Source organism: Candidatus Magasanikbacteria bacterium RIFOXYB2_FULL_38_10 (assembly GCA_001783145.1).
GTDB lineage: Bacteria > Patescibacteriota > Patescibacteriia > Magasanikbacterales > UBA10003 > GWC2-40-17.
This window is the reverse complement of record MFQT01000017.1, coordinates 57,672-103,206: the sequence shown is the minus strand read 5'-3', so window position 1 is coordinate 103,206 and position 45,535 is coordinate 57,672. Positions and strand designations below refer to the sequence as shown.

The window sequence follows — 45,535 nt, the reverse complement described above, 5'->3', positions numbered from 1 at the left end:
AGCGAAGCGATTTTGCCGAACGTATCGGCACATGCGAAGTTTTTGTGCAGCGATAGCGGAACAAAAATTTGGGAGAGGAAATTTCACTTTCCTTAATTTTATCATAAGGTGTGAAATTTCCGAACCGGATATGCCGTGTTGTCCGATGTTTTCTTGGGCGGCTATTTAGTAAAACTCTCTATAACGGAATGACCCCGGATGTCCTTTAATCTCAAGCAACAAACTCTTGTGATATCCAAAATGCGAAGTTTTTACCACAAAATCCGAGCCGATAAATTTGCCCGCCAGTTGCTCATACAGCTTTTTTGCCACATCAGGCTTGGCAATATTGCTGGACAAATGGACAAAAGGGGAAATCATCAGGTTCTTTGTTTTGACCTCGTCGGCAGTTTTTAATATTTCAGCATAAATTGCATCAACCTGCTTTTTGCCATCACCTTCTTCCACACAGAAAAAGACGACGAGGCATTTTGCCATTTCTTCAGAATCAGACTTTTTTTCTTCGGGGCAAACCCCTTTTGGCCACTTGGATTTATCTACAACTTTAGTAGCAAATTTATCGGCGTGTAATATCAGTGATCTCATAATTTTAAAAGTTTGTTGCGGTTAATTTCACAAAGCTAGCCCAAGAAAATTTCGGACAACGTTTGCGTGTATCAGAAGTTTGCCGTAGCAAAGCGGTGACAAATTTTGGTGAGGTCTTTCGAAAAAGACCGAACCTGATACACGCTGTTAGCTGATGTAAATAAATTAGCGAGCATTATTCGGGCAAATTTTTTAAATTATTTATTTGTTTTACAATATCTTCTAATTTCTTTGTATATTCTCTAAACAGCACAAAATATTTCTCTGGATTTTTAAGGAAGTCGTCGACCATCTGTTCTCTTATGACAGGATCAGTCTTCCACCGATACAACTCTTTTATCAAATCAACATCTTCTGGTGTCAAAGAAGCGGAACAAAAAGTTAAAACATCTTCTTTTCTGTAAATTAGTTTGCCATGTTGCATGTAGGATTTTGCACCAACGGCATCTCTGATGGACCGAACCGCCCATTTAACCCACTGAATTTGGCGGCTTTTTTCAAGTTTCCATTTATCCATTTCGTGAGATTGCAGATGCGTATAAATTTCAAACGGCAAACTATCCAAATATCTTTCTTGATAGAGTTTGACAAGAGGAGGATAAATTATTCCTTCCATTTCTGATTTTCTTTTGGCCAAAAAACCGCTGGGATCAATAACAAGATTGCTTTCTAAGAGTAATTGATGTTCTGCGCTTGGCATGCTATTGAGATCTCGTATCTCGTACTCAGCGAATCGACTATCTGCTAAGCCAAATTCGATGTTGATACCAAGTTGCGCACAAAGTTTTTTGGCCGTTGGATCATTAAACTCAAACCAGTCAAGAGTAAACCGTGGTTTTTCAGAGTTAGCTTGAAGAAAATCAGAAAATTTCTGCTCTGCCACTTTCTGTTGTGAATCCGCATGACGACTTCCTGATGTTTGCCAAATGAAAAAATCCGGCGATGATGCATAAACACGAGTATCAATATCCGAACTAGGCACAGCTTCGCCTTTTGCGTATGAACCTATTTCAATAATCCCATCAACCTTAAATCCGTGCCCAATTTCTGCTTCGAGAAGCCGTGCATACTTTTTAGGTAAATCTGGATTTAATTCTAACTCAGAATGATTTGGATCAAACTTTGGCTTTGTTTCAATTTCTAGTCGTTCAATGCTCATAAAAAATTTATATAATTTGCCCGAATAAATTTTGCTCCGTTGAGCAAAAGAATTTATTTATTTCAGCTAACTACCTTTATGCCAACTTGTAAAAAAATTATCTAAAATACGCTAAAATTTATAATAAAATTACCCTATAGCCTCTGTGGTTATAAAATTTAAAAATTTTCCTTTCTCGTCACCCTAAGAATTATTTTTAAATTGGCGCTCTGTCCTTCCTCATATTTATTAACTTTTTCGCGCCTAATTTTCAACCCTATTTTTTCCAACCGTTCCAAAACCTCACGGTGATTTTTTTGATGCTCAAAAAGTTGAATTTTACATTCTTCGTTTTCGCCGGCTAAAACAAGAGCGAGATTGTCAATATCATCATCAGTTAAGCCGTTTAAATCTTGTAGCTTCTTTAATTTTTCCGCTAACTCCAAATCTATCATCTCTAAGGGGGCGGGAGTTTCTCTGTCTTGTGGCATATTTTTAAATAATTTTTTGTCCTTCATCTGTATCATCTACTGTAAAACCCATTTGATTGATTTTATCTCTTAACTCATCGGATTTTTCCCAATCTTTATTTTTTCTGGCTTCAGCGCGCTCTTCCATCAGTTTTTTAATTTCCAGTGGTATTTCTATCTTTTTTCCCAAATAATTTTTGATGTTTAATCCTAAAATTTCATCAAATTTTAAAATTGTTTCTGCTTTGGCAGAGCTGGGATATTCACTTTTTATCAAATTCCAAACAACTGATAGGGCTACCGGCGTGTTTAAATCGTCATTAACAGCCTTAAGGAATTTTTTTTCTAATTCGGCACAGCCAATTTTTGGTTTGTCCCATTCCCGTACGGCAGAATAAATGTTGTTCAAGGCGTGCTCGGCGGCGGCTAAAGCTTCCCAAGTAAAATTTAATTTGGTTTTATAATGCGCGCCCAGCATAAAATAGCGTAAAGATAGGGGATTAAAGCCCTTATCTTTAATATCTTGCAAGGTATAAATATTGCCCAGGGATTTGGCCATTTTACCGCCGTCAATTTGCAAAAATTCATTATGGAGCCAGTATTTAACCCAGGGTTTAATGCCGGAGGCGGTTTCCGATTGGGCAATTTCATTAGTATGGTGCACCGGAATGTGATCAATGCCGCCGCAATGAATATCAAATTGTTCACCCAAATATTTCATGCTCATGGCGGAACATTCTATGTGCCAGCCGGGAAAACCTTGACGGCCAAAAGCCTCCCACTGCATCTGTCTTTTTTCTCCGGCCGCGGTAAATTTCCATAAAGCAAAATCGTGCGGATTTTTTTTCTCGCCCATCTCTATGCGCGCTCCGGCTTTTAATTTTTGTTTTTTTAAATTTGCCAGTTTGCCGTAATCATCAATTTTGGTGGTGTCAAAATAGATGCCGTCAGATGTGGTATAGGCAACTCCCTTGGCAATCAATCTTTCCACTAAAGTTATTTGTTCCTTAATATGGTCGGTGGCCCGGCATAAAATATCCGCTTCTAAAACATTTAAATCGTGTAGATTTTCTACGAATTTAAGCGTATAAAATTCAGCTATTTCCCAAGCGGTTTTTCCTTCGCGCTTAGCGCCTTTTTCCATTTTGTCTTCGCCTTCGTCGGCATCGGAAGTTAAATGTCCCACATCGGTAATATTCATTACGTGGTTAACGCGATAATTGTTAAAAAGCAAGACGCGTTTTAAAATATCTTCAAAGATATAAGACCGCAAATTGCCAATATGCGCGTAATTATAAACAGTGGGGCCGCAGGTATAAAGGCCAACTTTTTTATCTTGCCAGGGGGTAAAGATTTCTTTTTTGCGGGTAAGAGTATTGTAAAATTTAAGAATATTCATAAACCCATTTTAGCGCAAAATAAATATGTTGACAAGTTTTTTATTACTTTAAAATGTGTGGTATAATACTTTATATCTTTAAACAATAAAATTTTTATGTGGCCCTTTGCTAAACCTCAAAGTTATTTGGGTGTGGATATAGGTTCCAATGGTATTAAATTAGTGGAGCTTCAAAAAAGAGGCAAATATACTTATCTCTATACTTACGGATTTTCTGATGCTAATTTATTATCTAGCAATGATGCTGGTTTTTTAGATATTGATAATACAGCAGGGTTGCTTCAAAAAATTTGTGCTAAGGCCAAAATTTCTTCCCGTCAGTGTTTAGCCAGCCTGCCGGCTTCAGACGTCTATAGCGCTCTTTTAACCGTTCCAATACTTAAAGAAGAAGACAGAAAAGCCTTTATTTTGCGTCAAATAGAAAAACTTATCCCCATTCCTTTGAACGATGCCGCGGTTGATTTTAAAACTGTGCGTAAAGCTAAAGGAATAGTGGAAGATAAATTTAAAACCGCTTCAGAAGAGGTCTTTTTTACCGCGGCGCCCAAAAAATTGATTGCTTCTTATACGGAAATTTTTAAAAAGGCCGGATTAAATTTGCTTAGTTTAGATACTGAGTCTTTATCTTTAATTTCTTCTTTAATAGGTAAAGATTTAAGCCCCATACTTTTAATAGATATGGGCGCGGCTCAGACTGATTTTATGATGGTAGAAAATGGCGTACCGGTTATTTTTCACAGTTTAAAATTCGGCGGCGGTTCTTTTACCAAAGTGCTGGCTAAAACCCTGGGATTAAGTTTGACAGAAGCGGAACAAAGCAAACGGGACCTGCGCAGTGAAGCCGTTTTTCCTGCTATTTTTAATGAACCTTTAGCGCCAATTGTGGAAGCGATAAGATATATGTTGGAATTATACGCTAAACAAAAGGATGGTGAAGTAGCGCGGCCGGAAAAAATTATTTTAACCGGCGGATCCAGTCTTTTACCGCATTTAGATACAAAAATAAGTGAAATTTTTAGTATCAAAGCTTATTTGGGCGATCCTTGGGCGCGCGTGGTTTATTCGGAAAATTTAAAACCAATTTTAGATTCCATTGGTCCAAGATTTGCCACCGCTCTTGGTTTGGTCTTGAAGAAAATAGAAGCTTAATGGTATAATAGTTTAAGTGATGTACAAAAATATGGTTAAACAAATTCAAAATAAAATTTTAATAGTAGAAGATGATAACTTTTTGGCTGATATTTATAAGACCAAATTAGAATTGGAGGGTTTTAAAGTTACAGTGGCCACAGACGGAGAAAAAGGATTAAAAATGATTCAAACCAAAACTCCCGATTTAGTTTTATTAGATATTTTATTGCCTAAATTAGATGGCTTTGCCATTTTAGAAACAGTAAAACAAACAGATTCAGCGGTTAAAGATTTACCAATCATTTTGTTAACCAATTTGGGTCAAAACGAAGAAGTGCAAAAAGGTTTAAAATTGGGTGCGGCGGATTATTTGATTAAAGCTCATTTTAAACCGGCGGAAGTGGTGGAAAAAATCAAGAAGATTCTACAAAAATAATTACAATTTTAAAAAAGAAGGGAGGTGAAATCATGCAAAAGAAAGGTTTTACTTTAATTGAGTTGTTGGTCGTGATTGCCATCATCGCTTTGTTATCTACTTTAGCGGTAGTGGCTTTGGGTTCTGCTCGTGAAAAATCACGCGACGCCAAAAGATTGGCTGATATCAAACAGGTTCAAACAGCTTTGGAACTCTATTTTACAGACCAAAATGCTTATCCAGCCGGTACCGCTTTAGTGTTAGGCGGAGCCAATGCCTTGTGTTTAGGAGCTGGTGGATTTGCCGCTTCCGGTTGTACTACGCCTGTTTATATGGGTAAGGTTCCCGCTAACCCAACACCGGGTGGTGTAGACTACGCTTATACAGTCAGTGGTTCAAGCTATAGCATCGCTTTTACTTTGGAAGGTGCTAGCGGTGGTTTAGCGTTAGGTGCTCACACAGCTTCTCCGTCAGGCATTCAGTAGACGGTGTTTCTCTAATTAGAGAAAGAATCCCTCTGGGCAACCGGGGGGATTTTTGATAAAATGAATATCTATGATTTTATCTTTATTATTTATTTTTGGTTTAATTATTGGTAGTTTTTTAAATGTAATTGCCTTGCGTTTGCTTAAAGAGGAAGGTTTTATCCGTGGGCGCTCCCATTGTGTTTTTTGTCAAAAAATTCTACATTGGTTTGAATTGATTCCGGTAATCAGTTTTTTATGGCAAGGAGGTAAATGCCGCGGTTGTCAAAAAAATATTCCCTGGCGTTATATTTTAATTGAAGTAATAACCGGTGGATTGTTTGCCGGAGTTCACTATTTTTTATCCAATCAAAATTTACAAAATTTTTGGCCGATTTTAATTTTTAATTTAATTATCATTAGTGTTTTAGAAGTTATCTTTTTAATAGATTTAAAAGACGGCGTTATTCCCGATATTTTAATTTGGCCGTTTATTGCGTTGACTTTACTATTTTGGTGGCTAAGCGGTGGCAATATTCTAAATTATTTTTTAACCGGATTAGCTTGCACGGCGTTTTTTGGTTTACAATACCTTGTATCTCGCGGACGTTGGATGGGGCTAGGGGATATTGGTTTGGGATTTTTGATTGGTGTGTTTTTGGGGTTTCCTCGGGCGTTGGCGGCCTTGCTTTTTGCTTATATTAGTGGGGCAATTATTGGCATATTTTTGATTATTTTAAATAAAAAAAATTGGGCAAGCTCTGTACCTTTAGCTGTTTTTTTAGTTCCCTCTGCAATTTTAGCCTTATTTTGGGGAGAAAAGGTGATAAGATGGTATTTTGATATTTTGGGTAAAATGTAAGAAAACAAATTGGAAAATTTTTTTGGCTTTGGTTAAAAACAGGGGTTTTTTTTTATTTAAATCTGTGTTAAAATATGGGCATATGACCCACACCGAAGCTAAAGAACGTGTTGCCAAATTGCGTCAAGAAATAGAGCGTCATCGCTACCTTTATCATGTTTTAGATAAGCAAGAAATTTCCGATGCAGCCTTGGATTCTTTAAAGCACGAATTGTACAAATTGGAACAACAATTTCCAAAGTTGATTACGCCTGATTCTCCCACACAAAGAGTCGGTGGCAAGGCTTTGGCGGAATTTAAAAAAATTAAACACAAAAGCCCCATGCTTTCCATTGAGGATGTTTTTAGTTTTGAAGAAACAGCTGATTGGCTTGCCAGGATTAAGAAAATAGTGCCACAGGCCGATTTTAACTTTTATGCGGAAATTAAAATGGATGGTTTGGCTGTATCTTTAATCTACAAAAATTTATTTTTGGAAATTGGTTCTACTAGAGGTGACGGTGTCACAGGGGAAGATGTCACACAAAATTTAAAAACCATAGACGCAATTCCTTTAAAAATGCGCTTACCGGAAAAGAAAGAAATTGAAGAATTTTTGACGCGATTTAATAAACAAGGACGATTTAATAAAAAGAAATTGCAAAAATTTTTGAACAACCCGCGCGAATTGGAAGTGCGCGGAGAATGTTTTATGTCCAAAAAAGTTTTTGAAGATTTAAACAAAGAACAAGTTAAGGCCGGCTTAGGATCATTTGCCAACCCTAGAAACGCGGCGGCCGGTTCTATTAGACAGTTAGATTCCAATATTACCGCTAAAAGACGCTTAGACTTTTTTGCTTATGCTTTATTGACAGATTTGGGTCAAGCCACTCACGAACAGGCTCATGAATTGGTAAAATTATTTGGTTTAAAAGTTAATCCTTACAATCATCTTGCTGCTGATTTGCCGGCCGTAGAAAAGTTTCATGAAAAAATAATGAAAGAGCGAGAAAAAATACCCTATTGGACTGATGGTGTGGTAGTGGTGGTGAATGATAATGATATTTTTGATAAATTAGGCGTAGTAGGCAAAACCCCGCGTGCCATGATTGCCTATAAATTTCCAGCTGAGCAAGCCACTACAGTGGTGGAAAAAGTTGACTGGCAAGTGGGTAGGACCGGAGCTTTAACTCCTGTGGCTACCATGTGGCCGGTATTTGTTGCGGGTTCTACTGTAACACACGCCACGCTCCACAATTTAGATGAGATTAGGCGTTTGGGTTTAAAAATAGGGGACACGGTTATCTTGGAAAAAGCCGGTGATATTATACCTAAAGTGGTAGAAGTTTTGCCGCGCTTACGCACTGGTAAAGAAAAAGAAATTCATCCACCCACCAAATGCCCGATTTGCGGTTCGGAAGTAGAAAAAAAAGAATCTCAATCGCGAGAGGGAAAATCCGTGGCGGTTTTTTGCACTAATAAAAATTGTTTTGCCAAAAAAAAAGAAAATCTTATTCATTTTGTTTCCAAAAAAGCTTTTAATATTGAGGGTCTGGGGGAAAAAATTGTGGAACAATTAATAAATGAGGGTTTAATTACTACAGCAGCTGATATTTTTAGTTTAAAAAAGGGTGATCTAGAACCATTGGAGAGATTTGCGGAAAAATCCGCGCAGAATTTAGTTGAAGCGATTGCCAATTCTAAAAAAATTACCTTGGCGCGGTTTTTGTATGCTCTGGGTATTTTACACGTGGGAGAAGAAACGGCCGTTGATTTGGCCAATCATTTTGGCAGTTTGGAAAAAATCAAAAAAGCCAGTTTGGAAAATCTTAACACCCTGCCCAATGTTGGAGAGGTAATGGCGCAAAGTATTTGGCAATGGTTTCAAAGTGAAAAAAATTTAAAATTGTTGGAGGCACTTCAAAAAAATGGCGTGGTGATAGAAAATTATATTTCTCGTGCGGCCGGAAAATTTAAAGGAATCTCGTTTGTTTTTACCGGTGAAATGGATTCCTTTACGCGAGACGAAGCCAAGGAAAAAGTTCGCTCAGAAGGAGGGGAAACGCCTTCTTCTATTTCGACACAGACGGACTTTGTGGTGGCGGGCCATGATCCCGGATCCAAGTTTACTAAAGCCAAAAAAAAGGGGGTAAAAATTATTAACGAAAATGATTTTTTGAAGATGTTTAAATAGACTGTTATAATACTTTTAAATATGCCCGTATCAAAAAATTTGATAGACCACTTAGCTGATTTGGCAAAATTAGAGTTAACCGCAGAAGAAAAAAGGAGATATTTTAAAGACCTTTCTTCTATTTTGGGTTATGTGGAAAAAATACAAGCATTGGGTGTAAAAGAGGAAATAAATTTAATAAAAGAAAACGGGATTGATGTTTGGCGAAAAGACGAAATAAAAGATTGTTCCGTTGAAGAAAAGGAACAAATTATTAAATCTTTTCCAGAAAAAGAGAGTGCTTTGTTAAAAGTACCGGGAGTATTTGAATAATTTTATATGAAAAAATTAAACATTAAACAGACACGACAAAATTTGCTTAATAAAAAAATAACTTGCCAAAAGTTGGTTGAAGGTTATTTGGATAATATTACTAAACAGGACGGTCGAATTCATGCTTTTTTAGAAGTATTTGAAAAAGAGGCTTTGGCAGAAGCCAAAAAAGTTGACGAAAAAATTAAAAAAGGGGAAAGCATGAGAGCTTTAGATGGGATTACCATGGCTCTTAAAGATAATTTGCTTTACGAGGGGCACCTTGCTTCGTCCGGCTCTAAAATTTTAGAGAATTTTGTTTCTCCTTATACCGCCACGGCTGTTAAAAAAATAAAAGATGCCGGGGCTATTATAATTGGGCGCACCAATATGGATGAATTTGCTATGGGATCTTCTACGGAAAATAGCGCTTATGGAATAACCAGGAACCCTTATGATTTAGAAAGGGTTCCAGGAGGTTCTTCCGGAGGTTCGGCCGCTGCAGTGGCCGCCGGCATGTGCGCGGCCGCCCTTGGTTCCGATACCGCAGGCTCAATTCGTCAGCCCGCAGCTTTTTGCAATCTGGTTGGTTTAAAACCAACTTATGGAGCCGTCTCACGCTACGGTCTTATGGCTATGGCTTCGTCATTGGATCAAATTGGGCCTTTAACCAATAATGTAGAAGATGCCAAAGTTTTATTTGAAATTTTAAAAGGCCGGGATGAAAAGGATGCCACATCTAAAAATTTTAAAGATTCAAAAGAAAAAGTTTTAAAAAACCTAACCATCGGTCTGCCCAAAGAATATTTTGCCAAGGGATTAGATGCCAAAGTAGAAAATAATATTTTAAAAAAAGTAGAACTGCTAAAAGCAGAGGGCGCAAAAATAAAAGAAGTAACTCTACCCAATTCCGAATACGCTCTGGCGTCTTATTATTTAATTATGCCCGCTGAAGTTTCGTCTAATTTAGCCAGGTTTGATGGTATAAAATATGGTTTGTCTATAAGGAATAAAGGGGAAGATTTAAAAGGTGTTTATAAAAAAAGTCGAGCTACGGGTTTTGGGGCAGAGGCAAAGAGGAGAATAATGCTAGGTGCTTTTGCTTTATCCTCCGGTTATTATGACGCCTACTACAAAAAAGCCAAACAAGTACAAAATTTAGTCAGAGAAGATTTTGAAAAAGTTTTTAAAGAAGTGGATTGTTTAATTACTCCCACTGCTCCCTCCACGGCTTTTAAGATAGGGGAAAAAAGTAATGATCCATTACAGATGTATTTATCCGATATTTATACCGCGCCGGTCAATTTAGCCGGTTTGCCCGCTTTATCTGTTCCTAATGGTTTGGTAGATAAATTACCTGTGGGTTTGCAGATCATTGGGCCGCATTTTTCCGAAAATTTTCTGTTATCAATCGGAGAGAGAATAGAAAAAATCAATAACTAATATTTTATGTTTAAAAGAAAAATCAGTCCGCATCATTATCACAGTCTGTTTGAACAAAAGGCTCGTATTTTTGAAAAATTTCATGAGCCGGTAAACTACAGGGATACTTGGCAAATTTTTAGAATTATGTCGGAATTCGTTTCCGGCTATCAATTACTGGGAAAATTTGAAAAAACCGCCACTATTTTTGGCTCAGCTCGTTCTACAGAAGATTCTTTTGCTTATAAAGAAGCGCGTGAATGCGGTTTATTTTTGGGAAAACAGGGTTACGCGGTAATTACCGGTGGAGGACCGGGAGTAATGGAGGCGGGCAATAGGGGAGCAAAAGAAGCCGGTGCGGAATCAGTGGCTATTTCCATTCAACTACCCGAGGAGCAGATTCTTAATCCTTACGTAACCAAGAATGCCGGTTTTAATTACTTTTTTATCAGAAAAATAATGCTGGTTTCACCGGCCGAAGCCGCTATTTTTTTTCCCGGCGGTTATGGTACCATGGATGAAATTTTTGAACTTTTGGATTTAATAGAAATCGGCAAAGTTAAAAAAATTCCGGTTATTGCTGTGGGCAAAGATTTTTGGAATCCTTTAATTGACTTTTTAAAACAAAGCCCATTGGAATTAATTGGATCCATCAGTCAAACCCATCTTGATTTACTGCAAGTAGTTGATTCGGCCGAGGAGGCTGTGGAAATTGTCCGTCGGTCGGGAGTGCATAAGGTTTTATGTGATCCATCGGATCCCGCCGATCCGCATTGCGCTCAAACAATGAATTGGCGAATTTTTAGAATCATGGCGGAGGTGGTGGAGGGATTTGAATTCTTAACTCGCGAAGTTAGAGATGATATTACTATTTTGGGTACCAATAGTTTGGGCGCGGAAAGTCCTTATTACCAAGCGGCGGAAAAAATGTCTTTTAATTTAGGCAAGAAGGGATACATGGTAATTACCGGTGGCGGCCCAGGGATTATGGAGGCGGCTAGTAAAGGCGCCAAAGAAGCCGGTGCTGAATCCATCGGTTTTAGTTTAAAATTTGAGGATGTGGCCAGAACTAATCAATATCTTACCAAATCTTTAAGTTTTAATTTTCCTTATATTAGAAAATTAATGCTGACCGTTCCTTCCAAGGCCTTTATATTCTTTCCCGGCGGTTTTGGAACTCTACACCAGTTGTTTGAGGTTTTAACTTTGATGAAAACTAAAAAAATGAGCGAGATGACTGTGCTTTTATACGGCAAAAAGTATTGGGAACCTTTGGATAAATTTATCCGCGAGACCTTGCTTAAAAAATATGACACTATTGCTCCGGAATATGTTGATTTGTATAAAATTGTTGATAGTGTTGAAGAAGCGGAACAATATATACCTAAATTAGCAAAATGATACCCTTTTTTGGCACAACCGGTTGGCAAATAGGATTTTTAAAAATTCAATCTTGGGGCTTGTTTGTTTCTTTGGGTTTTTTGATTGGCACTTTTTTGGCTTCTTGGTTGGTTAAAAAGCAAAAATTAAATAAAGATAGACTTCTGAATTTATTGATTTGGATTATCATCGCCTCTTTGGTTGGAGGAAGATTATTTTATGTTTTTTTAGAAAACAGCCGGAATTTTTATCTTTGGCATCCACTGGAGATTTTTAAAATTTGGCAAGGTGGTTTGGATTCTTTTGGCGGTTTTGCGGGAGTGGGAATAATATTATTTTGGTTTTGGTACAAGAAAAAAATTGATTGGCATTACTTAGACATATTGGCTTTTGTTTTTCCTTTTGGTTGGACAGTGGGAAGAATGGGTTGTTTGTTAATTCATGATCATTTGGGTGTTTTATTTAACTCTTTTTTGGCTATTAATTTTACCAGTGGGCCCAGGTTAGATATGGCCTTATTGGAGATATTGATGTTAGTGCCACTTTTAATTATTTTTGCCTTAAAGGGTCTTAAAATGTTATCTACGTCCGGCCTCTTGTCTTCTCGGCTGTTTTTGTGGTATGGTATGGGCAGATTTTTACTGGATTTTTTACGAGCTGATGATATTGCCGGAGCTGATGCAAGATATGGTGGCTTTACCGTGGCGCAATGGGGGAGTTTAATTTTAGTTTTTATTGGTTTGAAGTTGCTGAAAAAAATTAAAAAAGGAAGGTTCGCATAGTGGTCTAGTGCACACGCTTGGAAAGCGTGCATACCGCAAGGTATCGAGGGTTCGAATCCCTCACCTTCCGCCAATTTTCAGAATTCGGATTTTTTATTAATTGGGGGATAACTTTAAGGGTAATCCCCCCCTGCCTCTTCTTTAAAGAGGCAGGGGGTGATTTGTTTATTGAAAAGAAGTGATAACTTTGATAGTATTAAACCAGACTATGACAGCTAAAATAGCTAAAAATACCTTCTTTTTAACCTCGGCTTATATTGGCCAGAAGATTTTTTCTTTTATCTATTTTAGTTTAATAGCTAGATTCGTGGGTGTAGAGAATGTTGGTCTTTATGTCACTGCCTTGTCCTTTTCCAGCCTTTTCTCTATTTTTGCCGATCTGGGTTTAACACAAGTTTTAATAAGAGAAGGCGCTAGAGAAAAAATAAAAATTGACATTTGGTTAGGTCAAGTTATCTTTTTAAAGATATTTTTAGCCGTATTTGCTTATGTTTTTTTAATTTTGATTACTTATCCGTTAGGATACTCCGGTGAATTGCGTTTTTTAATATTTCTTTCCGGCATTTTAATGATCCTGGATTCTCTCTCTTTGGCTTTTTACGGAGTTTTAAGGTCTTTGCAAAATCTTTTTTATGAATCTTTTGGTGTTATTGTTGGACAAATTTTAACTATTATCGCCGGGGTTATAGCGTTGGTTTTAAAACAACCCATTTATTTTTTACTTGTAGCCTTAGGCGCCGGTAGTTTTTTTAACTTCATTTTTTCTTTAACGATTGTTAGTCGTTTAAACATAAAAATTAAACTAATTTGGCACAAGGACTATTTTAAAAAAATAGTAAAACTGACATTGCCTTTTTCTTTGGCTGGAATTTCCACTAAAATTTACTCTTATATTGATGCCGTGCTTATTTCTATCCTCATCAATACTAAAAGCGTTGGGTTTTATAGTATTCCCAACAAAGTGGTTTTTGCTTTTCAGTTTATTCCCATGGCCTTTGCCGCTTCTTTGTATCCCGCCATGAGCCACTCTTTTATCTCTAATAAAGAAAGATTAAAGTATCTTTTCGAAAAAGCTGTTATTTATTTGTCTTTAATTGCTTTTCCCTTGGCTTTTGGCGTTTATGTTCTTTCTGATGTTTTTATAAATAAGGTCTATGGTTTGACTTACTCTTCTTCTATTCCTGCTTTAAAAATACTAGTTTTTGGTTTGGTTTTTGCTTTTTTAGATTTTCCTGTCGGTTCTCTATTAAACGCCTGTAATAGACAAGCTTGGCAAACAACGGCTATGGTTTTAACCATGTGTTTAAATATAATTTTAAATTTAATACTAATACCAATTTGGGAAATAAAGGGAGCGGCTTTAGCGGCAGTGGCAAGTAACTCATTTCTATTATTTTTTGGGTACTCGGCAGTTCCACAAATTGTTGGCATGCATAAAAAAAGTTATTGGTTCACTATCCTAAAAATTTTTCTTTCCTCTCTTTTGATGGGAGTTACGGTTAATTATTTTAAAATTTGGCTGATAAACATTTTTACTCCAACAGGTTTTGTCAAGACCCTTATTTTTTTGGGCCTCTTGATAACTTTTGGTGGTCTGTTCTATTTGTTTTTGCTGTGGATAACTAAAATTTTAAGTAAAAAAGAAGTGGATGAATTTCTGTCAATTTTCAGAAAAAATTATTATGAAGAATCTAAGTAAACAAGAAAAAATTTTATTTTTAACCCTGGATTTCCCCCCCCTAAAGGGAGGAGTTTCTCGTTATTACCATAATTTAGTAAAAATTTCTAATTTGAATATCACTGTTTTATTTCAGGAGACCTTAGGAAAATTTTGGCCTAAATGGATCCCTCTTTTGTTTAAAACAGTGAAAGAAATCAAAAAAAATAATTTTGATTTTCTTTTTATAGGACAGGTACTGCCTTTGGGTTATATCGCTCTTTTTATTAAAAGTTTTTTTGGTATTCATTACTTGGTGTTTACTCACGGTATGGATATCTTATTTCCTCAGAATTTTTGGTGGAAAAAAATTTGGCTTAAAAAAATATTATGTTCGGCTGATTGGGTGGTTGCTAATAGCGAGTTTACTAAAAAAGAATTAGAAAGATTAGGCTTAAATTCAAAAAAAATAATAATTATTTACCCGTGTGTTGCTTTTCCGTTTCAAATAAATTCGATAAAATCAACTCCAGAAGAAGGACAAACGATCTTGTCGGTGGGAAGATTGGTTGAAAGAAAGGGTTTTGATAAGGTAATTGAGGCTATGCCGAAAATTTTGCATTTTTTTCCTAATGCTCAATATATCATTATTGGCTCTGGCAGATATGAAAACGAATTAAAAAAAATGGCTGCAAATTTGCAGGTTGATAAAAAAGTTTTATTCTTTAATAATTTAGCTGACGAAGAAATATCTAACTGGTATCAAAAATGTTCGGTGTTTGTTATGCCTTCAAGACAAATAGGTCCTGATGCAGAAGGTTTTGGTACAGTTTTCCTTGAAGCCGGAGCCTACAGTAAACCTGTGATAGCCGGTAATTCCGGTGGTGTACCGGAGGCTGTTATTAACAATCAGACCGGCTTAATTATTGATCCAGAATCCTTAAACGACCTCGAACAGGCGCTTATTCAAATTCTGTCTGACAAAGATAGAGCTAGGGAAATGGGGGAGGCTGGTAGAAGATTGGTTGAAGAAAGATTTAGCTGTCAGGAACAGTTTGCTAAGTTGAAAGAAATATAAGCGCTGTCATGGCGCTTGTGCATTCCGTCGCTCGCCTCATAGGAATTATAAAAATCACTAAATATGCCCAATCCTTTAATCTCTGTAATTATTCCCGTTTACAATCATTATACAGAGCTATTTAACTCATTAAAGTTTTTAGTTAAACAAACTATCTTTAAAAAAATAGAAATTATCGTTGTGGATGATGGTTCTAATGCCAAAGATGCTTCTTATGATAAAAATATTTTAACTAAACTTTTTCCTCAGATTCTTTTTTTTGAAAGATCGCATCAAGGAGCACCGGCAGCCAGAAATTTTGGTTTTAAGCGATCTCAAGGCGAATTTGTTATTTTTTGGGATGCGGATCTTGAAGCCGATAAATTGTTTTTAGAAAAACTTTTAACTGCCTTACAAAATAACCCTGAAAATTCTTACGCTTATTCTTCTTTTAAATTCGGATGGAAAGACTTTCCCTGTCAAAAATTTAATGCTCAAAAATTAAAAACCTTTAACTTTATCCCCATGGCCTCTTTAATTAGAAGGGGGGATTTTCCCGGCTTTGATGAAGATTTGCAAAAATTTCAAGATTGGGATATGTGGCTGACGATGTTGGAAAAAAATAAAACCGGCATTTGGGTACCGGAATTTTTATTTAAAGCTAATATACGGAGCAATGGATTAAGCAGTTGGCTGCCTTCTTTTCTTTATAAAATGCCTTGGTTGCCCTTGCCGACCCTAAAAAAATATTTTTATTGGAAAAATTTTGTTCTTTCTAAGCACAAATTAAAGAGTGTTTAATAATTTTTTATATCCGGAAATAAATGAGGAGGCGGACATTATCTTTTTATTTTCCGGCTGAATTTCTAATATTTCTAGAATTTTCTTATCACCGCAAATTAATCCTAAGCGGTTTTTTTTGAATTCCACTAAATATCCGGGGGATAAATGGGTTAAGGATTCCTCAATGCATTCAACTTTGACTAATTTAATTTTTAAAGGATTAACTTCTAAAAAAATTCCCGGCCAGGAAAAGAAAGCTCTCCATTTATCATAAATTTTTTGACAAGAATTTTGAGGATCAATTTTACCATCGTTTTTTTGCAGAATTTTAGTATAAGTTGCCTGCGAGCCAATCTGATTTTGTGGTTCAACTCTTCCTTGCAAATAATCCTTTAAAGTTTGTATTAACAAGTCGGATCCCTTTTGTGCCAGTTTTTTTTCCAAAACAGGATAAATATCATCCGGATTGATGCTGATTTTTTTTTGACTTAAAATCGGACCGGTATCCATACCTTCATCCATCTTCATTATGGTTACACCGGTATTTTTTTCATTATTTAAAATAGCGCTTTGCAGAGGAGATGGTCCGCGATAAAGAGGTAAAAGAGAAGTGTGGACATTAATCATTCCAAATTTAGGCATTTCTAGAATTTTTTTTGGTATAAGAAAGCCATATTGAGCCACCACGCCTACATCAAAAAAATTTAAATTTAAAGCAGTATTTTTTAAATTTTCCGGCTGTTCTACTTTAATCTTTTCTTTTAAGGCCAAGTTTTTAACTGGAGAAAAAAAAATTTCTTTTTTTCTGCCAATAGGTTTATCCGGTGGGGTAATTACTAATTCTATGCTAAAATTCTTATCAGATATTAATTTTTCTAAAATTTCTTTAGCAAATTCTTGTGTTCCAAAAAAAACAACTTTATACATAATCGGTAATTAGAATACCCTGCAAATGATCTATTTCATGCTGGATGACTCTGGCTAAAAAATCAGAAGCATCAAAATTTAAAGATTGACCATCTTGATTTAGGGCTTTAACTTTTATTTTAGCAAACCTGGGCACTCTTTTAGTTATTCCGGGAACAGAGAGGCATCCTTCCTCGGCAATTATTTTTCTCCAAGAGTGTTTAATTATTTTAGGATTTATTAAAATCAAATCCTTGTCATCTAAAGTAGCTTCTTTGCCAATAACTGCCAGGTTTATGTTTAGACCTATTTGTACGGCCGCCAGTCCAATACCGTCGGAAAGGTACATTGTTTCCAGCATGTTCTTAATCAAAGATTTAAATTCTTTAATTTTTTCCTTTTTAATATCCTCCGAAGGTTTTTTGAGCTTTGAACTGGGGGTTGTTACTATATTAAGTAAACTCATATTAATCTTTTTTTTGCTTACTTTTCCACAAAAACAATTTTCCGGGATTTTGGACATTGCTTTGTTTTATTTCAGCAAAAATTTTTTTGGCTTCTTCTAAACCTATTCGTTTAATAATCCCTAAATACATACCAAACTTTTTTCTTTCGCCAAAAGACTGAGAAATGATATCGGCCCAGTATTGCAAAGGGGAATGAATCTGTTTATTTTCTGCTGATAATTTCTGCTTGATTATTTTTTGGATCCCTTCCATAGATATTTTAAAATTTATTCTAAAGAAAAATTAACCACTAGGTGACCTATGCCAAAAGGACTTTCGTAAGAATAAATTTTTAAATCATAATTAACGTTTCTTAGTACGCCCATAAGTATTAATAGGGAACGCAAACCGCATTCGCGAGCCTCTGAACTCATCGTTTGTTCAATATTCATCAAGCCTGTAGTATTTTTATTTTTTAAACTTTCTAAAACCAAATCATCAAATTTTTTCCCAGCCGGGGAAAAACCCCCGGGACCAGAATCGGATAAACAGTGGGAAAGATCGCCCGATGCAATAACAGCAATACGTTTGGCAGAATTCATGAAAACTTCTTTTAAAAAATAACCAAAATCCACTTGTCTTTTAAGCTCAAGTAAGGAATAACTGATAGGTACAACCTTTAACCTATTAAGATGTCTTGATAAGTAATATAAAGGTACGGCCGAACCGTAATCAAGAGAGGGTTCACTATTCAAAATTAAGGGAAAATTTTGATTTTTAGCCGCATTAGAAACATCGGCTATTAAATTCAAATCGGCTTTAAAATTACCCTGTGTTGAAATATCTCCAAATTCTTTAAAATCAAAATTAAATTCCGGGTTGGCATTGATAGTAAATGAATCTTTAAAAATTTTTCCATGAGGGGTAATTAAAACAAGAGTATCAGGCTGGGAAATATATAGAGCTTTTTCCAATTCCTCTAAGGCTTGTTTGGTTTTTTCTAATTTATTTAAATTTTCTCTGCCAATAGTAGGTATCAAAAGCGGAGGGTGGGGGGAGAGGGCAGCAAAAACTAAGGACATATTAATTGTTATTAGCTTGAGTTAGAGAAATTGATTGATTGTTTAAACTGATGGTGTCACCCAAAGGATGAGTAGCCAGGGCTTTTTCATTAAGAATTACTAAGTTTTCTTGTCGGCCTCCCAGTGCTTCAAAAGTTGTCTCGTCTTTGATTAGTCTTCTATTACCATTAGAAATAATAAAGACATCGGGAGAAGAACTGGTTTTTACCCAAACGCCATCATTTAAAAGGATGGGATTTCCTTCCCTGTATTTTTTAAGAGTCGTGGCTGTAGTTTTTACAATTTTTTTATTAGGAAAATTTATTTTAACAATTTCTTTATCATAGATAGGATGCTTAATGCTATCTTCTACCAAAAAATAGGAATTACTTTTGGTTTCCAACATCAAAGCACCTAAAGGATATTTAGCTTTAACAGAGACAGGGGCACCCTCAAGATAGATTGCTAAATTTTCTTCTGTGCCGGTAATCACTTCATCAGTGCCAAATCCGTAATATTTCATGGCCATTTTATCAATCAACCGTTTTTTTTCATCTACCAAAAGATAAGTATGGTTTTTATCGGTTTTAATTAAAGAATAATTTAAAAATTTGATCTCCTGTCCCTTGGGATAAAAATTTAGGTCAACTTCGGAAACAAAAGTGATGCTTTTGGGGTTGTATCTAGATAAAAAGACCGCTTTATTTTTAAAAGGTAAGATTTTACCACTTTGGATAAGATAAATTTGATCGCTATTGGGAACTTGTACAATCATACCGTCGGGAAATTTTTGCGAAAACCATCTATTCCAAATTTTCCAAAAATTGTAATTACCGCGAAAATGGGGGGTATAGGTGTAAAGATTTGCCGTAGCTACATTAGCGGGAATGACTGGAATGGAATCAATATTGTAGATTAAGCCTGGCTTTTTAGCCCAACCTTCATTTTGGTTGTCGGTATAAAATCGCAAAGCTCCTGCGGCTCCATCAACTTGTTTAGCAAAACCTTTGTATCTTAAGGCGGTTGGATCAAGCGGTCCGCAAGAATCACAACGAGCGTAACCGGCGGCCCAATCAAAGTTATATTGAGTGGGGTTGGGATTTTCCACTAAGCTTTGTTCTTTTTGAAGAAGTACCAGAAGAACCTTAGGATTTATTTTATAATTCTGTGCCGCATTGTAAATTATTTGTGAAGCTTTTAAGTTTAGGCTGGTAGAAGGTTCAAGAATTTCATAATTGTTTAAAATTCCGGTCTTATTTTTTAAAAAATTATCTATTTCTTCCAAATTCATACAAGCGTAATCTGTCATCTCCGCGTCAGAAATAATATGATTAGGATTAAAAAGAGGATTAACGGGTTCATTTATTGCCGCAATTTGAGCTAAAAGAGGCGAGAAATTGGGTAAAAAAAATACCAAAAAAGCCAATATAAAAATTGTTATTCTAATCTTATTTTTCATGTTTTAAGTTTACCATTTTTGGACGCAAAAATCAAAATTATTTAATTGTTAAATTAAGCTTGTTTTTTTCTAAATCAACTAAAACGCTATCTCCTGACTTAATTTTTCCTTCAATTATCTCTAAGGCCAAAGGATCTAAAAGCTCTGATTGAATAACTCTTTTTAAGGGTCTGGCACCAAAAATAGGGCTAAATCCTTTTTCCGCTAAATATTTTTTAGCCTTTTCAACAATTTTAATCTTAATTTTCTTTTCTTCCAATCTTTTAACAACCCTAACTAATTGTAAATCAACAATTTGCTCAATTTCTTTTTCCTTAAGAGAGTGAAAAGTTATAATTTCATCAATTCTGTTTAAAAATTCCGGCTTAAAATGATCGCGAAGAACTTCCAATATCTTATCTTGAATAATCCTGTCAAGATTTTTGTTTTTTTCGTCTCCCGAGGTAAAACCAAAATCTCCTTTTTCTTTGGCTTCTAAAATTAATTCACTTCCCAAATTGGAAGTCATGATAATAATGGTGTTTTTAAAATTAACATGGCGGCCCTTGGTATCAGTAAGCCTTCCGTCTTCTAAAATTTGTAATAACATATTAAAAATGTCAGGATGGGCTTTCTCAATTTCATCAAACAAAATGACACAGTAGGGTTTGCGACGCACTATTTCCGTAAGTTGGCCTCCTTCCTCATAGCCGACATAGCCGGGAGGGGACCCTACCATCTTAGAAACACTATGTTTCTCCATATATTCAGACATATCCAATCTAACCAAAGAATCTTCACTGTTAAACATAAATTCAGCCAAAGCCTTGGCCAGTTCTGTTTTGCCTACGCCCGTTTGACCTAAAAAGATAAAGGAACCGATAGGGCGATTCTCTTCACTAATGCCGGCACGGTTACGACGGACAGCGTTAGAAACAGATTTGATGGCATCCATTTGACCAACGACTCGTTTTTGCAATTCACTTTCCATCTTTGCCAATTTAGCTGTTTCTTTTTGTAACATTTTAGAAACGGGAATACCGGTCCAACGGGCCACGATATTGGCAACATCTTCTTCGGAAACTTCTTCTTTCAAGATACGGTGTGATTTTTGAGTTTCCACCAATTTTTTTTCTTGACTTTTGATTTCTTTTTCCGTAGCCGGAATGGTGCCATAACGAATTTCCGCCACTTTTTGTAATTCACTTTTACGTTCGGCAATTTCCGCTTCTTGTTTTAATTGTTCTAGCTTCTTTTTTAATTCTCTGATTTTGGTAATAATTTCTTTTTCATTTTTCCAGTGTAATTCTAATTCTGCCGATTGTTCTTTTAAATCAGCCAGTTGTCTTTCTATTTTCTTAATTTTATCTTTACTGTCTTTATCAGATTCTTTGGATAAAGCCGTTTTTTCAATCTCTAATTTCATTATTTCCCGTTTCATTTTATCTAAATCCAAAGGCATGGAATCTATTTCCATACGCAGAGAAGAGGCGGCTTCGTCTATTAAATCAATGGCCTTATCGGGTAAAAATCTATCAGTAATATAACGAACGGATAATTCCACGGCCGAAACAATAGCCGAATCCGTAATACGTACGCCGTGATGGACTTCATATTTTTCTTTAATACCGCGCAAAATAGCGATAGCATCGGCAGTATTTGGCTCATTAACAAGTACCGGTTGAAAGCGTCTCTCTAGAGCCGCATCTTTTTCTATGTATTTTTGATATTCTTTTAAGGTTGTGGCTCCAATGGCGTGTAATTCTCCGCGTGCCAAGGCCGGTTTAAGCATGTTAGAAGCATCAATCGCCCCTTCAGATCCACCTGCGCCCACAATGGTGTGCAATTCATCAATAAACAAAATAATTTTACCAGTAGCCGCCCCAATTTCTTTTAAAACAGCTTTAAGGCGTTCTTCAAATTCGCCGCGAAATTTGGTACCGGCAACTAAAGAACCAATATCTAAAGATATTAATTCTTTGTCCTTTAGTGTTTCTGGTACATCGCCGGAAATAATACGTTGAGCCAAACCTTCGGCAATGGCAGTTTTGCCAGTACCTGGTTCGCCAATCAACACCGGATTATTTTTTGTACGACGAGATAAAACTTGCATTACCCGACGAATCTCTTCGTCGCGCCCAATTACGGGGTCTAACTTTTTTTGTCTAGCCAGTTGAGTTAAATTTTTGCCATATTTTTCTAAAGCATTATATTTGGTTTCCGGTTCCGGAGAATCAACCTTTTGTGTGCCACGTACACTGGCCAAAACTTTTAAAGTTTGATCATAATCAATGCCCAAGTTATTCAGTAATTTTTTAGTAGGAGAGTTAAATTCTAAAAGTGCCAGAAGTAAATGTTCGGTAGAAATATAATCATCTTTTAAATTTTGCGCCTGTTTCCCAGATTCATTTAAAATATTCATCATGTCCTGACTAATAAAAATTTGACCAACTCCGCCTTGGCGCGGAGGCTGTCCTTTAGGAATTTTATTTAGCTCTTGTTCAATTTGCTGTTTTAAAATACCAATATTTAAACCAATTTTTCTAAATACCAAAACCGGCACACCTTCTTCTTGTTCGGTTAAAGAAGCTAACAAATGAATTGATTCTAAATTAGGATTATTATATTCTTGAGAAATTTGTTGAGCACGAGCTAAAGCTTCTTGAGATTTAACTGTAAAATTTTGTGGGTTCATAAAATAAAATCAATTATTTTTTAGCACTCATTAAGTGAGAGTGCTAATATTCTTATATTACATTTATTATATGAATAAGTCAAGAAGTGAATTTTTTGGCTGAAATTAGCTTAATTATTTTTTTTGCCAAAAATTCAATTTTAAGTTATTATATGGTTATATGCGTACTCCTATTTTAGGTGTTCCTATAGACAACCTATCTAGAAACCAAATTTTAGTTAAAATTAAAGAATTTTTACAGAATAAGGGGCAAAACCTAATTACTACGCCCAATCCAGAAATACTGGTAGATAGTGAACAAGATTGGTTTTTTAAGGAAATTTTTTACCGTAGCAGTTTAAATATCGCTGATGGTTTTGGTTTAATTTTAGCTTCTTTATTTCTTTATGGTAAAAAAATTTCTCGGTTTCCCGGAAGTGACCTGATGTTGGGCATCTGCAAGATTGCTCAAATGGAAAATAAGAGTATTTATCTTTTAGGGGCAAGTAAAAAAGTAGTGGAAGAAACTGCTAAAAAATTAGTTAAATTATATCCTCACCTTAGAATTGCAGGAGCTAATCCCGGATTAAAAATTGAATTCTCTCAAAATGATAAAAATAAAAGAATTTGGCATAATGAGTTTTTAACCGGTTTGTCGTTTAATAGAAAAGAAAATCAAAAAATAATAAACGACATTAATCAAGTTAAACCCGATCTTTTATTTGTAGCTTTTGGCCACCTTAAACAAGAAAAGTGGTTGGTTTCTTTTTTGTCGCAAATGCCAAGTGTTAAAATAGCTGTGGGGGTGGGAGGAGCTTTTGATTATATCTCCGGAGTGGCCTTAAGAGCGCCTAAATTAGCCCGTGTTATCGGTTTAGAATGGTTATGGCGTTTGTTTACTAATCCTAGGTATCGAACACAAAGAGTGTTCAAAGCTACTATTATATTTTTACGCTTAATTTGGGAATATAAAAAAATACTCAAAAAAAAATTTAGAAGGGGAGTAGCTGGCTTTATAGTCAATAACTCCGGTCAATTTTTTATTGCCAAAAGGACTCCGGAACATTTTGATTTCTATTCTTTATACACAGAACAATGGCAACCGCCTCAAGGCGGAGTTGAACCAGGCGAATCACTTGAAAGGGCGGTTATAAGAGAAATAGAAGAAGAAACTGGTTTTAAGACCTCTGTTTTGTGTGAAGCTAAAAAACCTTACTTTTACGAGCGGACAACCAATTCCGCTAAAAAAAGCAGGTTTAAAAAATATCGCGGCGTTGAAAAATATATTTTTTTACTTAAATATGACGGTGATGGGCTGGAAATAAATTTAGATAAGCAGGAATTATGTGATTATAAGTGGGTTAGTTTAGAAGAATTAAAAAGGATAATCCATCCTTTAAGACGCCGATCGCTAGAAATCTTGCTTGAAGATTGCTCTTGTAGGTTGCCGGCTCAAATTAAATAAGATATACTGGATTTAAGATTTATGTTTAAAAACAATAACAAAATAAGGGTTAGATTTGCCCCGAGCCCAACAGGATTTGTTCATATTGGCAGTTTAAGAACGGCTCTTTATAACTATCTTTTTGCCAAACAAAATAATGGCTCTTTTGTTTTACGTATAGAAGATACTGACAGGACACGTTTTGTAGAAGGGGCTTTAGAAAATATCCTTTCTGTTTTGGAAAAATTAAGTTTGAAATGGGATGAAGGACCTTTTTTGGAAAATGGAAAAATAATAGAAAGAGGGGACTGCTGTCCATATGTTCAATCAAAAAGACTGGAAATTTATAATAAATACGCCTCGGATTTGGTTAAAAAAGGCCACGCCTATTATTGTTTTTGTTCTACAGAACGCTTGGATGAAGTACGTCGCAAACAAGAATTAAACCATCAGCCCACCATGTATGATGGTTTGTGTCGTAACTTAGATAAAGAGACTGTGGCTAAAAATTTGGAACAAAATTTGCCTTATGTTATCAGGTTAGCCGTGCCAAGAAAAGGAACGACGAAATTTAATGATTTGGTACACGGTGAAATAGTATTTGAAAATAAATTAATTGATGATCAAGTTTTAATTAAATCCGACGGCTTTCCCACTTATCATCTGGCAGTTGTGGTAGATGACTATTTAATGAAAATAACCCATATCATACGCGGTGAAGAATGGTTGTCATCAACCCCTAAACATGTAATTCTGTTTGATTATTTAGGTTGGCCCAGGCCACAATTTATTCATTTGCCTTTAATCATGAGAAAGGATCCCGTCACCGGTAAAATTGTTAAGATGAGCAAACGCCAAGGCGACGTGGCGGTAGAAGATTATTTGAAAAATGGTTTTTTACCAGAAACACTGAATAATTTTGTGGCTATGCTCGGTTGGAACTCGGGAACAGAGCAAGAGGTTTTTAGTTTGGATGAATTAGTCAAATTTTTTGATATACATAAAATTCAAAAAGCTAGCGCTATTTTTGATTTGACTAAATTAGAATGGTTGAATAGTCAATACCTTAAAAAAATGACCGTTGATAATCTAATTGACCAATGTTTACCCTATTTAATTGAAAGTAATTTAGTTGTTCAAAATTTATCAATAGAAGAAAAAGAAAAAATCGCCAAAATTGTAACTATTACTCAAGAAAGATTAAAAAAAGTCTCTGAAATAACAGAGGCGACTTATTTTTTCTTTAAACAGCCCAACTTTAATCCGCAAATAATGATTTGGAAAAAAAGTGATAAAAAAATTACCGAGGAAAGATTGAGTGAACTAATAAACTTTTTTAAAGTTTATTCTGGGGAATGGACTGTGCGGGGGATAGAAGAGGCTGTTTTGAAAAAAATTGACAACAAAAAGTGGGACATCGGAACAACTCTTTGGCCTTTACGCGTGTCCCTTTCTGGATTGGAAAAATCGCCAGGCCCCTTTGATCTTTTATGGGTCTTAGGCAAAGAAGAGTCCTTAAGACGCATTAAAGAATCTTTAGAAAAATTGATTAATATCTAATTATGAAAAAGACCCTGCTTGTTATGGTCTTTTTACTCTTCATATTTTGGCCCATAAATAGGGCCTTATCTTCAGTTACTGATGACATTAGTGAACAGATTAAAGAAAAACAGGACTCAATTAAAACTTTGCAAGATAAAATAAACGTTTATCAAAAAGACATAGAATCTAAACAAAAGGAAGCTGTCAATCTTAGTAATCAATTGGCTATTTTAAAAAGTAAAATTAGCAAGGCAGGGCTGGACATAAGATTAACAGAAACGCAAATTGAATCTTTAGATTTAGAGATTAATTCTTTGGGACAAAATATCACCGAAAAAAAGGAAAAAATTGAGAAACAAAAGCACTATATCCAAAATCTTTTACGTCAAATCAACATCAACGATCAAAGGGATTATTTAAATGTTATTTTATCCCGCCCCTCATTTTCAGAATATTTTAATCAATTAAAATATTTAGAGGATATTAATAGTCAAATAACCCAGGTCTTAAAAATAATAAAAACCGAAAAAAAAGATTTAGAAGATAAACAAAATTTTACCGAAGCCAAAAAGCAACAAGTTCAAAAATTAAATAAGCAACTTTTAGACCATAATGCTTCACTTAATAATCAAAAAGAGGCTAATAGTTATCTACTTAATCAGACAAAACTCTCAGAAAGTAAGTTTAAGTCTCTTTTGGCACAATTAAAGCGAGAACAGAGCTCTTTTGACCAAGAGATCATTAATTTGCAAAACAAATTAAAAAAAGAACTGAATAAAGACAGTAAACTAGATACCAACCCGTCCGTACTTTCTTGGCCGGCAGATCCGGTTAAAGGCATATCTACTTATTTTAGAGATTCCACTTATCCCTTTAAATACCTTTTTGAACATACCGGTATTGATTTACCAATTAAGACAGGAACTGCCTTAAGGGCGGCGGCTTCAGGTTATGTGGCGTGGGTAAGAAATAATAGCAAATCTTACGGCAATAATATAATGATTATTCATAATAACGGTATTGCCACCTTATATGGCCATTTATCACGCTTTAACGCCTCAGAAGGCTCCTATGTGGCTAGAGGTGACATAATTGGCTACAGCGGTGGCATGCCAGGCACTCCCGGGGCCGGTTTTTCTACCGGTCCACATTTACATTTTGAGGTTAGAGTTAACGGTTTACCCGTAGACCCAATGGATTATTTAAAATAAAATGTGGATTTTTATTATCAAAAGAAAGGGTTGGAGTTTACAGCTTGTCCATCTTATTTATTAATACAGTGTCGCATAAGGTATATTGTGCGACACTACTTAAACTCAATAAACTAGTCCTCTACAGCCTTCCCTATACCAATTCATTATTGATAATAGGACCTATTTTCATACCTAACATCTATATATTTTATGCTTTTTCTTTCTTTTTTGATTTTTTCCTGCAATAAAAGATTTAAAACTTGCACTTGTTTTTGCCAATCATTTTGACGATCTAAAATTATCTTCCACCCTTCATCAGTTTGTACATTAATAACCCTTTCATTGATCCCGTCTACTAAAAAATGGCTGATGTTGACATTATTTACTTTATCAATATTTTTATTTAAGAAATAAATAAATTCAATTGTCGCTTGGGAAATTATTTGATTATTTAAAGAAAAATTAGGAGGATTTTTTTCAAAAATAATAACCGGTAGAGTTAGGTTATCGGATTTATTCGCCTCTGTTATTATTTTACCTTCGGAATCTAAAGAAAAAAAATTAGCAATGGTGGAAGATGCATTTATTAAATTACTTTGTAAAATAAGCTTGGGGGATTTTTCACTAATTTTAATTTGTAAGGATCGCTGACTTTTACTATTTACATCTAAATTTTCCAAAACTATTTTATTTTTGATTTCCTCTTTAATTTTATTTAAATCAACTAAAAATATATTGTGGCCGTTAAAAAATAAAAATCTTTTCTTAGACATCACTTTTTCCGCTAAATTTTTTACAAATTCTTCGGAAATAGTTTGGGCTCCGTCTATCTCTATTTTATTAATCAAAAAATAGGGATGTATTAAAAAAATAATCACAATCCCCAATAAACTTAGGACACCTAAGGCAAGTTTTAGACGTGGGGCCCTGGTCCGACGCGGCATTCTATCTTTAAGAAAATAAGGATTTTTAAATTTTTTAATTAAAAAATCCCTTTTCTTAAATTTATTATGTAAAAGCCGGGATTTTTTATAACTATGACGGCTTAGCATATTTATTTTGATACTAAATTTTTTCAAACCCTACATACTTGCGAAGTGCCTCCGGAACAATTATTATCCCGTCTTCTTGCTGATAATTTTCCATTATAGCAATTAAAGTGCGCCCAACAGCATAAGCTGTAGCATCATTCATATGAACCAGGTTGGTAGTACCATCAATCTTCTTATATTTGGTTTTTAAACGGCGAGACTGATAATCTGTCATTAAATCGGAGGTGTGCGTTTCACGGTATTTATTTTGACCGGGCATCCAGGTTTCTAAATCAATCTGTCGAGCATCCGGGCCTCCCATATCCCCTGTGCAAATTTGCACTATTCTGTAGGGTAAATTTAGTGTATTCATTAACTCTTCTTGAATGGCAACAAAAAAATTCTGTTCTTCAGTTGATTTTTCCGGCAAGGAAAAGGATTCCATCTCTATTTTATCAAATTGATGTACTCGCAAAATACCCTTAGTGTCTTTGCCGTAAGATCCCGCCTCGCGACGAAAAGCTAAAGAAATCCCCACATAGCGGATTGGCAAAATTCGTTCATCAATTGTTTCGTCCATATGCAAAGGACCTAAGGTATGCTCGGCGCTACCTATTAAGAACAAATCATCGCTGGGAATATAATAACGCTCTTCTTTTGGTTCCAATCTTGCCATTTTATTAAAAATTTCTGGTTTAATAAAAACCGGTGGGATAATTGGTATAAAGGGAGTGTCAACAACACTTAAATTATTTTTTTCTATTATTTTTTTAAGATATTCTTTGTCAGTCAAAATGCTTAAAGCGTGATTAATTAAGGCAAACTGAAGCAGGGCTAGTTTTCCCTTTAAATAAGTAAAACGAGACCCGGCAATTTGTGCAGCTTTTTCATTATCTATTAAATCATGCTCTTTACCCAGTTCCCAATGTTCCTTTGGTTTAAAAGAAAACTTCGGTTTCTTTCCCACCTCTCTTAAAACTTTATTACCACTCTCATCAGGGCCAACCGGGGTTGATTCATGAACAAGATTAGGAATTTTTAATAAAATCTCTTCAACTTGCGGTTCCATCTCTTTAATTTGACTTTCTAAACTCTTAATTTTTTCACCCATCTTTTTCATTTCAAGAATTTCCACTTCATTGGGTTTAGTTTTTGATATTTTATTTTTTTCGTTTCTAAGGCTTTCCAATTCAATTTGAAATTCCCTTCTCCGGCTATCCAATTCAATCATTTTTTCTACATCCACATCTACTTTTTTATTTTTATTATTTTGTTTGACTAACTTTAAATTATCTCTAATAAATTTGATGTCTAACATATTTTTTTCTTAATAGTGATGATTTATAAAGATGGGGCTTAAAACTAGTTAATCGAACGACTTTTATTTTTAAACCTTTTTTTTTAATTTCCTCCTCTAATTCTTTAATAAAAAAAAATTGGTCATAACCTAAACAAATTACCTGTGGTTTAAAATTTAAGATTGGCTTAAAATAATTTTTTTTGTCCCCCAAAATAACTTTATCCGCCCAACCTGTCTTTTTTAAATTAGACAGTCTTTCTTTCTCAGGAAAAATGGGGTCATTTTTTTTTACCTTTTTGATTGTAGAATCTCTAGCCAAACAAACCAACAAAAAATCTCCGAATTTATGTGCTTGCTTAAAAAATTTCTCATGTCCTTTATGAAGGATATCAAAAGAACCAAAAACCATCACTTTTTGCATATTATTTATTTTCCGGTTTCAGCGTGGGAAATAAAATGATCTCTTTTAAATTGTGTGAATCACTTAATAAGGCGGACAACCTATCAATTCCCATGCCTAAACCCGCTGTAGGGGGCAAACCGTGCTTTAAAGCTGTGACAAAATCTTCATCGTAACGTTGTGCCTCTTCATCCCCTTTTTTTCTTAATTCTTCTTGTTCTCTTAATCTTTCTTCTTGATCCAAGGGATCATTTAATTCGGAAAAGCCATTACACAATTCAAAGCCACCCGCCACTAAAAGCTGCATTCTTTCCACATAAGCCGGACTTTTTTCTTGACGTTTTGCTAAAGGCGACAATTCTACCGGATGATCTGTCATAAACAACGGCTGAATAATTTTAGGTCTAACAAAATGTTTATAAATGTCATCTAACATTTTGCCGCGCCCATCTTTTTTATTCAATTCCAAGCCTTGTTTTTTGGACCAAACGTAGAGATCGGCGCTTTCTAAAAATTCCTCAATATCCATCTTGGCATATTCTATTAAAAGTTCCCGAAAAGTCTTTCTTGGATACGGCGGTGTCATATCTATCTCTTGTCCCTGATAAACAAACTTTAAGCCCATTCCTAATCTTGGTAAAAGATAAGAAAAAAACTTTTCCATCAGTTTCATTAAATCTTCATAAGTGGCATAAGCCCAATAAAATTCTATTTGAGTGAATTCTGGATTATGGCTATAATCTATACCCTCATTACGAAAACAACGGGCAATTTCAAAAACTTTTTCAAACCCCCCCACAATTAATCTTTTAAGATAAAGTTCTGGAGCAATACGCAAATATAAGTCGGTATTTAAGGCGTTATGGTGGGTAATGAAAGGTTTAGCCGTAGCGCCGCCATAAAGTGGTTGCAGGATCGGTGTTTCTACCTCTGCAAAACCTTCCATATCAAAGAAATCTCTAGTGCTCTTAACAATTTGAATTCTTTTTAGAGCTTTTTCTTTAACTTCGGGATTAGACAAAAGGTCTAGATATCTCTGTCTAAATCTTATTTCCACATCAGACAGACCATGAAATTTATCTGGTAAGGGTAAAAGACTTTTAGAAAGCAATTGCCAGCTTTTAACTAATAAGGTTTTTTCTCCCCTTTTGGTGATAAAACAAGAACCTTTGACAGCGACAAAATCTCCAACGTCAATTAAATTAGAAAAAAAATCATAGACATCATCACCTACTTCGTCTTTTTTAAAATATATTTGAATCTTATCAGTGTCATCGTTTAGATGGGCAAAAGTGGAACCGCCATGGCCTCGAATAGCTCTTAATCTACCGGCAACCTCAATAATTTCTTGACGCTCTGATAATCTTTCAAAATCTTCAACAACATTTTTAATTTTCTTTCTTTCAAGATCACCCCAAGAAGGAAAGGGATTTAAACCAAGCTTTTTAATCTCTTCTAATTTTTTTAATCTAACTCCTGTTTCTTCAATGATTGTTTTTTGCATTTCTTCAGACATATTATTATAATAATATCCGTTTTTTGTTTTAAATTTATCAAACGGCCTTTTAAAGATTATAGCCCATTTTAAGATAAAGATCAAGCAAATTAAAAGATTAAATATTTAAAATAAGCTCCCTATTTAATGGAGCTTATTTTAAATATTATTTTATTTAACTTATTTCTAAAATTTGATAACCGGTGGAACCGGTGGGAGTTTTTACTTCTACCCTATCCCCTCTTTTTTTGCCTAAAAAAGCCAAAGCCAAGGGTGACTCATTAGAAATTTTTCCACGTAAAGGGTCAGCTTCGTTAGAACCAACAATAGAATATTCTGATTCGCGCCCCTTGTCACTTTTAATCTTAACCGAGGAGCCAATGCTAACCATGTCCCGGCTGCTTTTTGGCACAATTTGTGCTCTCATAGTTATTGCTTCCAACTCTTGAATTCTACCTTGAGTAAAGGCAAAATCGTCTTTAGCTTCGTGATACTCTGCATTTTCTGAAAGATCACCCAATTCTTTAGCTTTTTCTATATGCTCAGACACTTCGTGAAGCTTATTTTTAAGGGAAGATATTTCAGATTTAATTTTTTCTAAACCCTCCGGAGTTAAATAAGTTAAATTGTCTTCATCAGCCATAGTATTTTTTAAAAATTAAGACCGTCCTCTTAGGGCCGGTTAATTTAAGTGAAAATATTATATAATTTTTTTCAATTTTTGTCAATATTTACACCAATAGTCTGTATTACAAATTAGTCACTTTGATTTTAGATTTTTAATAAATTAGCTAAATTTAGGGATTTTTATTAGCAAACCAAGTTAAGAATTGTCTGGCTATTGGTACGGCGATACTGCTCCCCTCCCCACCCTCTTCTACCAAAACAGTTAAAACCAATTCGGGTTTTTCGTAAGGCGCAAAACAAGTAAACCAGGCGTGATTTTCTTTGTTTTGGGACCATTGCGCCGTACCTGTTTTCCCTGCTACAGTTATAGGCAAATTTGCCAAAGATTGAGCGCTACCAGAAGTAACCGTTTGTCTCATACCCTCTCGAACCACTTTCAGGTATTCATCAGGAATTAGATTAGTAGCCAAAGTTTTAATTTCGATTTTATTAGTTTTTTTTGTAATATTATCTGAAAATTCTAAAACAAGATGAGGTTGAAAAATTTTTCCGCCATTAGCTATGGCCGCGGTTAGACTGGCAATTTGCAAAGGTGTCACTAACAAATCGCCCTGACCAATTGATAAATTATAAGTATCACCAATATACCACTGTTCTTTTTTTGTTTTAAGCTTCCACTCACGACTGGGAATGAATCCCATTGCCTCTCCCGGTAAATCTATTCCCAATTTTTCGCCAAACTTAAATTTTTGCAGGTAAGTAATAATTTTTTCTAGCCCTAGTCCAGAAAAATTTTGATAACCACCTCCAATATAGTAAAAAAATGTATTTACTGATTCCGCGATAGCTTTGCGCACCGAAGTTACGCCGTGTCCGCCAGCTTTCCAATCAGGAAAAAACCACTTATCTACCCTAATTCCTCCATCGCTTAAAAAACTGGTATTTTTATCAATTACTCTTTCATTTAATGCCGCAGCAGCATATAAAGGCTTAATGGTTGAGCCGGAAGGATAGAGTCCACTCCAAGCCCTGGGAAAAAGAGGATCGTTGTCGTCATTAATTAATTTTTCATAATCTTCATTACTAATTCCCGAGGCAAAGAAATTATTATTAAAAGATGGCCAATTGACTAGGGCCAAAATTTCTCCATTATGAGGATCCATTAGTATTGCAACCGCCTTCTGCTTTTGAGAAGCCTTGAGCTGCCCAGTTAAAAATTCTTCTAATTTTTTTTGATATTCAAGATTAATAGTTAACACTAAATTTTTTCCCACAACAGGAGGAAATACCTTGATAATATTTTTTTCTTTACCCAAGGCATCAACTTCAATGGCTTTTTCACCGTATTCTCCCCTTAAATCTTTTTCGTAAGTTTTTTCCAATCCCGTTTTACCAATATCATCCGTCAATAAATAATTTGGATTATTGTGTAATTCATCTTTATTAATTTTACCGGTGTAACCCAACAAATGCGATAGGGACAAAATAGAATTTTGATTTTTTTTATTTGATAAAAAATCTGAAGTTGAGGGGGAAATTTTAATTTCGGGGGAAAAAAGATAATGCCGATTATAAACCTGTTCAATACCCATACCCGGCACATCAGTTCCTTGCATAATTAGAGACAGCGCCTTATCATAATCCAAATTTTCCATCAAATTAATATACTGAAAAAAGGAAGAATTGGTATTTTGTAACTTCTCTTCTAATTTAAAATAATCTAAATTACTAATTTGTGAAATTTTATTTAAAGTTTCTTTCCTTTTATTCTGGTCCTTAGGTAAGTCTTGGGGCAATAAAATTAGATTAAAAGATGGAACATTACTTACCAAAGGAACTAAATTGCGGTCATAAATGATTCCTCTTTCAGCAATAATCGGCTCAAAACGCAAACGATTATTTTCGGCCAATTTTCTAAATTTATTTGCATTTAATATTTGTAAATAAAAAGAACGTAATAAAATACAAAACAAAATTAAAAATATGCCTAACAATGCCATTTTAATTCGTTTTTGACTAGTGGACTTTCCAATAAATTCAGAAAGGGTCGACGGGGCGCCTTTTTCTTCTTGGCGTGGTATCCAAGCATCTTCTACCCAGCGTTTTCTGCTTATCTCTTCAATATTTTCATCCAAAATTTTACCCTCTTGAATTAAAAAGGGGTTGTGATCTCTAGAACGCCTCAATTTCCAAAATAAAAACTTTTTCATTATTTAATAATCACAAATGATTTTACTAATCTTTCAAATTTGGAATTAAAAAGATTAATTATTAAAATTAATGGTGTATTTACCAAGGCCCCCGTCCAAGCAGTTTGCAAATGATTTAAAAAAGAATAATTTATAGCTAAACCAAATTTAAGATTAAGTAAAAAACTAAAAAAAGAAATTAAAAAGTTAAAGACAAAAAAAACAAAGATGCTTAAAAGACCCAGGGCAATATTGGTTTTGTTAGTCACAAAATGCTCTGCTATCCAAAAAAATAAAATAAAGGTTGTTAAAAGGCAAAAAGTGAAAATTCCGAAAATTTGAGCGAACATTTCACTTAATAATCCGGCGGAAAGAATCAAAAAAAAATTAGTGGAGCTTCTTTTGTTAAAAAAACTATTAAGAATTAAAATTATAAAAACGATATTTATAAAAGAAAAAGGCGTTGGCAAAAAAACAATTAAACCAATTTGTAAAATAAAAGCTAAAAAAATTATTAAAAAGGATAACAAAAAACGCCAAAACATAGACCTAATCCAATAAAACGTAAATTATGTTTAACTTATTTAAGTCAACTGCCGGCTTAACAATAGCACTTTGAAAAGGCTGGTAAAGTTCTTTTTGAACAGACTCGATTTGTCCTATTAACATCCCTTTTTTAATACCAGAATCTAAATTAGAAGTAACCACTTTATCTCCAGGCTTTATATTTTCAGTAAGAGGAATCATGGTTAACAATAACCGTAAATTATGTTCACCGGACATAATTCCAGAAGCCTGATCCGGATTAAGGATGGAAACAGCAATCTTGCTCTCATTATCAGTAATTATTCTTATTTGAGAATTTTTTTCTTCCACTTTAATTATTTTGCCAATTAATATGCCTTCTTCTGCTAAAACTCCCAAACCTTCTTTTAAACCATCTTTTAAGCCTTTATCAATTAAAAGAACATTGTTGATTGGGTCGGGAGCCTTGCCAATAACATTAGCCATGACAAAATTATTTTCTTTTTTTAAAAAATTGAGCGAGGACCTTAAAATTTTATTTTCATCTTGTATTTGCGCCAATTCTCCTTGTTTTATTGATAGAGAGGAAATTTTTTCTAAACATTTTTTATTTTCTTCAAAAAGATTACGGTAACTAACCCAACGCGCAAAATAATTTTTAATATCATTATTAAAAGTATAAACTCCCCGACTACCCTTCCCCAAAATAGTCTGCAAGGCTGTTTCCACAGTGACAAACCAACCTTGATAATGAAAAAAAATAACTATAAAAAAAAATAAAAAAGAAATTAAAATAACTTTTTTTTGAAACATAAAACCTGAACTTTAGCAAAAATTAGTTATCTGTTGACGAGGGCAAGGCCACGTTATTAAGCAATTCCGGGCGTTCAATTAAAAGCGCAGTGCCTCTAACTACACAAGTCAAAGGATCTTCGGCAATTCTAACCGGAATATTGGTAGCATCCTCTATTGCCTTATCCAACCCTCTAAGTAAAGCTCCACCGCCCGTTAAGACAATGCCACGTTCATGAATATCAGATATTAATTCTGGAGGGGTCGTTTCCAAAACTGATTTAATACTATCAACTATGGTCCAGACAGACCTTTGTATCGCTTCCCTTACCTCATTATCGGAAATAATGTTTTCTCTGGGCAGTCCCGTCATCAAATCTCTTCCGCGAATAGTATACTCAAAAGATTCCTCCAGCTCTTTGGCTGAACCAATTTTAACTTTTAATTCCTCAGCGTGAGTTTCACCAATCAAAAGGTTAAATTTTTCCTTAGCATAATGGATGATGTTCTTATTTAGTTCATCCCCGGCTATTTTAACAGATTTGGCAGTAACAATCCCGCTTAAAGAAATTACAGCGATTTCCGTTGTACCTCCGCCAATATCCACAACCATACTAGCCACCGCCTCTTCAACCGGTAGTTTAGCCCCAATGGCTGCCGCCATGGGTTCTTCCACAATAACAGCTCTTTTTCCCCCAGCTCCCAAAACTGCGTCTTCTACGGCTTTACGTTCTACTTCTGTGATTTCTAACGGCACGCCAATAACTACGGAAGGACGTGGAGAGAAAAAAGCACTGGTGCTAATTTTATTAATAAAATATTTAATCATTTTTTCCGTCACTTCAAAATCAGAAATAATTCCACCAGTTAAAGGCCTGGTCACCGTAATATAAGGAGGGGTTTTACCCAACATCATCTTAGCTTCTTGACCTACGGCTAAAATTTGTTCGGTACGCAAATTAATAGCAATTACCGAGGGTTCATTTATGACAATGCCTTTATCCGGAGTATAAACAAGTGTATTGGCAGTACCCAAATCAATGCCAATGTTTCTATTAAATTTTTTAATAATTTTTCCAAACATATTTTACATCAGTCGGCCTTTTCCGGTTAAAAATGACATTTCAAAAAATAACAAAGCTAAAACTAAAATACTTAAATTCCACCAATTCAAAAGATGAAAACTCTGAAAAAATAAAGCAATGGTTAAGAGTAATGCAAAAAATAAACTGTGCCTAAAAGCACGTGCTACTATTTTAAAATATGGCTCTTTATTTTTTAAAAAATAAACCCTAACAAGAAAACCCAAAATGGAGATAGTTCCGGCCAAAGAAAGGAAAAGACTTAAATAAAAGATACTTAAGCTCAAAAAACTTGCCTCAAAGGGATTAACATTAAGCACAACTAAAAACCAAGCAGCCCAACAAAGCAGGGTGGCAATAATCATGATAAAAGTATAATAACGCAAGGTCATATCCTTAGTATCTTAACGTTAATTAGCTAAAAAATCAAGGGTCTTTTTTTAGCTAATTTAAGCTCTTAAATCCGCGTGCTGACAGATACTTTTATAATCACAGTGAGCACAATTAAAAGGCGAGGGTTTAGCTGAAAATTGTGAATTTTTAATTTCTTCAATTTCTTTCACTATTTTAGATTCTATTTTGACTAAATCATCTCCTTTTCCGATAAAAGAAATTTTGGAATTATTATTTAAGTAATAAAAACTTAAAATAGAGGGTTTTTCTCTTAAAAATTGAGCGGTGGCTATTTGATAAATCAACAATTGCTCTTTAGCTTCCAAATCCAGTTGTTCATTTTTTGGAGGTTCCCCTGTTTTGTAATCAATAATCTCTACGGTCCCATCGGGCAAAGGATCTATTCTGTCTATTTGCCCTCTTAATTTATACTCACCAAATTTAATATGAAACCCCACCTCTAAAAGCTTAGGAACCTTCCATTCTGTTGTCTCATAAAATTTTCTTAAAATGTTCTTGCCTTTAGCAAAATATTCCTCTTTTTGGTGTTTATCTAAATACCAATCATCAATCCAAGCTTTTTCATACCAATCCAACAATTCCTGTTCGCCGGGTATTTTTAAAGATCCCTTATTTTTAGGAGCCGGAGTTTCAAATAAGTTACCCTGACTAACAGAATTCCTCTCTATCATAGCATTATAGAATTTCTGCAGAGTTAAATGCATAGTTTTGCCAAAACTAAAACTGGCATTGCCTTTAACAGGAATTTGCAAAATATGAGCAAAACGATATTGAAATGGACAGGTACTGAAAGTCTTTAATTGAGTAAAACTAAAATGCGTCGGTGCATATTCTTTTAAAGACGAGGAATACGCCGATTTTTTTTCTGTGTCAGGAATTATCTCTGCTTCTTTTTCTTTTCTAATTTCTATTACACCTAATTCTTGCAAAAATCTAGAGGGCTTGCGTTCGCGGCCGCTTAAACCATAATTTTCTGCCCAAGTTAAAAATAAACCTTTTTTAGCGCGCGTTAAGCCAACATAAAAAAGGCGGCGTTCTTCTTGCAGATGGCTATCTCCTTCAGGCAAAATTTCCTTAACTAATTTTTCCGGCAACTCAATAGGATCGGCACGATTAACAGAAGGAAAACGCATTTCTACCAAATTAACCAGAAAAACATATTTAAACTCCAAACCTTTAGCAGAGTGGGCTGTCATTATTTTAACCGCTTCCGGCCCGGCCATAAGTTCTTGGGAAAGAGCGCCCTCATCGCCGGATTCCATCACATAATTAAAATAATCTAAAAAATGTTTAACTAATTTTTCCGCATGCCCCCCTTCAAAACTTTCCACCAAATTATAAAATTGTTTTAAATAAATAATTTGCTTGGCCGCCGTTAAGTCCCCCGCGCTACTTTGTGCTACCAAATTTTTTAAATAACCGGATTCATTTAAAAAGGCATAAATTACCATTGTCACGTTGGCCGTTTTGGCAAATTGAGTGTGTTTTTCTACCAAAGATAAAAAGGAATCAATTTTTTTAATACCTTCTTCAGCCACCCCTAAAGAACGCGCGTTTTTTAAAGTTTCAAAAATAGACCACGTTTTCTTTTTGGCTTGATGGTTGATTTTTATAATATCCTTAGCTTCAATGTTTAAAAAAGAAGAATTTAAAATTCTAAACACGGCCGGATTTTCATGATAATTGTCCAAAAGCTTAAGATAAGCAACAATATCCAAAACCAAGTCTTGACGAAATAAACCAGAAGAGGCCAAAAACTGAAAAGGTATTCCGCATCGATCTAAAGCGACCAAAAATAAATCAGCGGCGCTATTGGAGCGGGCCAAAATTGCAAAATCATTCCAACTGACATTTTCACCTTTTTCTTCAGCTTCCAACTTGATTTTTAAAATTTTTTCCGCCACTTTTTTGGCTTCGGATTCCCCTGTTTTAGTGGAGATAATCTCTACTATTCCCACTTCATCTTTTTGAGCCACTAATTTTTTATTAATTTTTAATTTCTCCTCCAAACGATCGGGGTTATTTTTAACGATTAAATTGTAAGCGTAGTCCAAAATTTTCTGCGCACTGCGATAATTATTTACCAAAGTTATAAGATCTGCCTGAGGAAAATCTTTTTTAAAATGCAAAATATTGGAAATGGAAGCGCCGCGAAATTTATAAATAGACTGGTCATCATCACCAACTACCGTTAAATTATTAGCGGGTTCAGCTAATAATTTAATCAGCTCATATTGCGCCAAATTGGTGTCTTGAAATTCATCCACTAAAATATATTTAAACTTTTTTCTATAAGCATCTAACAACTGGGGACGTTTTTTAAACAATTGCAAAGTATAAAAAATCAAATCACCAAAATCTAAACTATTGTTATCTAATAATAGTTGGTTATAGGTGTGATAGGCACCCGCAATTTCTTGCAAGCGTTTTTTTTCACTCCCTGCGGCTGAATCTTTACCAGATAAAACAACATCGGAATCCAAAATTAAATTGTCAGCATAATCCAAGTAATCCGTTGGAGAGATCATTTCATCTTTACAACGAGAAAAATGTTTTAACAAAGCGTGGATAAATTTAGAAGGGTTGCCCAAAGGGCGGTAATAATCCAAATCAAATTTACTTAAATTTTCGCGCACCAAAAGCCAAACCTCGGTTTGGGTTAAAAGCTTAAAATCACCAGGGAGTCCAATATCCAAGCCGTGTTGTTTTAAAATTCTTTCGGCAAAAGAATGAAAAGTGTGCACCCACAAATCTAAATAACCATAAGGTAAAAGGCTATCAATCCTTTCTTCTAATTCTCCGGCGGCTTTATCAGTAAAAGTTAGAGCCAAAATTTCATCGGTTTTGGCCAGCCCGGAATCTATTAAATAAGCTAGCCTTTTGGTAATAACCGAAGTCTTCCCCGTACCTGCTCCGGCAACAATCAAAAGCGGGCCATTGCCATGAGTGACGGCTTCTTTTTGAGCGGAATTTAGTTGTGATAAATCAAGGGACATATTAACGGCCGTTTTTTTCTTTACCCCACCTAACAATTAAAGCATGGAATTCGTTGTATAATTTAACTCGGGGCCACTTTTTTAATTTATTGTATAGTTTATTTTCAAAAAATGCGCGATATTCATCATAATCTTTAAACTGTATTCCCATTTTTGCGCAAAATCTTTTGGTATAAGTATCTATAACAAAAATCGGTTTCCCCCCGGCATAAAGTAAAATGGAATCAGCTGTCTCCCGCCCAATCCCCCATAAAGACAAAAGTTCTCCGCGCATTTTTAAAACATCCTCACTTTTAAAAAAGTTTCCTAAACTACCCCCGTATTTTTTCTCTAGCCATTTGGTAAAAATTTTTATCTTTTTAGCTTTTTGACGAAAATACCCTGATGATTTCAAACATTTTTCCAATTTTGCCTGAGGACATTTTAAAATTGCCGGTAAATTTAAAAAATGTTCTTTTTTAAGGCAGTCCAAGGCTTTCTCCACATTACTCCAAGAGGTGTTTTGCGTCAAAATTGCTCCCAGAGCAATTTCTAGAAGCACATCTTTTTTTGAACCACTAATTGGCCACCAATATTGCGGACCATGGGTTTTTAACAAACGGGAAAAATTAAGATCAGAAGCTGTGGGATTGAGAGTGAAAATTTTAGACTGTTTGGTGTTGACCATAAAATCATTATATGCTAAGCCTACACTTCCTTACAACCAAAACATCCCCCGTTAACCGGAGGGATTTTTTATTTACTCTACTTCTTCTATTGCAATTTGTCCCAAGGGGTTTATTTTTGCCAAATCAATTTTAACTTTTAAATCTGGAAATTTGGCCAAGATTTTTTCCTTAGCCAATCGCATATCACCCAAATGCTGATTATATTCCGCTTCGCTTGATTCAAAGGCATCGCGGCCGCCATAAGCTCCGCAATCAGTATGATTCATTAAAATAACCTCTGAGATGTGGTGCAAACTGGTGGAAATTTCTATCTGTCTTAAAATAACATCGGTTTCTGCGGGATTTTTAGGACTCACTAAACCCTTGGCTGCACCGGCCAACGAAACAATATCGCAATCATTCAACAAATGCTTTTCTACAAGCCAATTTTTGATCGCTTCGCCAAAACGAAAATCCATGCAATGAATTATTAAGGCCTTGCAATGATGTGACATAATAAATAATTTTATTTAAATCCTTAATTATTCGTCGTCAGTTTTTATAAACTCCCCCGGCGTACGATGCGCCTTATGACGGCGCGCCACTTTAACACGAGCCATTTCTCTTTCAATTTTGGAGGTCAAAGCCGCATATTCAACGTCATTGACGTGTTTTTGTTTCATCAACTCTTCTGCTTTTTGTCTGGCCTTTTTGGCTCTATCTATGTCAATATGTTCTGCTCTTTCGGCCGTGTCTGCCAAAACCACCACTTTAAAATTGGGTTGGACCTCTATAAAACCTCCGGAAACTGCTAAAAATTCAGTTTCTTCCCCTCTTTTTATACGAGCCTCACCGGCAATCAAGGCGGAAACTAAAGGAATATGGCCTGGTAAAATAGTAATTTCACCCGTGCTAGTAGGCAAAGAAATAGCGTCAATGTCACTGGCTTTATAAGCTACACCTTCAGGAGTTGTAATTTGTAAATCTATTTTTTGCATAAAAGTTATGCTTCTTTGGTCACTTCTTCAATAGATCCTTTCATATAAAAAGCTTGTTCTGGCTTATCATCATGCTTGCCATCTAAGATTTCACGGAAGCCACGAACCGTATCAGCCACTTTTACATATCGGCCTTCGCGACCGGTAAATTGCTCAGCCACAAAGTTTGGTTGGGATAAAAATTTCTGTATTTTGCGAGCACGCGCCACGGTCAATTTATCATCATCAGATAATTCTTCCATACCCAAAATAGCAATTATATCTTGCAAATCCTTATATTTTTGCAAAACCTGCTGCACTTCGCGAGCCGTTCGATAATGCTCTTCACCAACAATATTTGGATCCAAAATAGTGGATGAGGAATCCAATGGATCCACAGCTGGATAAATGCCCAATTCTGACAAAGAACGACTCAAGACTACAGTGGAATCCAAGTGAGCAAAGGTTGTGGCGGGAGCTGGGTCAGTCAAATCATCGGCCGGCACGTAAACGGCCTGTACGGAGGTGATAGAACCCTTATTAGTTGAAGTAATTCTTTCCTGTAAGGCACCCATCTCAGTAGCCAAGGTTGGCTGATAACCCACAGCCGATGGCATACGACCAAGAAGAGCCGAGACCTCGGAACCTGCTTGAGTAAAACGGAAAATATTATCTACGAAAAGAAGTAAGTCGCGACCCTCTTCATCACGAAAGTACTCAGCCATAGCCAGGGCTGTTAACGCCACACGAGCGCGGGCTCCTGGAGGTTCATTCATTTGACCAAAAACCAAAGCGGTTTTTGAGAGCACGCCAGAATCTTTCATTTCTTTATACAAATCATTACCTTCACGAGTACGTTCACCTACACCGGCAAACATAGAATAACCACCATGTTCAGCCGCAATGTTACGGATAAGCTCTTGAATAACCACTGTTTTACCTACGCCAGCACCACCAAACAAACCAACCTTGCCACCCTTTAAAAATGGGCAGAATAAATCAATTACTTTAATACCGGTTTCCAAAACTTCGGATTTAGTGGACTGATCTTTGAAACTCGGTGCGGGACGATGAATAGGGTAGGTCTTTTTAGCTTTAGAATCACCCTTGCCATCAATTACCTGCCCAGTGACATTAAACATGCGCCCCAGTGTCTCTGGGCCAACTGGAACGGAAATTGGCGCGCCGGTGTCAATTACCTCTGCGCCTCTTTCCAGGCCATCGGTAGTGCTCATGGCCACTGTACGCACCATACCCGCACCTAAGTGCTGTTGTACCTCCAAAATTAATGTTTTACCATCGGGCATTTTAGTCTCTAAAGCAGTATAAATTTCTGGCATTTGGTCAGGAAAATAGACATCTGCCACCACACCGATAATTTGAGAAATAGTACCTTTGTTCATAAATAAATTTTTAAATTTTATTTTTTTAATATTTTATATTATCCAAGCGCCGCCGCGCCACCACTAATTTCGGCAATTTCCTGAGTAATACCGGCTTGACGGGCTTTATTAAAAGCTAAACTCAAATCTTTAATCATATCTTCGGCGGCATCGGAAGCATTGCGCATAGCCATCATACGGGCACTTTGTTCCGAAGCGGAAGATTCCAAAACTGCCTGATAAATTTGTGTCTCCACTAAGCGCGGCAGGATAACTGACAAGATTTCATCGCGATCCGGTTCAAACAAATATTCATTCAATTCCATTTCCGGTTTTGTGGAACCAGCCGGTAAATTTTTACCCAAATCAGTAATCATTTTTTCCAAATCAAATTCAGAAATTGGCAAAACCTGACGCAATTTGGCAATTTGAGTAATAGCTGATTTAAAATCTGTATAGGCTACCACCACCTTATCATACTTTTTTTCCTTGTAAGCATCAATGATCATCTGACTCACCGGCAAGACATCATTCAAGCACGGTGTATCGGGCAGATCAGTAAAAGCGGCAATTAAATTTTTATCTAAGCGCCTGATAAATTCCGATCCTTTCTTGCCAATTCCCAAAATGTCAACATTAATTTCTGTGCTTGGCTCAGCATTCACTTCTTTAATACGTTGTTTGGCAAGATTACTGGGATTCAACAACTGTTCAGCTGTTTTTTTAATAATGTTACTATTGAAACTTCCGCAAAAACCTTTATTGGAAGTAATTAAAATGATTAAGATATTTTTAACCGGACGCACTTCTAACAAAGGCAAGCTGACTTTTTGCGTCTTTGATAAATTTACAAGCAAATTCCAAGCCAATGCAGCATAAGCGCGGGTTTTAACAGCCGCGTCCACGGCTTTTCTCATCTTGGCTGCCGACACCATTTCCATGGCTTTGGTAATCTTTTTGGTATTGCCCACGGATTTAATGCGGCGTTTAATTGCTTTAGTGTTGACTGCCATAATTACTTGATAAATTCTTCACAGGCTTCTTTTAATTCTTTCTCAACCATTTCATCCCAATCCCCTTTTGCCAGCTTCTCCAGCAATGCGCGTTTGGAACGATTTACAAAATCAATAAACTTCTTTTCTTGCTCGGCCACTTCTTTCACAGTAAATTTATTAAAATAACCATTACTTACCGCATAAATGACAGCCACCTGATTGACTACCGGCATCGGGCTATATTGAGGTTGTTTTAATAATTCGGTCATTCTCTGTCCCAAATCAATTTGCTTTTTGGTTTCCGGATCCAAATCAGAGGCAAATTGGGCAAAGGCTTCCAACTCACGAAATTGAGCCATAGCCAATTTTAATTTACCGGCCACTTTTTTCATAGACTTAATCTGTGCAGCAGCGCCCACGCGAGAAACAGAAATACCCACATTCAAGGCAGGGCGAATACCTTTGTAAAATTGATCAGTTTCCAAAAAGATCTGGCCATCAGTAATGGAAATTACATTTGTGGGGATGTAAGCAGTTACATCACCGGCTTGAGTTTCAATAATTGGCAGAGCAGTAATAGAACCACCACCATTTTCTTTGTTTAATTTGCAAGCGCGTTCCAAAAGGCGTGAGTGTAAATAAAAAACATCACCTGGATAAGCTTCGCGTCCTGGTGGGCGGCGGAGCAAGAGTGAAATTTCACGATAAGCCCAAGCTTGTTTAGTTAAATCATCATAAACCACCAAAACATCTTCACCTTGGTCAGCAAAATATTCGGCCATGGCCACGCCAGCATAAGGAGCAATATATGACATTGAAGCTGGGTCTGAAGCACCGGCCACGACAATGGTGGTATATTCCATAGCGCCAGTTTCTTGCAATTTAGCAAAAATACGCGCGACTTTGGATTCTTTTTGCCCGACTGCCACATATATACATTTCATGTTCTGGCCTTTTTGATTGATAATGGTATCCACAGCAATAGCAGTCTTGCCAGTCTGGCGGTCGCCGATAATCAATTCACGTTGTCCGCGGCCAATTGGAATCATGGCGTCAATAGCTTTGATACCAGTTTGCACTGGTTGATGCACACCTTGGCGAGTCATTACGCCCGGAGCAATTTTTTCTACTGGATAAAATTGTTTGGTCTTGATTTCGCCTTTACCATCAATTGCCTGCCCCAAAGCATTTACTACTCTGCCAACCATTTCCGGTCCAACCGGTACAGACAAAATACGGCCAGTGCGTTTTACTGTGTCGCCTTCTTTAATCTTTTTAAAATCACCCAAAATCATGGCGCCGACAGTTTCTTCTTCCAAGTTCAAAGCCACACCGAATACTTCACCCGGAAACTCTAACATTTCCTGATATTGACACTTGGTCAAGCCAGACATACGGGCAATGCCATCGCCGACTTCAATTACTGTGCCAATTTCTTCCACTTGCACAGTTTTTTCAAATTCAGCAATGTGTTTTTTTAGTTCGTTTACTATAGTATTGGTAGACATAATTCAAATTTAATTACAATTTTTGTTTTAAAATATTTAATTGTGTTTTTAATGAAGCGTCTAAAATTTTATCTTCGGTTTTTACTTTCATGCCACCTAAAAGCGCTTCATCAACATTTTCTACTGACTCAGTATGTTCGCCAAAGATTTTTTTAATGTGATTCAAAGTAGTTTCAGATAATTTTCGTGCTGAAGTAATTTCTATTTCCACTACACCCGCTTGCTTTTTAGCATATTTTTCAAATTCCACAATAATCCGCGCGCCTTGTTTTAATTTGTGATATTTTACCAGCAACAAAACAAACTGCTTAATCGTTTCACGCAATCGTTCACCTTTTAAACCCTCTGTAATTTCACACAAGGCACTGGCAAATTGTTTGTTACTAATTTTTTTCTTCATAAATAAATCACTGCTGACTATTTTTTCAAATCTTTTAAGGCGCTTTCAACTAATTCTTTGTC

General features: G+C 35.6%; 43 protein-coding genes, 1 tRNA gene and 1 pseudogene (1 of these 45 running past the window's edge). 16 read left to right on the top strand and 29 right to left on the bottom strand.

Translation table 11 applies throughout. From position 1 onward, the window contains the following. Positions 1–165 precede the first annotated feature (165 nt). From A2294_00790 to A2294_00775, 4 genes are all read right to left on the bottom strand, one after another. The gene (locus A2294_00790; GenBank protein ID OGH85266.1) at positions 166–585 is read right to left on the bottom strand and encodes a hypothetical protein; all 420 of its coding nucleotides are present in this window, start codon (positions 583–585) and stop codon (positions 166–168) included. Between the two features lie 175 nt (positions 586–760). Beyond that, positions 761–1,744: a hypothetical protein gene (locus tag A2294_00785; GenBank protein OGH85265.1), complete on the bottom strand. Its 984-nt coding sequence runs from the start codon at positions 1,742–1,744 to the stop codon at positions 761–763. Positions 1,745–1,902: 158 nt separating this feature from the next. Further along, positions 1,903–2,241 (bottom strand): hypothetical protein, encoded by a 339-nt coding sequence (locus tag A2294_00780; protein OGH85264.1) that lies wholly within the window; start codon positions 2,239–2,241, stop codon positions 1,903–1,905. After that, positions 2,219–3,592, bottom strand: a complete 1,374-nt coding sequence (locus A2294_00775; GenBank protein ID OGH85263.1) for a cysteine--tRNA ligase — start codon at positions 3,590–3,592, stop codon at positions 2,219–2,221. Before A2294_00775 ends, A2294_00780 begins: the two co-directional genes overlap by 23 nt. Before the next feature lie 96 nt (positions 3,593–3,688). On the opposite strand from A2294_00775, the gene A2294_00770 reads away from it, so the two are divergent. The 13 genes from A2294_00770 to A2294_00710 all read left to right on the top strand — a co-directional run bounded on the left by A2294_00770 (position 3,689) and on the right by A2294_00710 (position 16,027). After that, positions 3,689–4,741, top strand: coding sequence for a hypothetical protein (locus A2294_00770; GenBank protein OGH85262.1), 1,053 nt, complete (start codon positions 3,689–3,691; stop codon positions 4,739–4,741). A 31-nt stretch (positions 4,742–4,772) separates the two neighbouring features. After that, positions 4,773–5,159: a hypothetical protein gene (locus A2294_00765; GenBank protein ID OGH85261.1), complete on the top strand. Its 387-nt coding sequence runs from the start codon at positions 4,773–4,775 to the stop codon at positions 5,157–5,159. 32 nt (positions 5,160–5,191) lie between these two features. Further along, on the top strand, positions 5,192–5,623 hold the full coding sequence (locus A2294_00760) for a hypothetical protein (GenBank protein OGH85260.1): 432 nt from the start codon (positions 5,192–5,194) through the stop codon (positions 5,621–5,623). A gap of 70 nt (positions 5,624–5,693) precedes the next feature. Beyond that, a complete protein-coding gene (locus A2294_00755; GenBank protein ID OGH85259.1) occupies positions 5,694–6,464 on the top strand; it encodes a hypothetical protein in 771 nt (256 codons plus the stop codon). 82 nt (positions 6,465–6,546) lie between these two features. After that, a complete protein-coding gene (locus A2294_00750; protein OGH85271.1) occupies positions 6,547–8,637 on the top strand; it encodes a hypothetical protein in 2,091 nt (696 codons plus the stop codon). A 21-nt stretch (positions 8,638–8,658) separates the two neighbouring features. Then, positions 8,659–8,949 (top strand): hypothetical protein, encoded by a 291-nt coding sequence (locus A2294_00745; GenBank protein OGH85258.1) that lies wholly within the window; start codon positions 8,659–8,661, stop codon positions 8,947–8,949. 6 nt (positions 8,950–8,955) lie between these two features. Continuing rightward, positions 8,956–10,371, top strand: coding sequence for an aspartyl/glutamyl-tRNA amidotransferase subunit A (gene gatA / locus A2294_00740; protein ID OGH85257.1), 1,416 nt, complete (start codon positions 8,956–8,958; stop codon positions 10,369–10,371). 6 nt (positions 10,372–10,377) lie between these two features. Next, positions 10,378–11,751 (top strand): hypothetical protein, encoded by a 1,374-nt coding sequence (locus A2294_00735; protein ID OGH85256.1) that lies wholly within the window; start codon positions 10,378–10,380, stop codon positions 11,749–11,751. Then, a complete protein-coding gene (locus tag A2294_00730; protein ID OGH85255.1) occupies positions 11,748–12,512 on the top strand; it encodes a hypothetical protein in 765 nt (254 codons plus the stop codon). The genes A2294_00735 and A2294_00730 overlap by 4 nt, the downstream gene beginning before the upstream one ends. Beyond that, positions 12,498–12,585: transfer RNA gene (locus tag A2294_00725), tRNA-Ser, on the top strand. Before A2294_00730 ends, A2294_00725 begins: the two co-directional genes overlap by 15 nt. Before the next feature lie 135 nt (positions 12,586–12,720). Beyond that, positions 12,721–14,211, top strand: coding sequence for a hypothetical protein (locus A2294_00720; protein OGH85254.1), 1,491 nt, complete (start codon positions 12,721–12,723; stop codon positions 14,209–14,211). Next, entirely contained in the window at positions 14,162–15,247 is a 1,086-nt protein-coding gene (locus A2294_00715) for a hypothetical protein (protein ID OGH85253.1), read from the top strand. Before A2294_00720 ends, A2294_00715 begins: the two co-directional genes overlap by 50 nt. Before the next feature lie 63 nt (positions 15,248–15,310). Beyond that, positions 15,311–16,027 (top strand): hypothetical protein, encoded by a 717-nt coding sequence (locus A2294_00710; protein ID OGH85252.1) that lies wholly within the window; start codon positions 15,311–15,313, stop codon positions 16,025–16,027. Here the strand turns inward: A2294_00710 and A2294_00705 are convergent. From A2294_00705 to A2294_00680, 6 genes are read right to left on the bottom strand one after another with little or no spacing between them, the layout of a single operon-like run. Beyond that, complete coding sequence (locus A2294_00705; protein ID OGH85251.1) at positions 16,013–16,936, bottom strand: methionyl-tRNA formyltransferase; 924 nt, start codon at positions 16,934–16,936, stop codon at positions 16,013–16,015. The genes A2294_00710 and A2294_00705 overlap by 15 nt on opposite strands. Continuing rightward, positions 16,929–17,381 carry a peptide deformylase gene (locus A2294_00700; protein OGH85250.1) on the bottom strand — a complete coding sequence of 151 codons (453 nt, stop codon included), beginning with the start codon at positions 17,379–17,381 and terminating at the stop codon, positions 16,929–16,931. Before A2294_00700 ends, A2294_00705 begins: the two co-directional genes overlap by 8 nt. A 1-nt stretch (position 17,382) precedes the next feature. Continuing rightward, positions 17,383–17,634 (bottom strand): hypothetical protein, encoded by a 252-nt coding sequence (locus A2294_00695; GenBank protein ID OGH85249.1) that lies wholly within the window; start codon positions 17,632–17,634, stop codon positions 17,383–17,385. A 14-nt stretch (positions 17,635–17,648) separates the two neighbouring features. Then, positions 17,649–18,443 (bottom strand): AmmeMemoRadiSam system protein B, encoded by a 795-nt coding sequence (locus tag A2294_00690; GenBank protein ID OGH85248.1) that lies wholly within the window; start codon positions 18,441–18,443, stop codon positions 17,649–17,651. Position 18,444: 1 nt separating this feature from the next. Beyond that, entirely contained in the window at positions 18,445–19,881 is a 1,437-nt protein-coding gene (locus A2294_00685; GenBank protein ID OGH85247.1) for a hypothetical protein, read from the bottom strand. Positions 19,882–19,918: 37 nt separating this feature from the next. Further along, complete coding sequence (locus A2294_00680; GenBank protein ID OGH85246.1) at positions 19,919–22,555, bottom strand: ATP-dependent chaperone ClpB; 2,637 nt, start codon at positions 22,553–22,555, stop codon at positions 19,919–19,921. Between the two features lie 160 nt (positions 22,556–22,715). On the opposite strand from A2294_00680, the gene A2294_00675 reads away from it, so the two are divergent. From A2294_00675 to A2294_00665, 3 genes are read left to right on the top strand one after another with little or no spacing between them, the layout of a single operon-like run. Beyond that, positions 22,716–23,999 carry a hypothetical protein gene (locus A2294_00675; protein ID OGH85245.1) on the top strand — a complete coding sequence of 428 codons (1,284 nt, stop codon included), beginning with the start codon at positions 22,716–22,718 and terminating at the stop codon, positions 23,997–23,999. A gap of 21 nt (positions 24,000–24,020) precedes the next feature. After that, positions 24,021–25,538, top strand: coding sequence for a glutamate--tRNA ligase (locus tag A2294_00670; protein ID OGH85244.1), 1,518 nt, complete (start codon positions 24,021–24,023; stop codon positions 25,536–25,538). A 2-nt stretch (positions 25,539–25,540) separates the two neighbouring features. Next, positions 25,541–26,731: a hypothetical protein gene (locus A2294_00665; GenBank protein ID OGH85243.1), complete on the top strand. Its 1,191-nt coding sequence runs from the start codon at positions 25,541–25,543 to the stop codon at positions 26,729–26,731. A 146-nt stretch (positions 26,732–26,877) separates the two neighbouring features. On the opposite strand, the gene A2294_00660 is transcribed toward A2294_00665, so the two are convergent. The 19 genes and pseudogenes from A2294_00660 to A2294_00570 form a co-directional block, all read right to left on the bottom strand. After that, positions 26,878–27,765: a hypothetical protein gene (locus A2294_00660; GenBank protein ID OGH85242.1), complete on the bottom strand. Its 888-nt coding sequence runs from the start codon at positions 27,763–27,765 to the stop codon at positions 26,878–26,880. 13 nt (positions 27,766–27,778) lie between these two features. Next, positions 27,779–29,062, bottom strand: a complete 1,284-nt coding sequence (locus tag A2294_00655; GenBank protein OGH85241.1) for a serine--tRNA ligase — start codon at positions 29,060–29,062, stop codon at positions 27,779–27,781. After that, entirely contained in the window at positions 29,040–29,465 is a 426-nt protein-coding gene (locus tag A2294_00650; protein OGH85240.1) for a hypothetical protein, read from the bottom strand. Before A2294_00650 ends, A2294_00655 begins: the two co-directional genes overlap by 23 nt. Before the next feature lies 1 nt (position 29,466). Then, on the bottom strand, positions 29,467–30,960 hold the full coding sequence (locus A2294_00645) for a lysine--tRNA ligase (protein ID OGH85239.1): 1,494 nt from the start codon (positions 30,958–30,960) through the stop codon (positions 29,467–29,469). 154 nt (positions 30,961–31,114) lie between these two features. Beyond that, positions 31,115–31,582 (bottom strand): transcription elongation factor GreA, encoded by a 468-nt coding sequence (locus A2294_00640; protein OGH85238.1) that lies wholly within the window; start codon positions 31,580–31,582, stop codon positions 31,115–31,117. 154 nt (positions 31,583–31,736) lie between these two features. Beyond that, entirely contained in the window at positions 31,737–33,776 is a 2,040-nt protein-coding gene (locus A2294_00635; GenBank protein OGH85237.1) for a penicillin-binding protein 2, read from the bottom strand. Continuing rightward, positions 33,776–34,300, bottom strand: coding sequence for a hypothetical protein (locus A2294_00630; GenBank protein OGH85236.1), 525 nt, complete (start codon positions 34,298–34,300; stop codon positions 33,776–33,778). Before A2294_00630 ends, A2294_00635 begins: the two co-directional genes overlap by 1 nt. Before the next feature lie 4 nt (positions 34,301–34,304). Further along, positions 34,305–35,093 (bottom strand): rod shape-determining protein MreC, encoded by a 789-nt coding sequence (locus tag A2294_00625; protein OGH85235.1) that lies wholly within the window; start codon positions 35,091–35,093, stop codon positions 34,305–34,307. Positions 35,094–35,115: 22 nt separating this feature from the next. Continuing rightward, entirely contained in the window at positions 35,116–36,156 is a 1,041-nt protein-coding gene (locus A2294_00620) for a rod shape-determining protein (GenBank protein OGH85234.1), read from the bottom strand. Positions 36,157–36,159: 3 nt separating this feature from the next. Continuing rightward, the gene (locus A2294_00615; GenBank protein OGH85233.1) at positions 36,160–36,546 is read right to left on the bottom strand and encodes a hypothetical protein; all 387 of its coding nucleotides are present in this window, start codon (positions 36,544–36,546) and stop codon (positions 36,160–36,162) included. Between the two features lie 57 nt (positions 36,547–36,603). After that, on the bottom strand, positions 36,604–39,564 hold the full coding sequence (locus A2294_00610) for a hypothetical protein (GenBank protein OGH85232.1): 2,961 nt from the start codon (positions 39,562–39,564) through the stop codon (positions 36,604–36,606). Continuing rightward, positions 39,540–40,231: pseudogene (locus tag A2294_00605) on the bottom strand (hypothetical protein). Before A2294_00605 ends, A2294_00610 begins: the two are co-directional and overlap by 25 nt. A gap of 72 nt (positions 40,232–40,303) precedes the next feature. Continuing rightward, positions 40,304–40,690: a hypothetical protein gene (locus A2294_00600; GenBank protein ID OGH85231.1), complete on the bottom strand. Its 387-nt coding sequence runs from the start codon at positions 40,688–40,690 to the stop codon at positions 40,304–40,306. Between the two features lie 63 nt (positions 40,691–40,753). Further along, positions 40,754–41,209, bottom strand: coding sequence for an ATP synthase F1 subunit epsilon (locus A2294_00595; GenBank protein OGH85230.1), 456 nt, complete (start codon positions 41,207–41,209; stop codon positions 40,754–40,756). A gap of 5 nt (positions 41,210–41,214) precedes the next feature. Further along, positions 41,215–42,591, bottom strand: coding sequence for a F0F1 ATP synthase subunit beta (locus A2294_00590; protein OGH85229.1), 1,377 nt, complete (start codon positions 42,589–42,591; stop codon positions 41,215–41,217). 38 nt (positions 42,592–42,629) lie between these two features. Continuing rightward, positions 42,630–43,583 (bottom strand): ATP synthase F1 subunit gamma, encoded by a 954-nt coding sequence (locus A2294_00585; GenBank protein ID OGH85228.1) that lies wholly within the window; start codon positions 43,581–43,583, stop codon positions 42,630–42,632. 2 nt (positions 43,584–43,585) lie between these two features. After that, entirely contained in the window at positions 43,586–45,073 is a 1,488-nt protein-coding gene (locus tag A2294_00580) for a F0F1 ATP synthase subunit alpha (GenBank protein OGH85227.1), read from the bottom strand. A gap of 13 nt (positions 45,074–45,086) precedes the next feature. Continuing rightward, positions 45,087–45,473 (bottom strand): ATP synthase F1 subunit delta, encoded by a 387-nt coding sequence (locus tag A2294_00575; GenBank protein OGH85226.1) that lies wholly within the window; start codon positions 45,471–45,473, stop codon positions 45,087–45,089. Between the two features lie 17 nt (positions 45,474–45,490). Continuing rightward, a protein-coding gene (locus tag A2294_00570) for an ATP synthase F0 subunit B (GenBank protein OGH85225.1) crosses the window boundary here: on the bottom strand, positions 45,491–45,535 show its 3' portion. The gene runs 531 nt beyond the window's last position; 45 of the gene's 576 nt are visible here — the last part of the coding sequence; its start codon lies off the right edge, out of view; it ends in the stop codon at positions 45,491–45,493.

Excerpts from the sequence above, each read along its gene's own strand:
- A2294_00790 (OGH85266.1), bottom strand. The coding sequence starts at position 585 with ATGAGATCACTGATATTACACGCCGATAAATTTGCTACTAAAGTTGTA.
- A2294_00785 (OGH85265.1), bottom strand. The coding sequence starts at position 1,744 with ATGAGCATTGAACGACTAGAAATTGAAACAAAGCCAAAGTTTGATCCA.
- A2294_00780 (OGH85264.1), bottom strand. The coding sequence starts at position 2,241 with ATGAAGGACAAAAAATTATTTAAAAATATGCCACAAGACAGAGAAACT.
- A2294_00775 (OGH85263.1), bottom strand. The coding sequence starts at position 3,592 with ATGAATATTCTTAAATTTTACAATACTCTTACCCGCAAAAAAGAAATC.
- A2294_00770 (OGH85262.1), top strand. The coding sequence starts at position 3,689 with ATGTGGCCCTTTGCTAAACCTCAAAGTTATTTGGGTGTGGATATAGGT.
- A2294_00765 (OGH85261.1), top strand. The coding sequence starts at position 4,773 with ATGGTTAAACAAATTCAAAATAAAATTTTAATAGTAGAAGATGATAAC.
- A2294_00760 (OGH85260.1), top strand. The coding sequence starts at position 5,192 with ATGCAAAAGAAAGGTTTTACTTTAATTGAGTTGTTGGTCGTGATTGCC.
- A2294_00755 (OGH85259.1), top strand. The coding sequence starts at position 5,694 with ATGATTTTATCTTTATTATTTATTTTTGGTTTAATTATTGGTAGTTTT.
- A2294_00750 (OGH85271.1), top strand. The coding sequence starts at position 6,547 with ATGACCCACACCGAAGCTAAAGAACGTGTTGCCAAATTGCGTCAAGAA.
- A2294_00745 (OGH85258.1), top strand. The coding sequence starts at position 8,659 with ATGCCCGTATCAAAAAATTTGATAGACCACTTAGCTGATTTGGCAAAA.
- gatA (OGH85257.1), top strand. The coding sequence starts at position 8,956 with ATGAAAAAATTAAACATTAAACAGACACGACAAAATTTGCTTAATAAA.
- A2294_00735 (OGH85256.1), top strand. The coding sequence starts at position 10,378 with ATGTTTAAAAGAAAAATCAGTCCGCATCATTATCACAGTCTGTTTGAA.
- A2294_00730 (OGH85255.1), top strand. The coding sequence starts at position 11,748 with ATGATACCCTTTTTTGGCACAACCGGTTGGCAAATAGGATTTTTAAAA.
- A2294_00720 (OGH85254.1), top strand. The coding sequence starts at position 12,721 with ATGACAGCTAAAATAGCTAAAAATACCTTCTTTTTAACCTCGGCTTAT.
- A2294_00715 (OGH85253.1), top strand. The coding sequence starts at position 14,162 with ATGAATTTCTGTCAATTTTCAGAAAAAATTATTATGAAGAATCTAAGT.
- A2294_00710 (OGH85252.1), top strand. The coding sequence starts at position 15,311 with ATGCCCAATCCTTTAATCTCTGTAATTATTCCCGTTTACAATCATTAT.
- A2294_00705 (OGH85251.1), bottom strand. The coding sequence starts at position 16,936 with ATGTATAAAGTTGTTTTTTTTGGAACACAAGAATTTGCTAAAGAAATT.
- A2294_00700 (OGH85250.1), bottom strand. The coding sequence starts at position 17,381 with ATGAGTTTACTTAATATAGTAACAACCCCCAGTTCAAAGCTCAAAAAA.
- A2294_00695 (OGH85249.1), bottom strand. The coding sequence starts at position 17,634 with ATGGAAGGGATCCAAAAAATAATCAAGCAGAAATTATCAGCAGAAAAT.
- A2294_00690 (OGH85248.1), bottom strand. The coding sequence starts at position 18,443 with ATGTCCTTAGTTTTTGCTGCCCTCTCCCCCCACCCTCCGCTTTTGATA.
- A2294_00685 (OGH85247.1), bottom strand. The coding sequence starts at position 19,881 with ATGAAAAATAAGATTAGAATAACAATTTTTATATTGGCTTTTTTGGTA.
- A2294_00680 (OGH85246.1), bottom strand. The coding sequence starts at position 22,555 with ATGAACCCACAAAATTTTACAGTTAAATCTCAAGAAGCTTTAGCTCGT.
- A2294_00675 (OGH85245.1), top strand. The coding sequence starts at position 22,716 with ATGCGTACTCCTATTTTAGGTGTTCCTATAGACAACCTATCTAGAAAC.
- A2294_00670 (OGH85244.1), top strand. The coding sequence starts at position 24,021 with ATGTTTAAAAACAATAACAAAATAAGGGTTAGATTTGCCCCGAGCCCA.
- A2294_00665 (OGH85243.1), top strand. The coding sequence starts at position 25,541 with ATGAAAAAGACCCTGCTTGTTATGGTCTTTTTACTCTTCATATTTTGG.
- A2294_00660 (OGH85242.1), bottom strand. The coding sequence starts at position 27,765 with ATGCTAAGCCGTCATAGTTATAAAAAATCCCGGCTTTTACATAATAAA.
- A2294_00655 (OGH85241.1), bottom strand. The coding sequence starts at position 29,062 with ATGTTAGACATCAAATTTATTAGAGATAATTTAAAGTTAGTCAAACAA.
- A2294_00650 (OGH85240.1), bottom strand. The coding sequence starts at position 29,465 with ATGCAAAAAGTGATGGTTTTTGGTTCTTTTGATATCCTTCATAAAGGA.
- A2294_00645 (OGH85239.1), bottom strand. The coding sequence starts at position 30,960 with ATGTCTGAAGAAATGCAAAAAACAATCATTGAAGAAACAGGAGTTAGA.
- A2294_00640 (OGH85238.1), bottom strand. The coding sequence starts at position 31,582 with ATGGCTGATGAAGACAATTTAACTTATTTAACTCCGGAGGGTTTAGAA.
- A2294_00635 (OGH85237.1), bottom strand. The coding sequence starts at position 33,776 with ATGAAAAAGTTTTTATTTTGGAAATTGAGGCGTTCTAGAGATCACAAC.
- A2294_00630 (OGH85236.1), bottom strand. The coding sequence starts at position 34,300 with ATGTTTTGGCGTTTTTTGTTATCCTTTTTAATAATTTTTTTAGCTTTT.
- A2294_00625 (OGH85235.1), bottom strand. The coding sequence starts at position 35,093 with ATGTTTCAAAAAAAAGTTATTTTAATTTCTTTTTTATTTTTTTTTATA.
- A2294_00620 (OGH85234.1), bottom strand. The coding sequence starts at position 36,156 with ATGTTTGGAAAAATTATTAAAAAATTTAATAGAAACATTGGCATTGAT.
- A2294_00615 (OGH85233.1), bottom strand. The coding sequence starts at position 36,546 with ATGACCTTGCGTTATTATACTTTTATCATGATTATTGCCACCCTGCTT.
- A2294_00610 (OGH85232.1), bottom strand. The coding sequence starts at position 39,564 with ATGTCCCTTGATTTATCACAACTAAATTCCGCTCAAAAAGAAGCCGTC.
- A2294_00600 (OGH85231.1), bottom strand. The coding sequence starts at position 40,690 with ATGGATTTTCGTTTTGGCGAAGCGATCAAAAATTGGCTTGTAGAAAAG.
- A2294_00595 (OGH85230.1), bottom strand. The coding sequence starts at position 41,209 with ATGCAAAAAATAGATTTACAAATTACAACTCCTGAAGGTGTAGCTTAT.
- A2294_00590 (OGH85229.1), bottom strand. The coding sequence starts at position 42,591 with ATGAACAAAGGTACTATTTCTCAAATTATCGGTGTGGTGGCAGATGTC.
- A2294_00585 (OGH85228.1), bottom strand. The coding sequence starts at position 43,583 with ATGGCAGTCAACACTAAAGCAATTAAACGCCGCATTAAATCCGTGGGC.
- A2294_00580 (OGH85227.1), bottom strand. The coding sequence starts at position 45,073 with ATGTCTACCAATACTATAGTAAACGAACTAAAAAAACACATTGCTGAA.
- A2294_00575 (OGH85226.1), bottom strand. The coding sequence starts at position 45,473 with ATGAAGAAAAAAATTAGTAACAAACAATTTGCCAGTGCCTTGTGTGAA.